The sequence below is a fragment of the Myxococcus sp. CA056 genome (genome assembly GCF_013336715.1).
Classification (GTDB): domain Bacteria; phylum Myxococcota; class Myxococcia; order Myxococcales; family Myxococcaceae; genus Myxococcus; species Myxococcus llanfairpwllgwyngyllgogerychwyrndrobwllllantysiliogogogochensis.
In genome coordinates, this window is sequence record NZ_JABUMT010000005.1 from 1 (window position 1) to 57,083 (window position 57,083).

Annotated in this window: 47 protein-coding genes (1 of these 47 running past the window's edge); 29 read left to right on the forward strand and 18 right to left on the reverse strand. The window is 68.9% G+C overall.

Features of this window, described 5'->3' with window-relative positions; all coding sequences use genetic code 11:
• Positions 1 to 143 precede the first annotated feature (143 nt).
• Entirely contained in the window at positions 144 to 1,859 is a 1,716-nt protein-coding gene (locus tag HUA76_RS22315; RefSeq protein WP_174462017.1) for an FHA domain-containing protein, read from the forward strand.
• 13 nt (positions 1,860 to 1,872) lie between these two features.
• Here the strand turns inward: HUA76_RS22315 and HUA76_RS22320 are convergent, their stop codons facing one another.
• Positions 1,873 to 2,781 (reverse strand): DMT family transporter, encoded by a 909-nt coding sequence (locus tag HUA76_RS22320; RefSeq protein ID WP_174462018.1) that lies wholly within the window; start codon positions 2,779 to 2,781, stop codon positions 1,873 to 1,875.
• A 99-nt stretch (positions 2,782 to 2,880) separates the two neighbouring features.
• On the opposite strand from HUA76_RS22320, the gene HUA76_RS22325 reads away from it, so the two are divergent.
• Complete coding sequence (locus HUA76_RS22325; RefSeq protein ID WP_141649362.1) at positions 2,881 to 3,792, forward strand: pseudouridine-5'-phosphate glycosidase; 912 nt, start codon at positions 2,881 to 2,883, stop codon at positions 3,790 to 3,792.
• 72 nt (positions 3,793 to 3,864) lie between these two features.
• Here HUA76_RS22325 and HUA76_RS22330 read toward each other — a convergent pair whose 3' ends face one another.
• Positions 3,865 to 4,350, reverse strand: coding sequence for a GAF domain-containing protein (locus HUA76_RS22330; protein WP_141649361.1), 486 nt, complete (start codon positions 4,348 to 4,350; stop codon positions 3,865 to 3,867).
• A gap of 105 nt (positions 4,351 to 4,455) precedes the next feature.
• On the opposite strand from HUA76_RS22330, the gene HUA76_RS22335 reads away from it, so the two are divergent.
• A complete protein-coding gene (locus HUA76_RS22335) occupies positions 4,456 to 5,199 on the forward strand; it encodes an NAD-dependent deacylase (RefSeq protein ID WP_174459329.1) in 744 nt (247 codons plus the stop codon).
• 103 nt (positions 5,200 to 5,302) lie between these two features.
• On the opposite strand, the gene HUA76_RS22340 is transcribed toward HUA76_RS22335, so the two are convergent.
• Positions 5,303 to 6,865, reverse strand: a complete 1,563-nt coding sequence (locus tag HUA76_RS22340; RefSeq protein WP_371823517.1) for a protein kinase — start codon at positions 6,863 to 6,865, stop codon at positions 5,303 to 5,305.
• Positions 6,866 to 7,120: 255 nt separating this feature from the next.
• On the opposite strand from HUA76_RS22340, the gene abc-f reads away from it, so the two are divergent.
• Positions 7,121 to 9,091 (forward strand): ribosomal protection-like ABC-F family protein, encoded by a 1,971-nt coding sequence (abc-f, locus tag HUA76_RS22345; protein WP_141649203.1) that lies wholly within the window; start codon positions 7,121 to 7,123, stop codon positions 9,089 to 9,091.
• A 72-nt stretch (positions 9,092 to 9,163) separates the two neighbouring features.
• Here the strand turns inward: abc-f and HUA76_RS22350 are convergent, their stop codons facing one another.
• Both HUA76_RS22350 and HUA76_RS22355 read right to left on the reverse strand, forming a co-directional pair.
• Complete coding sequence (locus HUA76_RS22350) at positions 9,164 to 9,841, reverse strand: zf-TFIIB domain-containing protein (protein ID WP_174459332.1); 678 nt, start codon at positions 9,839 to 9,841, stop codon at positions 9,164 to 9,166.
• 27 nt (positions 9,842 to 9,868) lie between these two features.
• Positions 9,869 to 12,112, reverse strand: a complete 2,244-nt coding sequence (locus tag HUA76_RS22355; protein WP_174462020.1) for an ATP-binding protein — start codon at positions 12,110 to 12,112, stop codon at positions 9,869 to 9,871.
• 107 nt (positions 12,113 to 12,219) lie between these two features.
• Here HUA76_RS22355 and HUA76_RS46315 point away from each other — a divergent pair, with 107 nt between their 5' ends.
• Positions 12,220 to 14,658, forward strand: coding sequence for a transglycosylase SLT domain-containing protein (locus tag HUA76_RS46315; RefSeq protein ID WP_174462021.1), 2,439 nt, complete (start codon positions 12,220 to 12,222; stop codon positions 14,656 to 14,658).
• A gap of 110 nt (positions 14,659 to 14,768) precedes the next feature.
• Here HUA76_RS46315 and HUA76_RS22365 read toward each other — a convergent pair whose 3' ends face one another.
• Positions 14,769 to 14,972, reverse strand: a complete 204-nt coding sequence (locus HUA76_RS22365; RefSeq protein WP_174459335.1) for a cold-shock protein — start codon at positions 14,970 to 14,972, stop codon at positions 14,769 to 14,771.
• A 99-nt stretch (positions 14,973 to 15,071) separates the two neighbouring features.
• Complete coding sequence (locus HUA76_RS22370) at positions 15,072 to 18,521, reverse strand: tandem-95 repeat protein (protein WP_174462022.1); 3,450 nt, start codon at positions 18,519 to 18,521, stop codon at positions 15,072 to 15,074.
• 200 nt (positions 18,522 to 18,721) lie between these two features.
• Here HUA76_RS22370 and HUA76_RS22375 point away from each other — a divergent pair, with 200 nt between their 5' ends.
• Positions 18,722 to 19,201 carry a VOC family protein gene (locus HUA76_RS22375; RefSeq protein WP_141648574.1) on the forward strand — a complete coding sequence of 160 codons (480 nt, stop codon included), beginning with the start codon at positions 18,722 to 18,724 and terminating at the stop codon, positions 19,199 to 19,201.
• A 48-nt stretch (positions 19,202 to 19,249) separates the two neighbouring features.
• On the opposite strand, the gene HUA76_RS22380 is transcribed toward HUA76_RS22375, so the two are convergent.
• Positions 19,250 to 20,104, reverse strand: coding sequence for an alpha/beta fold hydrolase (locus HUA76_RS22380; RefSeq protein WP_174462023.1), 855 nt, complete (start codon positions 20,102 to 20,104; stop codon positions 19,250 to 19,252).
• 340 nt (positions 20,105 to 20,444) lie between these two features.
• Between HUA76_RS22380 and mltG the strand changes: the two genes are divergently transcribed.
• The 4 genes from mltG to HUA76_RS22400 all read left to right on the forward strand — a co-directional run bounded on the left by mltG (position 20,445) and on the right by HUA76_RS22400 (position 28,513).
• Positions 20,445 to 21,461, forward strand: coding sequence for an endolytic transglycosylase MltG (mltG, locus tag HUA76_RS22385; protein WP_141648576.1), 1,017 nt, complete (start codon positions 20,445 to 20,447; stop codon positions 21,459 to 21,461).
• Positions 21,462 to 21,660: 199 nt separating this feature from the next.
• Positions 21,661 to 24,570: a DNRLRE domain-containing protein gene (locus HUA76_RS22390; RefSeq protein ID WP_371823508.1), complete on the forward strand. Its 2,910-nt coding sequence runs from the start codon at positions 21,661 to 21,663 to the stop codon at positions 24,568 to 24,570.
• Between the two features lie 137 nt (positions 24,571 to 24,707).
• Positions 24,708 to 27,689, forward strand: coding sequence for a DNRLRE domain-containing protein (locus tag HUA76_RS22395; RefSeq protein ID WP_174462024.1), 2,982 nt, complete (start codon positions 24,708 to 24,710; stop codon positions 27,687 to 27,689).
• 284 nt (positions 27,690 to 27,973) lie between these two features.
• A complete protein-coding gene (locus HUA76_RS22400) occupies positions 27,974 to 28,513 on the forward strand; it encodes a hypothetical protein (RefSeq protein ID WP_141649182.1) in 540 nt (179 codons plus the stop codon).
• Positions 28,514 to 28,568: 55 nt separating this feature from the next.
• Here the strand turns inward: HUA76_RS22400 and HUA76_RS22405 are convergent, their stop codons facing one another.
• Positions 28,569 to 28,907 (reverse strand): TerB family tellurite resistance protein, encoded by a 339-nt coding sequence (locus HUA76_RS22405; protein WP_141649183.1) that lies wholly within the window; start codon positions 28,905 to 28,907, stop codon positions 28,569 to 28,571.
• 90 nt (positions 28,908 to 28,997) lie between these two features.
• Between HUA76_RS22405 and HUA76_RS22410 the strand changes: the two genes are divergently transcribed.
• The 7 genes from HUA76_RS22410 (at position 28,998) to HUA76_RS22440 (ending at position 35,883) form a co-directional block, all read left to right on the forward strand.
• Positions 28,998 to 29,507: a GNAT family N-acetyltransferase gene (locus tag HUA76_RS22410; protein ID WP_141649184.1), complete on the forward strand. Its 510-nt coding sequence runs from the start codon at positions 28,998 to 29,000 to the stop codon at positions 29,505 to 29,507.
• A 107-nt stretch (positions 29,508 to 29,614) separates the two neighbouring features.
• Complete coding sequence (gene selA, locus HUA76_RS22415; protein WP_174462025.1) at positions 29,615 to 31,012, forward strand: L-seryl-tRNA(Sec) selenium transferase; 1,398 nt, start codon at positions 29,615 to 29,617, stop codon at positions 31,010 to 31,012.
• Entirely contained in the window at positions 31,009 to 31,602 is a 594-nt protein-coding gene (locus tag HUA76_RS22420) for an HNH endonuclease (protein ID WP_141647233.1), read from the forward strand. The genes selA and HUA76_RS22420 overlap by 4 nt, the downstream gene beginning before the upstream one ends.
• A gap of 222 nt (positions 31,603 to 31,824) precedes the next feature.
• Positions 31,825 to 32,778, forward strand: coding sequence for a P-loop NTPase (locus tag HUA76_RS22425; protein ID WP_141647234.1), 954 nt, complete (start codon positions 31,825 to 31,827; stop codon positions 32,776 to 32,778).
• Positions 32,775 to 34,484: a helix-turn-helix domain-containing protein gene (locus tag HUA76_RS22430; RefSeq protein ID WP_174462026.1), complete on the forward strand. Its 1,710-nt coding sequence runs from the start codon at positions 32,775 to 32,777 to the stop codon at positions 34,482 to 34,484. Before HUA76_RS22425 ends, HUA76_RS22430 begins: the two co-directional genes overlap by 4 nt.
• A gap of 84 nt (positions 34,485 to 34,568) precedes the next feature.
• On the forward strand, positions 34,569 to 34,832 hold the full coding sequence (locus HUA76_RS22435) for a hypothetical protein (protein ID WP_141647231.1): 264 nt from the start codon (positions 34,569 to 34,571) through the stop codon (positions 34,830 to 34,832).
• 10 nt (positions 34,833 to 34,842) lie between these two features.
• A complete protein-coding gene (locus HUA76_RS22440) occupies positions 34,843 to 35,883 on the forward strand; it encodes an RluA family pseudouridine synthase (protein WP_174459196.1) in 1,041 nt (346 codons plus the stop codon).
• On the opposite strand, the gene HUA76_RS22445 is transcribed toward HUA76_RS22440, so the two are convergent.
• A complete protein-coding gene (locus HUA76_RS22445; RefSeq protein WP_141647229.1) occupies positions 35,864 to 37,174 on the reverse strand; it encodes an HD-GYP domain-containing protein in 1,311 nt (436 codons plus the stop codon). The genes HUA76_RS22440 and HUA76_RS22445 overlap by 20 nt on opposite strands.
• A 4-nt stretch (positions 37,175 to 37,178) precedes the next feature.
• On the reverse strand, positions 37,179 to 38,942 hold the full coding sequence (locus HUA76_RS22450; protein WP_174462027.1) for a HEAT repeat domain-containing protein: 1,764 nt from the start codon (positions 38,940 to 38,942) through the stop codon (positions 37,179 to 37,181).
• A gap of 178 nt (positions 38,943 to 39,120) precedes the next feature.
• Here HUA76_RS22450 and HUA76_RS22455 point away from each other — a divergent pair, with 178 nt between their 5' ends.
• From HUA76_RS22455 to HUA76_RS22470, 4 genes are all read left to right on the forward strand, one after another.
• A complete protein-coding gene (locus HUA76_RS22455) occupies positions 39,121 to 39,459 on the forward strand; it encodes a hypothetical protein (RefSeq protein WP_141647227.1) in 339 nt (112 codons plus the stop codon).
• A gap of 79 nt (positions 39,460 to 39,538) precedes the next feature.
• A complete protein-coding gene (locus HUA76_RS22460; protein ID WP_141647226.1) occupies positions 39,539 to 39,937 on the forward strand; it encodes a hypothetical protein in 399 nt (132 codons plus the stop codon).
• Between the two features lie 8 nt (positions 39,938 to 39,945).
• On the forward strand, positions 39,946 to 40,509 hold the full coding sequence (locus tag HUA76_RS22465) for a hypothetical protein (protein WP_174462028.1): 564 nt from the start codon (positions 39,946 to 39,948) through the stop codon (positions 40,507 to 40,509).
• A 51-nt stretch (positions 40,510 to 40,560) separates the two neighbouring features.
• Positions 40,561 to 40,989 carry a hypothetical protein gene (locus HUA76_RS22470; RefSeq protein ID WP_141647224.1) on the forward strand — a complete coding sequence of 143 codons (429 nt, stop codon included), beginning with the start codon at positions 40,561 to 40,563 and terminating at the stop codon, positions 40,987 to 40,989.
• Positions 40,990 to 41,068: 79 nt separating this feature from the next.
• Here the strand turns inward: HUA76_RS22470 and HUA76_RS22475 are convergent, their stop codons facing one another.
• The 7 genes from HUA76_RS22475 to HUA76_RS22505 form a co-directional block, all read right to left on the reverse strand.
• On the reverse strand, positions 41,069 to 43,531 hold the full coding sequence (locus HUA76_RS22475; RefSeq protein ID WP_174462029.1) for an OPT family oligopeptide transporter: 2,463 nt from the start codon (positions 43,529 to 43,531) through the stop codon (positions 41,069 to 41,071).
• 158 nt (positions 43,532 to 43,689) lie between these two features.
• Complete coding sequence (locus tag HUA76_RS22480) at positions 43,690 to 44,577, reverse strand: RNA polymerase factor sigma-32 (RefSeq protein ID WP_141647222.1); 888 nt, start codon at positions 44,575 to 44,577, stop codon at positions 43,690 to 43,692.
• Between the two features lie 459 nt (positions 44,578 to 45,036).
• Positions 45,037 to 47,091 carry a DUF3488 and transglutaminase-like domain-containing protein gene (locus HUA76_RS22485; RefSeq protein WP_174462030.1) on the reverse strand — a complete coding sequence of 685 codons (2,055 nt, stop codon included), beginning with the start codon at positions 47,089 to 47,091 and terminating at the stop codon, positions 45,037 to 45,039.
• Positions 47,088 to 48,059 (reverse strand): DUF58 domain-containing protein, encoded by a 972-nt coding sequence (locus tag HUA76_RS22490; RefSeq protein ID WP_174462031.1) that lies wholly within the window; start codon positions 48,057 to 48,059, stop codon positions 47,088 to 47,090. The genes HUA76_RS22485 and HUA76_RS22490 overlap by 4 nt, the downstream gene beginning before the upstream one ends.
• A complete protein-coding gene (locus HUA76_RS22495) occupies positions 48,056 to 49,039 on the reverse strand; it encodes a MoxR family ATPase (protein WP_141647219.1) in 984 nt (327 codons plus the stop codon). Before HUA76_RS22495 ends, HUA76_RS22490 begins: the two co-directional genes overlap by 4 nt.
• Positions 49,040 to 49,123: 84 nt before the next feature.
• On the reverse strand, positions 49,124 to 49,444 hold the full coding sequence (locus HUA76_RS22500; RefSeq protein WP_141647218.1) for an STAS domain-containing protein: 321 nt from the start codon (positions 49,442 to 49,444) through the stop codon (positions 49,124 to 49,126).
• Positions 49,445 to 49,668: 224 nt separating this feature from the next.
• Positions 49,669 to 50,406 carry a lytic transglycosylase domain-containing protein gene (locus HUA76_RS22505; protein WP_141647217.1) on the reverse strand — a complete coding sequence of 246 codons (738 nt, stop codon included), beginning with the start codon at positions 50,404 to 50,406 and terminating at the stop codon, positions 49,669 to 49,671.
• A 307-nt stretch (positions 50,407 to 50,713) separates the two neighbouring features.
• On the opposite strand from HUA76_RS22505, the gene HUA76_RS46100 reads away from it, so the two are divergent.
• The 8 genes from HUA76_RS46100 to HUA76_RS22545 all read left to right on the forward strand — a co-directional run.
• Positions 50,714 to 50,872 (forward strand): lmo0937 family membrane protein, encoded by a 159-nt coding sequence (locus HUA76_RS46100; protein ID WP_141649494.1) that lies wholly within the window; start codon positions 50,714 to 50,716, stop codon positions 50,870 to 50,872.
• Positions 50,869 to 51,435 carry a hypothetical protein gene (locus HUA76_RS22515; protein ID WP_174459191.1) on the forward strand — a complete coding sequence of 189 codons (567 nt, stop codon included), beginning with the start codon at positions 50,869 to 50,871 and terminating at the stop codon, positions 51,433 to 51,435. Before HUA76_RS46100 ends, HUA76_RS22515 begins: the two co-directional genes overlap by 4 nt.
• Before the next feature lie 49 nt (positions 51,436 to 51,484).
• Positions 51,485 to 52,561, forward strand: a complete 1,077-nt coding sequence (locus HUA76_RS22520) for a HupE/UreJ family protein (RefSeq protein ID WP_174462032.1) — start codon at positions 51,485 to 51,487, stop codon at positions 52,559 to 52,561.
• Positions 52,562 to 52,619: 58 nt separating this feature from the next.
• Positions 52,620 to 53,093 (forward strand): hypothetical protein, encoded by a 474-nt coding sequence (locus HUA76_RS22525; protein ID WP_174459189.1) that lies wholly within the window; start codon positions 52,620 to 52,622, stop codon positions 53,091 to 53,093.
• A 65-nt stretch (positions 53,094 to 53,158) separates the two neighbouring features.
• Positions 53,159 to 53,929, forward strand: a complete 771-nt coding sequence (locus tag HUA76_RS22530; protein ID WP_141646042.1) for a hypothetical protein — start codon at positions 53,159 to 53,161, stop codon at positions 53,927 to 53,929.
• Between the two features lie 147 nt (positions 53,930 to 54,076).
• On the forward strand, positions 54,077 to 54,751 hold the full coding sequence (gene rplC / locus HUA76_RS22535) for a 50S ribosomal protein L3 (protein ID WP_141646041.1): 675 nt from the start codon (positions 54,077 to 54,079) through the stop codon (positions 54,749 to 54,751).
• A 385-nt stretch (positions 54,752 to 55,136) separates the two neighbouring features.
• Positions 55,137 to 55,958, forward strand: coding sequence for an outer membrane beta-barrel domain-containing protein (locus tag HUA76_RS22540; RefSeq protein WP_141646040.1), 822 nt, complete (start codon positions 55,137 to 55,139; stop codon positions 55,956 to 55,958).
• 15 nt (positions 55,959 to 55,973) lie between these two features.
• Positions 55,974 to 57,083: the 5' portion of an outer membrane beta-barrel domain-containing protein gene (locus HUA76_RS22545; protein ID WP_174459188.1), read on the forward strand. 144 nt of this gene lie beyond the right edge of the window; the window shows 1,110 of its 1,254 coding nt (coding positions 1–1,110); its start codon is at positions 55,974 to 55,976; its stop codon lies beyond the right edge, outside the window.

Sequence of the window (57,083 nt, forward strand, 5' to 3'; positions counted from 1 at the left end):
CCCAGGCCCGAGAACATCGACTCAAGGAAGCTCGCCAGCTCTCCCTCCAGTCGCTTCAACTGCTTCGGCGTCATGCAGGGGGAACACTTCGCCCACCCTCACGCATTCTTGAAGTGACCAGGTCGTATTAGGCTCCGCGCCCCATGCCCGCACTCCTGCTGCTCACTGGCCCGTCCGCGGGGCGCCGCTTCGAGGTGCTCTCGGACATGGCCATTGGCCGCAGCCCGTCCTGCGAAATCCCCCTGCGCGATGACCAGGTCTCCCGCAAGCACGCCCAGCTGACCGTCCACGAGGGAGAGGTCCGACTGACGGACCTGGGCTCTCGCAACGGGACGCTGCTGAACGGCGCGCGCATCAGCGGCGAGGTGGTGCTGCATCCCGGCGACCGCGTCCGGGTGGGTTTGACGGTGGCTGTCTTCGAGCCGCCCCCAGTGACGCTCGTGGAAGGCGGGCCGACGTCACCTGGCCACGTCCCGATTGAAGAGGTGCTGCCTCACGTGGGCGCCGCCGCGGCGCTGTACTCGGCGGGCACGGCGCTGCTGGGGGCCACCAGCGAGGCCATGGTGTTGCGGCGGCTGGCGGATGAAGTCGCTCGAGCCCTCAGCGCCGACCGGGCCGCGGCGCTGCTGGGAAGCAACACGGGGCTGCTCACCGCGGCGGTGTCGGGCGCGGAGTCCATGTCCGTGCCTCGCTCGCTGGCGCAGGTGGCGCTGGAGCGCAAGGAGCTGGTCCAGTCGGAGACGGAGATGTGCGCGCCGCTCGTGGCCTCCGGAGGGATGCCCTTCGGCGTGCTCTATGCGACGCGCTCGGACTCCTCGTTCACCGGTGGCGAGGGGCAGCTGCTCGCGGCGCTCGGGCGGCTGGGGGGCGAGGCCTATACGGCGGTGCGCTCCCGGATGGAGGCGGAGTCGCCCGCGCCCGTGCTCATCGGGACGTCCAGGCCGCTGCGCGCGCTGATGGACGGTGCTCGGCGGGCGGCGAACAGCGCCGCGCCCGTGGTGCTCCATGGCGAGTCCGGGACGGGCAAGACGATGTTGGGGCGGGTCGTCCATGCTCGATCGCCCCGGGCGCTGGAGCCGCTGGTGGTGGTGGACTGCCGTCAGCCCACCGAAGTCGTCGAGGAGGCCCTCTTCGGCCGCGCCAGCGCGCCTGGACAGCCTCCCGTGGCGTCCGCGTTGCTTCGCGCGGACCGGGGCTCGCTGCTGCTCCAGCACGTCGAGGCGCTGCCTCGGAGCGCCGCTGAGCGGCTGGCTCGACTGCTGGCTCGAAGGGTGGCGCCAGCGCGGCAGGGCGGCGAGGAGCCCGTGGACGTGCGGTTGCTCGTCACCGCGTCGGTTCCCGTGACACTGCTGGGGACCCACGGGGAGGTGGACGCGTCGCTCGCTCGGAGTTTGATGGGCTTCGAGCTGGAGGTGCCTCCCTTGCGCGAGCGCCGGGCGGATGTGCTGGTGTTGTTCGAGGGCTTCCTCGCGCGTGCCGCGCGCCGGGTGCGGCGGGAGCCTCCGGTGCTGGGCGCGGATGCCCGGCGCCTGCTGGCGGACTACCCGTGGCCCCACAACGTGCGGGAGCTGGAGCTGGTGGGGGAGCGGTTGGGGTTGCTCTACGCCGGGGGAAGGGTGGGGGCGCTGCAGCTTCCTCCAGAGGTCCAGCAGGGCGGCCCCGCCAGTGACTCCCAGACGCTCCAGTCTCGCGTGGGACGGCTGGAGCGCGACGCCATCGCCGAGGCTCTGCGAGAAGCCGGCGGCAAGAAGGTCCGGGCCGCTGCGTTGCTGGGCATCAGCCGCCCCACGCTGGACAAGAAGATCGAGGAGTACGGCCTCGCGGTGGAGCGGGGACGACGGGGGGAGGACGGGCGCTAGCCGCTCACCCGTGTCACTTCCCGCGACTGAGCACCACGCCGCCGATGATGAGCGCCGCGCCCAATCCCTGGAGCAGCGTGGGCCTCTCTCCACGAACGCCCCAGGCGGTGAGCGCGGCCACGATGGGTACCCCCGTGTTGTAGAGCGACGCGCGTGCGCTGCCCACCTGCTGCACCGTGCGCCCCCAGATGAAGTAGCTGAGCACCAGCGGAATCAGCGCCGAATACACCACGCCCGCCCACGCACTGAAGCCGATGCTCCCCACGTCCAGCGCGAGCACCGCAGGCGCTCCCGCCAGCACCACTCCCGGAGCCCCCGCCAGCATGGTGATGGCGGTGATGCGCAGCGCCGACACCTCGTTGCCCAGCGAGCGGATGCCCACGGTGTAGATGGCCCAGCAGACGCAGGCCACCAGGATGAGCCCGTCTCCCAACCGGGTGTCCGTGCCCAGCGATGTTCCTCGTGCCGCCACCACCAGCAGCATCCCCATCACCGCCAGCGACATGCCCATCACCAGTGGACGGTTGAGCCGCTCGACTCCCAGCGCAGCGCCCAGGGCCGCCACCAGCACGGGCGTCACCGCCACCAGCATCCCGCTGTTGGCCGCCGTCGTGTTCGCCAGCCCCAGGATGAAGCTCAGCTGGTACGCCGTGTTGCCCACCAGGCCGAGCATCCCGAGCTTGAGGAGCACCCGCCACGGCAGCGGCTTCCACCCCTCCACCGCGAGCAGCAACACCGCCATGGCCACCGAGGCCACCGCGAAACGCACCGACATGAAGGCCAGGGGAGGAATCACCCCCAGGGCCTCCTTCACCACCGTGTAGTTGGTGCCCCAGACAACGACGACACCAAGGATGGCCAGGTCGGAGGCCGAGAAGGCGCGGGGCGGCGCAGCAGGGACACTGGCGGCGGATGTGGACACGTCGCGCGAGGAAATAAGACCCAGCGTCCTTTCGTGCAAGCCGACGTTTCCCCGCCGCTCGGCTTGTCCCCATGCCGCGCCGTGGCTTAAACGCGCGCCATGGACCTACGCTTTTCGGACGAGGTGCGTCGCGCCCTCGACTCGCGGCAGCCCGTCGTCGCCCTGGAGACGAGTGTGGTGGCCCAGGGACTTCCCTATCCGGACAACCTCGCCGCCGCCCGAGCCTGCGAGGAAGCCATTCGTCGCGCCGGTGCCGTGCCCGCCGCCACCGCCGTGGTGGACGGCGTGGTGTGCATCGGCCTGGAGGACGCGGCCCTGCGCCGACTCGCGGAGGGCAAGGAGCCCCTGCTGAAGCTCGGCTCGCGCGACCTGGCCATCGCCGTGGCCACCCGCGCCTCCGGTGGCACCACCGTCAGCGCCACGTGTGAGCTGGCCGCCGCGGCCGGCATCCGTGTCTTCTCCACGGGGGGCATCGGCGGCGTCCACCGGGGCGCCTCGGAGCACTGGGACATCTCCCAGGACATCGCCGCGCTGGCTCGCTTCCCCGTGGCAGTGGTGTGCGCGGGCGCGAAGTCCGTGCTCGACCTTCCCAAGACGATGGAGCTCCTGGAGACCGCGGGCGTGCCCGTCATCGGCGTGGGCACCCGAGAGCTGCCGTCCTTCCACAGCCGTGACTCCGGCATCACGCTGGAGCACAGCGTGAATGACGTGGCCACCGCCGCACGCATCGCTCGCGCCCGCTTCGAGACGCTGGGGCAGGGTGGGGTGCTTTACACCGTGCCGCCGCCGGAGGAGACCGCGCTGCCTCGCCATGAGGTCGAGCTGCAGATCGCCTCCGCGCTCGCCGAAGCCGAGCGCCAGGGCATCCGGGGCAAGGACGTGACGCCCTTCCTGCTGCGCGAGCTGGGCCAGCGCACGGGCGGCAAGACGCTCAAGGCCAACCTCGCGCTCCTCGTGAACAACGCCCGCTTCGCCGGTCAGCTCGCCGTGGCCTACGCACGCGGCGACTGAACCTGCTCCCTGGGGCGCGGGCGCTGTCTTCCCGCCGCGCCCTCAGGGGCCTTCGATGGATGCGCGGCGCGGCTACTGCTGGAACCAGCGCATCATCGTCTCGAGCTGCTGGCGGTCCACCTCGTCGAAGGTGGACTTGCTCGCCGAGTCGATGTCCAGCACCGCGAGCAGCTCGCGATTCTTCCCGTACACCGGCACCACGATTTCCGACGCGGAGCGCGCGTCGCAGGCGATGTGCCCCGGGAAGGCGTGCACGTCCGCCACCACCTGCGTCTCGCCCTTCGCCGCGGCGGCGCCGCAGACGCCCTGTCCGAACTTGATTTCCAGGCAGCCCAGCGTGCCCTGGTAGGGGCCCACCCGGAGCAGCTTCCCTGGCGTCACCACCCGGTAGAAGCCCGTCCATAGGTGGCCAAAGGCGTGGTGAATCAGGCAGCTCATCGTCGCCATGCCCGCGATGGGGTCGTCGATGCCGGCGAGCGCCGCCTGAACGTGCTGCTGCAGTTCCTCGTAGGCCTGCGCCTTGGGAGCCGCGCGCAGGTCCAGGGTGATTTCCGCCATGATGGGGTCCTCGAGCCAGGTCTCCGCACCCGCCCGTCAGGGCCCGGCGCGGTCATCGTCGTCCCACGCTTCATATCCTGAATCCCACGCCGCACAGGAGGCACCGTGGAAACGCTCCTTCTCGATTCGAATACCTGGCTGCTCGTCCTCACCGGCGCGGGCGTCTCCGCCGAGAGCGGAGTCCCGACCTTCCGAGGAATGAACGGGCTCTGGGAGGACCAGCCGGTGGAGCAGGTGGCCTCGCCCGAGGGCTTCGCGAAGGATCCGCTGCGGGTGTGGCGCTTCTACTCCCAGCGGCGAGCAGGGGCCGCGGGCGTCTCACCCAATCCCGGCCATGACGCGCTGGTTTCCTGGGAGCGTCACCTGGGCGACCGCTTCCTCCTCGCCACGCAGAACGTAGACGGCTTGCACTCGCGTGCGGGCAGCCAGCGCGTGGTGGAGATGCACGGCAACCTCTTCAAGACGCGCTGTAGCAACGACGAGTGCAAGCGCGCACCCTTCGAGGACACCACCGTGTACGCAGCGGGCACGGTGCCCGGGTGCAAGGACTGCGGCAGCCTGCTGCGGCCCCACATCGTCTGGTTCGGTGAGTACCTGGACCCCGCGGACCTGGAGCGCATCCAGGACTTCTCGCTGCGCGCGGCCAGCTCCGGCGGGCGCTTCGTCTTCCTGGCCGCGGGCACCTCCGGCGCCGTCTACCCCGCCGCGGGCATGGTCGATCAGGTGCGCGGTGCGGGCGGGGAGACGTGGCTCGTCAACCTGGACCCCGCGGAGAACTCCCGTCGCTTCGAGCACTCCGTTCAGGGCAAGAGCGGTGAGGTGCTCCCGAAGCTGGGCCGACTCGTCTGAGTCCGCCGAATGGCGGGCACCGCGCTCCCGGGCAGCAATCCCGTGCCTGGGACGCGAGCCCCGCAGCATGACGGCTCCCGGTGCGCACGGGAGCCGGCCGGTGCTACTCGAAGACGTTGATATCCTGCCCGGTGTTGGCGGGCCGAGGCGGCTTCGGCTTGGGGGGCGTCGCGGCGCGAATGGGCTCGAGCGTCACGTCCACCGTCTGGCTGTCTCCGGCGACACGGCTGAAGTTGAGCGAGCGCTCCTCGGACTTGTGGTTCGCGAGGCGGAAGCTCAGTTGGTGGGACTTTTCTCGCGGCAGCATGAGCTCGATGGGTGTGGTGCCGATCTGCTCCTCGCCCTCGTAGATGGCGGCCCCGGACGGCGTCGAGTTGAACTTCACCCGAAGCGCCTGCGGTGTGGCATCGACCGGAGTCGTGGCCCCCGAGGGACTCGTCGGCCTGTCCCGGGGGACTTCGACGACCTGGGTCGCCGGCTGCTTGGAGCCACCCTGGCCTCCTCCCAGCACCACCGCCGCGCCGATGCCGAGCAGCACCAACGGCACCGCGACGAACGCGACCTTCTTGCCCGTGGACATGCCCTCCGGCTCGGGTGGGGGAGGCGGCGGGGTGGCCGCGGCCCGGCCCGGGGGCGGACGGACGCGGCTGGGTGACGAGCCACTTCCGCCCGGCGCTCCCGCCTGGCTGCGCGCGATGACGACGTTGGAAGGCGTGGAACCACGACCCGGTGACGCGCCGACGCGAGAGGAGCGCACGCCACTGCCGCTGCCGGCACCCGGACGTCCCGCGCGACTGCCGCTGGCCCGGCTGCCGCTGCCGCGCTCGTTGACGCCGGAGCTGGAGCCGCCGCTGGGCATCGCGTCGAACTGCTCGGCGCTGACGTCCTCCACCGACTCCATCATCGCGTCGATGAGCTCCTGCGCGCTCTGGTAGCGGTCCTCCTTCTCGGGGGACAGAGCCTTGCGGAAGAAGGCGTCCAGCGCGGCGGGGACCGGGGCGCCCTGGCGCTTGGAGTTGACCGCGGGCACCTGCTGCGTGAGCGACGCGGTGAGCGCCTTGCGCACGGTGTTCGCGCCGAACGGCGAGCTGCCCGTGAGGCAGAAGTAGAGCACGCCCGCCATGGAGTACAGGTCGGAGCGCTGGTCCACGGCCTCGCCACCGGCCTGCTCTGGCGGCATGTACTGCGGCGTGCCCAGCACCTGTCCGGTGGAGGTGAGCTGCTCCTCCTCCTCGGCCTCGAGCGCCTTGACCAGACCGAAGTCCAGCACCTTGACGAAGTCCCGCCCGCCCAGGTCCTGCACCATGATGTTGTGCGGCTTCAGGTCGCGGTGGACGCAACCTTCCTGGTGCGCGTGGGCGAGGCCCTGGGTGGCCTGCTCGATGAGGCTGGTGGCGCGGCGCAGGGACATGGGCCCCTCGCGCTTCACCACTTCCTTGAGGCTTTCGCCCTGGAGCAGCTCCATCACGTAGTAGCAGGTGCCGTCGGGGGCGCGGCCGAAGTCGAAGATGGTGATGACGTTCGGGTGGCGCAGGCGGCTGGCGATCTCCGCCTCTCGTCGGAAGCGCTCGAAGAACTGGGGCGCGGCGGCGAGCGACGGGTTGAGCGTCTTCACCGCGACGGGGCGCTGCACCGAGGTCTGCGTGGCGCGGAACACCATGCCCATGCCGCCCTGGCCGAGCACGCTCTCAATCTTGTAGCGGCCATCGAGCACCTGGCCGATGAGCTGGAGGCTCTGGCCTGAGCAGAGGTGGTCGACGCCGTCGGTGCTTCCGCAATGGGGACAGGGGGCAGCCATGTGGGGCCGGAGTATAGGCAGGCCCCGGGCAGGTCCGGAAAGGGGACGTTGGCCCCCACGGTCTCCAGACAGGCATCTGAGCCATTTCCCGAGGAGCCCAGGGCTGTTACATCCCCGGCCGCCATGAGCCTCGTCATCGCCCAGGACCTCAGCCTCTCCTATGGAAAGAAGGTCCTCTTCGACAGCGACAGCTTCACCCTCGGCCCCAAGGACCGTGTAGGCCTCGTCGGGGCCAACGGGACGGGGAAGAGCACCCTGATGAAAATCCTGGCGGGGGTCGCCCAGCCGGATTCAGGGTCCCTGACCTACCGTCGCCGGGCCCGCTGGGGGTATCTGCCCCAGGAAATCGCCGGGCTGCCGGAGGGCACTGTGGTGGAGGCGGTGATGAGCACCGTCCCGGGGCGCGACACCCTGGAGACCCGCCTCAAGGAGACCGAGGAGTCGCTCTCGGCGGCCACGGACGAGGAGGACCAACTGGAGCTGGCCCAGTCCCTGGCGGACCTGCACGCGGAGCTGGACGACTTCGAGAACCGCTTCGGCCGGCACCACGCCGAGCGCATCCTCAAGGGCCTGGGCTTCAAGGACAACGACCTGGCCAAGCCCACCTCGGCCCTCTCGGGTGGCTGGCGGATGCGCGCGGCGCTGGCGGGACTGCTGCTCCAGGACCCTGACCTGTTGCTCCTCGACGAGCCGACCAACCACCTGGATGTCCCCACGCTCGCGTGGTTCGACGGCTTCCTGCGCCGCTCCAGCAAGGCGCTGGTGCTCATCTCCCACGACCGGGACTTCCTCAACCGGCAGATCAACCGCGTGGTGTCGCTGGAGCTCGAAGGCGTGCGCGAGTACGCCGGCAACTACGACGACTACAAGCGCCTGCGCGCCGAGGAGAAGGTGCTGCTCCAGGCCCGGGCGGAGAAGGTGGAGAACCGGCGCGCGGAGCTGCAGGGCTTCATCGACCGCTTCGGCGCGAAGGCCACCAAGGCCAAGCAGGCGCAGAGCCGCGCGAAGATGTTGGAGAAGCTGGAGAAGGTCCAGGTCCTGGAGGAGCGCTCCACGATGAAGTTCCGCTTCCCGGAAGTGGACCGGAGCGGACGCGACGTGGTGACGCTGGAGGGCATCACCAAGCGCTATGGCGCGCAGACCGTGTACGACGGCCTTTCGGGCCGGGTGGAGCGCGGCCAGCGCATCGCCGTGGTGGGGGCCAACGGCGCGGGCAAGACGACTCTTCTGCGGATGGTGGCGGGGGAGCTGGTGCCGGACTCGGGCACGGTGACCATCGGGCACAACGTGGTGGTGGGCTATTACGCGCAGCACCACGCGGACAAGCTGGACCGACAGAACACCATCATCGAGGAAGTGCGCCCGCTCGCGGCGGACAAGCCGGAGAGCTACGTGCGCGGCGTGCTCGGCGCCTTCCTCTTCAGCGGCGATGACGTGGAGAAGCCCATTGGCGTGCTCAGCGGTGGTGAGCGGGCTCGCGTGGCGCTGGCCAAGCTGCTGCTGGTGCCCTCCAACTTCCTGCTGATGGACGAGCCCACCAACCACCTGGACCTGGACTCGGCGGAGATGCTGATTGAAGCGCTGAAGCTGTACGGCGGCACGCTGCTGTTCGTCAGCCACAGCCGCAGCTTCATCAACGGGTTGTGCACCCAGGTCTGGGAGGTGGCGGACGGGAAGCTGACGCCACACCCGGGCAACCTGGATGACTACCTGTACCACCAGGAGCAGCAGCGGCTGAAGGCGGAGGCCGCGGCGGGTGGCGCGAGCGCGGCCCGGGGGGACACCGCGTCCTCCGTGGCGATGACGGAGAAGGAGCGCAAGCGGCAGGAGGCCGAGGCGCGTCAGCGGCGCAGCGTGGTGGAGGGGCCGCTCAAAAAGGAGATCTCCAAGTTGGAGGAGCAGATCGCCAAGGTGGAGGCCGCGCAGAAGGAGCGCGAGGCGCAGCTCGCCGACCCCGTCCTCTACAACGACTTCGCTCGCGCCAAGCCGCTCATGGACGCGCACCGCGAGGGCAAGGACACGCTGGAAGACCTCTATGCGCGGTGGGAAGCCACGCAGGAGAAGCTGGCGCAGGCGACCGCGACCTTGAACTGAGGCGCGGTCCTCCGCCAGGCGCGCAGGGTGCCGCTCTCCTGTGAGCGCGGGCCTCCGGCTCGTCTCGGCTCACTACCCGAAGACGCGCCTGAACAGCCACAGCAGCGCGGGGCCGGTGGTGTCCCCCGTGTAACCCGCGGCCATGTTCCCGGTGTAGCCGGACAAAAGCGGGGTGCTCATCTCGGAGGAGGGCTCCGCCTTCGTCAGCTCCTCCGTGAAGGGCGCGGAGCCCTCGGGCGCGCAGCTTCCGCAGTACAGGGCTTCTTCCCAGACGAAGCCGTAGCGTGGCTTCACCTCGCGCTTGCACTCCGCGCACGCAGTCGCTCGCCCCAGCTTGAGCGTGGGCCGCATGTCCAGCGGCGAGTCGCGATACTGCGCCGCCGCTTGCTGGAGCTGTTGCAGCTCGCCGGGGTCCAACGCCACGCCCGCGCAGTCCGAGCACACCTCCACCGTGACGCCCAGCACCTGCACGACGGGCAGCGGCGCATGCCCGCACCGGGGACAGCTGGGCGCGGGTGTTCCACAGCTGGGACATTCGGGGACGTACTGGACCTTCGCCTGACAGCCTTTGCACACGCCCGGGTGTCCCTTCGCGCGCCGCACCAGCGCGTCCGACACCGAGCCTCCCATCACCTTCGTCAGCGCCTCACCCTCGAACCAGACGGAGCCGCAGTGGCCACACTCCTCGCGGGGCAAGCCTCCCAGGAAGGTGGGCCGCATCGTCTCGTGGCAGAAGGGGCAGGCGCTCATGGCCAGACAGCCTAGCGCCAATCCCACTCAGCTTGCTCGGCGCCGCCGCTCGCGCTTGGGCCGGGGCTCCGGGGTCGACGGGGCAGGGGGCTCTCGCAGCTCCTCCGGCATGGGGAACGACTGGGAGATGCGCGTCGCGGGCGGCGGGGTGCCCGTGCCCTCCGCGACGAGCCCCTCCGCGGGCTTCTCCGCAGGCAGCGCGGGCAGACGGATGATGAACGTGGTGCCCTCGCTCGCCTTGCTCTGCACCGAAATGCTGCCGCCGTGGTTCTTCACGATGCGCTGGCAGATGGCGAGCCCCAGCCCCGTGCCCTTCTGCTTCGTCGTGAAGAAGGGCACGAAGATGTGCGGCTGCTGGTCCGATGGAATGCCCGGGCCGTTGTCGGACACGCGCACCTCCAGCACCTCGCCCCCCGCGTTTCGGAACTCGCCGAAGCGCTCCGGCTTCTCCGTGCGCACGGTGATTCGACCCTCGCGCGTGTCCAGCGCCTGCACCGCGTTCTGCACCAGGTTGATGAGCACCTGCTTGAGCTGCTCGGCGTCTCCATCCGCTCGGGGCAGGAGCAGGTCCAACTCCACCGCGAGCTGGACGTTCGCCGGCACGTCGTTCTGGATGAGGCGCATCGTCCGCGTCACGACTTCGTTCAAGTCGGTGGGCCCGAAGCTCTGCTTCATCGGCCGCGCGTAGTCGAGGAACGCCGTCACCACGCCGTTGAGCCGGTTGACCTCCTCGACGATGACCTCCAGGAACTCGCCGTCTTCACCCGGCAGCCGCATGGGGTCCAGACACTGCGCCGCGCCCTTGATGGCCCCCAGCGGATTGCGAATCTCGTGCGCGAGGCCGGCCGCCATCTCTCCCAGCGCCGCCAGTCGATCTCTCTCTCGAATCTTCTCGTACAGCTTCGAGTTCTCCAGCACCGTCGCCAGCTTCTCCGCCACCTCCAGGATGAGGGCAATCTCATCGGACGCGTACGCCTCCGGCACCCGCTCGTCCCAGAGATTCAGGAAGCCGATGACCCGGTCATTGCCCACCATCGGCACGCTGATGCCAGCCTTCATCTGCACCAGCGCCGCGCGCGTGTCGTTCAGCCGCTTGAGCTCGTCGCGGTAGCGCCGTCCCTCCACCGACTGGAGTCGCATCGTCGCGCCACGCCGCTCCACGTTCTCCAGCAGCACCGCCTTCTGCCCGCTGGCCACCGCGAACAACAGGCCTCGCGCCGCCGCCGTGTCCAGGAACGACACCGGCAACGGCCCCCGCGAATCCAGCAGCCGATACCCCGGCCGGTCCTCCGCGAGCAGATACACCGACGCGTGCGTCACGCGGCCCGTCTCGTGGAGCGTGTCGAGCACCAGTCGCGCCAGCTCGGAGATGTCGATGACGTTCGCCATCCGCGCTCGCAACATCCCCAGCGCGTCCAGCAACGCGAAGCGCTCGCGGAAGAAGATGCGCACCACCATCTCCTCCACCTTCGTGCGCAGCGGGTCCAACAGGATGAGGATGACGAACGCCGCCACCACCGTGTTGAAGACGAACAGCCCCGTGTCCTCGTCCACCCACGCCGTCAGCACGGTGAAGACGGCCGCGAGGATGACCGCCAGCACCGTCTGCGAGGCGATCTTCCCCAACAGCTCATGCAGGTCCATCAGCCGCAGCCGCAACAGCGTCTGCGCGAGGAAGAACAGGTACAGCGTGGTGAAGACGGGCCCGAGCGTCGGCAGCGGAATGACGGTGCCCAGGAAGTCGAGCGCCGAGAACAGGATGCCCGCCGCCGCGCCGATGGCGAGGTACATCAGCCTCAGTTGCTCGATGCGCGACTCGTTGGTCCGGACCCGGTGGAGCAGCAACGACACCGAAGCGAGCAGGGAGCCGAGCACCCAGACACCCATGGCCACGCGAGCCCACACCTTGTCGGCCAGGGGGGTGACGGCCACGGCCAGGCCCAGGAAGACCGACAGGAGGGCGAGCCGGCGGCCGACCTGGTGTGTTCCCTTGCTGACATCCAAGAACTCGAGGAAGAAGCCCACGGCCGCGCCTGGGACGAGCGAGGCGACGAGCACGGTGATGCCCAGGGTGATGCGTGCCGCCCAGGGGTAGGTCGCCGCGGGAAAGAGGCTGTGGAAGAAGAACGAGAGGTAGTACCCGGCCACCGTCAGGGCGAAGACGGAGTACAGGGTGAGGACCTTCGGCCGGGCCGGGCGCAACAACATGGACACGCCCAGGGCCAGGCCGATGATGGATGCCAGCAGAGCGCTCTGAGTCCGGATGTCCATGGGCGTGCGGACAGTCTAACCTGTGTCCACCTCCGGAAATTTTCCATGCACTCCCGGTTGTCATGGGGCGAGCCCGCGCCCACCTCCCAGGGTCCCCAGCCCCGCGTATGAAGCCCTTCCTGCCCAAGCTCGCCGTCGTCGCCTCCGCGCTCCTCTTGTCCGCGCAGGCTCCCGCACCCCAGGTCTCCACCCCCGCCGAGACGGAGGCCGCGCCGGCTCCCGCCCCCCAGGCGTCGAGCCCCATCGTGACGGAGGCCCCCTCGTCCCATACGGAGAACGCCCCTTCCGAGGCCCAGCTCTCGCCGCGTCCGGACGCGGAGAAGACGCAGCTGCCCGAGGGCTTCGTGGAGGTCCTCAACCCGGCCTTCCCCAACGCCGCGCCCCCCGCGCCCGTCGTCCACCGGGGCCGCCGCTATGCCCTGGAGGACCTGGCGCCGTACTTCGGCGAGGGCAAGAAGCAGGAGGCCCGGGCGGCCTTCGACAAGGGCCAGTACAGCCGAGCCCGCGAGCTGCTGAAGGACGAGGGCACCACGCCTCCGGTGCGCTACCTGCGCGCGCTGGCCGCGCTGCGCTCTGGAGACGAGGAGACCGCCGCGAAGGAGCTGGCCGCGCTGGCGTCGGACTACCCCGCGCTTCAAGACCGGTGCCTCACGCACGCGGGCGTGGCGCTGGAGGGACTGCGTCGCTTCGACGAGGCCGCCGTGCTGCTGGCCCAGGTGTCACCAGAGTCCCGGCTGTACGTGGACGCCCGGCTGGCGCTGTCGCGGGTGCTGCGCAAGAAGAAGGACGCGGCGGGGGCCATGGCCGCGCTGGAGCCGCTCACGTCGCGTGCCGCGCCCAGTTGGGGGCGCAACGTGGGCGCCGAGGCGCTGATGGCCATCGCCGACATCGCCGCGGAGAAGAAGGACCGCGCCGCCGAGCGCGCCGCGCTGTGGCGCCTGTGGGGCGCGCATCCGCTGTCCGCGCTGGCGATGCAGGCGGAGAAGCGCCTCAAGGGACAGGCGGCCCCGCTGGAGGCCAAGGTCGCTCGCGGTGAAGCGCTGGTGGAGCTGCACCGCAACAAGCAGGGCCTGACGCAACTGGAGCCCATGCTGGCGCAGTTGAAGCTGCCGGAGCCGCTCGCGTGTCGCGCGCACTTCGCCTACGGCAAGGGCATGCGCAAGGAGCGCCAGCACACGCGCGCCATCCAGATTCTGTCGCAGGTCGTGGAGAAGTGTGAGGACCGGGACCTGCTGGCGCGTGCGCTGTATGTGCTGGGCTCGTCGCGCTCGATTGTCGACTCGGCGCGCGGGACGGACACGTACGAGCGACTGGCGCGCGAGTTCCCGGACCACAGCTTCGCGGACGACGCGCTGTTCTACGCGGCGGACCTGTACGTGAAGACGGACCGCCCCAAGGAGGCGATGGCTCGGCTGGACGAGCTGGCGCGGCTGTATCCGCAGGGGGACTTCCTGGGCGAGGCGCTGTTCAAGGCGTATTGGATCGCACGCACCAGCAAGGTGGAGGACGCGGGCCTGTCCTTCCTGGACCGCATCGAGCAGCGCTTCGCGCAGGCGGACGAGAGCTACGACGTGGAGCGCGCGCGGTACTGGCGGGCGCGCACGTTCCAGGACCAGGGCAACATCCAGGGCGCGGCGGAGCTGTTCGAGAAGATCGCGGTGGAGCACCCCGCGACGTACTACGGGCTGATGGCGCGCTCGCAGCTGTCCACGGTGGACCCGGCGCGGCTGGAGCGCATCTCCCCGGACATCTTCGCGGTGCCCGACGCGGCCAGTCCGTGGCCGCTGTTCGCGGGGCCGGTGGGCGAGGACCCGCACTTCCGCGCGGGCATCGAGCTGCTGCGGCTCGGGTTCCCGGAGGCCGTGTCATCGGAGTTGCTCGCGGTGAGCCGGACGAACCAGCCCGCGGAGGCCATCCGCCTGCTGGTGCTGGTGCTGCACGAGGCCGGTGACGAGCGCGCCGCACACGCGGTGGCCCGGCTGGCGCTGCGCAAGGACTTGAGCGGCCGCATCACCCGCGAGACGCGCGTGGTGTGGGAAGTCGCGTATCCCAACGCGTTCCGCGAGCTCATCGAGAAGCACACGGCCGTGTCGGGCGTGGAGGCGGATCTGCTCCAGGCGCTGATGCGCGAGGAGAGCGCGTTGGATCCGAAGGCGCTGTCCTGGGCCGGAGCGCTGGGCCTCACCCAGCTCATGCCGTCCACCGCGAAGGGCGTGGCGAGGGAGCTGAAGCTCAAGCGATTCACGGTGGAGCAGCTACTCCAGCCGGACCTCAACATCCGCATGGGGGCGCACTACCTGGGCGGACTGCTCAAGAAGTTCGGCGGACACACGCCGTACGCGGTGGGCAGCTACAACGCCGGCCCGGGCGCGGTGAACCGCTGGCGTTCGGACAAGCCGGACCTGCCGCTGGATGCGTGGGTGGAGGAGATCCCCATCTCCGAGACGCGCGGCTACATCAAGCGCGTGCTGCGCTCGTACAACACCTACCAGCTCCTCTACGGCCGGGCGCCCAAGCTGCCTGTCATCAAGAGCGCCGCGCGCTGAGCGGTGGCCGGGAAGCCACCTTCGAGCGCGGGAGGACGGCCTGCGAGCAGCCGAGGGCAGGACTGTTCCCCCGGCCATGGATCGGCTTCCTCCGTTGAGGCACGTCCTCCCTAAATCGGCCGGATGTTCTGCGCGTTCAGCCCCTTGGGCCCCTTCGTCACCTCGAATTCGACCCGCTGGTTCTCCTGGAGAGACCTGAAGCCGTCCGCGTTGATGGCGGAGTGATGTGCGAACACGTCCTCGCCTCCGTCATCCGGGGTGATGAAGCCAAAACCCTTGGCATCGTTGAACCACTTCACGATTCCCGTCTTCATACTGCCGTCCTCGTGTGCCACGCCTGGGGATGTCCAGGTGATTGGTAATGAAATAGGGATGGGCGGGAAGGATTGCCCCAGCCCTGGAGCAGGGCGTGCTCAGGCTCGCATGCTCTGCTGGGGACGGTTCACGATGAACTTCGAGCAGCGGACGCGCGGTTGCCGCCGTGCAAGCAGGCACAGGGCGACGAGCGCGAGCAGCAACGGCGTCACGGAGCCTGGAGCGGCGCCGCAGCCGAGAGCCCCCAGCCGGGGCTCTGAGTCGATGGAATAAGTCGCGGACTTCTCCACCTGGATGCGCACCGTCCCTGTCGAAGCCAGTCCCGCGCCGTCGGTGACGGTGAAGACGAGTGACACCTCTCCCTCGAAGTCAGGCGCCGCCTCGTACGTCATCGAGGGCGCCTTGCCGGACAGCTCGCCTGAAGCGGGGCGCGCGCTCACCGAGTAGGTCAGTGCGTCCTGGTCCGCATCCCGGGCATCGAGTACCACCGCGCGTCGCTCGCCAGCCTTCATCGTGAGCCGCGCGTTGCTCGCGATGGGGGCATGATTCACGGGCGTGATGTGCAGCGTCACCGTCGCGAAGGTGGTGTACTCCCCATCGCTGACCGCGAACGTGAAGGAGTCCTCGCGCGATGCGCCCGCCCTGGGCCGGTACACGACATGGGGCAACGTGCCCGTGAGTTCTCCCTGCGACGGGCCTTCGCTCAACTCGAAGGTGATGATGTCTCCGTCCACGTCGCGGCCTTCCAGCTCCAATTCAACCGGTCCCTCCGCGGACACGGTGACCTCGCGGGACATGGCCACGGGGGCGTCGTTGACGGGTTTGACGGAGAGGAGCACCTGGGCGGAGGTCGACTCGGTCACCCCATCACTCACGCGAAACGTGAGGTAGTCCTCGCCGTGGAAGTCGGGGTGGGGCGTATAGACGAGGTTGGGGGTCGTGCCCGAGAGCCGGCCGTGGCGGGGCAGCTCCACCAGCGAGTACTTCAGCGTGTCGTTGTCAGCAGCCAGGCTCTCCAGAATGAGCTCGACGGAGGTGTCCTCCGTGAGCACTTCCGAGCGATCAAACGCCATGGGGTCGATCTGCTCGGATTGCGGGAACCACATCCCCGGCTGCCCATGCTCATCCTCGAGGCCGCTCGTCACATAGACATAGCCTTCCTCTCCCTGGATGTCCGCAGGGGGCGTATCGGTGACGATGTTCACGAGGTCGTCGTCGGCCACGTCCTGTGCCGGATGTTCGATGGCGACCTCGGGAGCTGACGGGTGCGGGATGCACATCTTGGCGTTGGAGCCTCCGGACGGCCCTCGTGCCGGAGCCACGGCGAGGGGCGCGGCGTCGTAGTCCACCATGCGCGCGTGGACGCGGAGCGCGGCGTAGGGCGGTCCGACGAAGCGCTGGTAGGCGAGCAGGAAGCGGTTGGCCCCGACGGACGTCGCGCTCGGGAGTTGATACTCGAGCGCCAGCGTACCTAACTCGACGGGGGTATCGACCGTCCCGCTCGCTGAGTCGATCCTCGCGCCGAGCAACAGGTTCGCCGTACTGTCACCCGGCGCGGACGAGAGCCAGTACACGAGTGTGGAGGTGCCGGTCGCCGCCACCTGGGCCTGCCCCCAGAATGGCGGCTCCTGCCCCGGTGACGAGAGCAGCCAGGGCTCCGGGTCCACCACCATTCCCTCCGTGTCCACGCGGAGCGCGCGGACGGTTCCTCCCTCCGTCCACGCGATGACGTGGTTCGTCCCGTCGAAGGCAATGGACGGCTTTTCGGGCGTCAGCTCGCTCTGCCGAACCAGGATGCGGCCCGGCGCGAGGACGGTGCCGGCCCTGCTCACGCGGACCGCCTCCAGTCGTCGGAGCACGCCGCTGCCGGAGGGATGGACCTCCCAGACGGCGAGGAAGTTCGTTCCGTCGAACGAGACCGCCGGGTAGGACTCCGGGGCCCCACCGCCCAGGTCGATGCCCAGTGGATCGAGCACGACATCCGTGGGGCTCACGCGCGCTCCCCGGGCGATATCTCCGAAGCCAGACGACACCGGCGGCTCATCCCAGACCGCGAAGCAATCACCCCCACCACAGGCGAGTCGGGGTGCGTCGAGGAAGGACCGATGGGCGTGGATGGGGAACTCGCGTCGCACGGGGACTCCGCTCGCGGAGATGCGGCGGCCATGGAGTCTGGGTGTCTCGATGCCCGTTCGGGTGTCGCGCCACACGACCAGGTAGTTCGTCCCATCAAAGGCGACGGCGGGGTCACCCTGATCGCCGGCCGTCTGGGAGATGACAAAACCTCCCGGCGTCAGCTCCACGCCCTCCACGCTCAGCAGGGTGCCGTAGAGGTCCGTCCCCTGGGGAAACGGGCGCTGCTCCATCCAGACCAGCAGGGTGCGATTGCCATCCGAGGCCACCGCGGGCTCCTCCTGGCGGTTGGCGGACGTGCTGACCAACAGGCTCTCGGCGAGCACCGTGCCCGTGTTGCTCACCCGCGTCGCACGGATGTCCTCCTTGTCTTCGTCCTTCCCCCCATACCAGGTGACGAAGAACTCAGTTCCCGTTGACGCCATCCCACAGGGAGACGCAGTGAAGTTCCTGCGGTTCGCTACGAGCACCCGTCCGTTGGGATCCAGCACACCCCCGGAGGTCGTGATGCGCGCGCCATGGATGCCGCCGTAGCGCACGCCGTCGACGTATCGCATGTCATGCCATGCGACCAGGAAGTGCGTGCCATTGAAGGCCACGCTGGCCATGGATTGATGCGCGAAGTTCGTGTGGATGATGAAGGTCCCCAGGACGAGGCCCTCGGGGCTCACCCGCGCCCCAAGAATGTCCCGATTGAAGTCGAGCGGATTGCCGCGCGTGGAGACGACGAGGAAGTGGGTGCCACCCCAGGAGACCGTCGGCTCCCTGCCTTCACCCAGCTCCAGGCCCATGATGTCGAGCACGTCGCCCGAGGACGAGAGCCGTGTCCCTCGGAGCGTGGGGCCCAGGTCGGGGGCGTATTCGCTCCAGGTGACCAGGTACTGGCTGCCCGAGAACGCCACGGTGGGCTTCCCATACACGCTTCCCGGGGCTGCACTGGCGAGTCGTCTGGGTGTGGGCTCCACCAGTTGGCCCTCCGGCGTGACATGTGCGCCCAGGATGAGGTCACCTGCTTCACCCGGCCGCGTCGCATGCCAGACGACGAAGAAGTTCGTCCCATCGAAGAGCACATGAGGGGTGGTGCTCTTGTCCGCGATGGGGCTGATGAGGACTCCCGCCGGGTCCAGCACCTCTCCCGTCGGACTCACGCGGGCCGCGTAGATGCGCCCGCTTGAGCCGCCGTGCCGGTAGTCGGTCCACACCACCAGGTGGTGCGTTCCATTCCAGGCCACGGCTCCGTCGAACTGGTGGTCGCTCGCGGGGCCCATCGTCACGGCGCCGACCAGGGTTTCGAAGGAGAGCCCTGGTGCGAGGAATGCCGGGCGGGAGTCCGCCCACGCGGGCGTCACGGCCGCGATGCAGAGAAACACGGCGAGGCAGGCGAAGCCTCGCGGGCTCATTCGAAGAGACGACATGTGGACCTCGGGGAGCGCGGAGTCGGGACCGGCGAGCCGCCAGTGGATCGGCGGCGGACAGGGTCAGCAGACTCCCTGAGGCGTGATTCTCGCATCACGGAACCATCATGGGTTCCTCACACGGGGTGCATTTCGTCCAATCCCCCCGCGTGCCAGATGGGCAGACTGTGGATATCCACCCTTGAACCAGGAGGTTCGTGATGAAGCCAGACACCACGGTTGCCATGAAGAAGGACGTGTCCCCGCAGCCTCGGTTGGGCATCCAGCTCGTGATGAAGAACGCGACCGCCGCGCTCACGTTCTATTCCCAGGTCTTCGGCGCCGAGGAGCGGATGCGGCTGGTGGAGCCCTCCGGTCGCCTGGGCCATGCGGAGATGCTCCTGGGCGGAGTGGTGCTGTCCATCGCGGATGAGTATCCGGAGTACGGAATCGTCGGGCCGCAGAGTCGGGGAGGGGCGACGAGCCTGCTCAACCTCTCGGTCGACGACGTGGACGCCATGGCCCAACGGGCCATCGCCGCCGGAGCCGTGCTGGAGCGTCCCATCAAGGACGAGTTCTACGGCGACCGCGTGGCCCACATCCAGGATCCGTTCGGCCACCGCTGGTCGCTCTCCATGCGCATCGAAGAGGTGTCTCCGGAGGAGATGCAGCGGCGCTTCCTGAAGATGGTGGGAGGCTGAACGGCCCGCGCGGGTGGTTGAGCTGGCCCGCGCGGCCTGTTCGTCGCGTTAGCCCTTGATGAAGAGCAGCAGGTCCTCGTTGATGACGTCCTTGTGGGTCGAGCACATGCCGTGGGGGAAGCCCTTGTAGGCCTTCAACTGCGCGCCCTTCACGAGCGTGGCGGTGATCTTCCCCGCGCCCTCGAAGGGGACAATCTGGTCGTCGTCGCCGTGCATCACCAACGTGGGCACGTCGAACTTCGCCAGGTCCGCGCGGAAGTCCGACTCCGAGAAGGCCTTGATGGTGTCGTACTCGGACTTCAGCGAGCCCTGCAGACCCTGGAGGCGGAAGCTCTCCCTCAGGCCCTCGGAGACCTTCGCTCCCGGCCGGTTGAAGCCGTAGAACGCCATGCTCAGTTCTTTGAAGAAGGAGGAGCGGTCGCCACGCACGCCCGAGCGGATGTCGTCGAAGACCTTCATGGGCAGGCCATTCGGGTGCCAGTCCGTCTTGAGCATGATGGGAGGCACGGCGCCAATGAGCACGGCCTTGGCGACGCGAGAAGTTCCATGGCGGCCGATGTACCGCGTCACCTCGCCGCCGCCCGTCGAGTGGCCGACATGCACGGCCTTGCGCAAGTCGAGCGCGGCGGTCAGCTCCGCGAGGTCATCCGCGAAGTGGTCCATGTCGTGGCCTTCCCATGGCTGTGACGAACGCCCGTTGCCACGACGATCATGCGCGATGGTGCGGAAGCCTCGTTCGGACAGGTACATCATCTGGTCTTCCCAGGCATCGGCCGTGAGCGGCCAGCCATGGGAGAAGACGATGGGTTGTCCGTCCTTGGGACCCCAGTCCTTGAAGTAGATCTGGGTTCCGTCGCGAGTCGAAAGGTAGCTGCCCTGGAGCTTGCCGGCTTGAGTGGCCATACGAGGGTCCTCGGGTCGTGGGTAGATGCAACGGTTGCGAAGATGTGCCCCGTGTTCATGACCCGCCATCGGCCCCTGGCTCTCTGGCCCCTCTCCGGAAGAACTGGGGTGGCTGACCCTCTGTACAAAGGACGGCGCCGCGTCTTGTCGCCATCGTCACGCGCACGTTCGCGAGGGAGTTCGCACCTGGAGGCCAGTCGGAACGGATGACCCAAGGCAGGGGGACGAGGAGGGGCCGTGGCCCGTGCCGCCTGGTTGGTGGCCGGGCCAGCGCCCGGGAGCGGACATCCGGTGACTCGAATGGATGCACGGCGGGACGACGGTGCTACCCTGCGCCGCGATGAAGAAAGTCCTCGTGAGTCTGGCAGTGGTCTTCGTGCTGTTGGCGGCTGCGGGTGTGGGTGCGTTCTGGTGGGTGGAGCAGGCGGCGCATCAAGCCGTCGCGGCCCCCGGCGCGACCCCCGTGGAGTTCACCGTCCCCAAGGGCACTTCCGGGAGAGGCCTGGGCGTGCTGCTCGCCAACCAGGGCCTCATCCGTGATGCGCGGGTGTGGCGCTGGCACCTCTTCCGTCGTGGCTCGTTCTCGCCCAAGGCGGGACGACACCCGGTGAGCCCGTCCATGACGGTGGCGGAGCTGGCCACGGTGCTGGAGGGCAACCCGCTCCCCGACGACATCCCGTTCCTGGTGGTGGAGGGCTGGCGCCTGCGGGACACCGACGCGGCGCTCACGGCGGCGGGCTTCATCACCGCGGGCGCGTACATCACCGCGGCCAGCAATCCCAGTCGCTTCACCGCGCCGTTCCCCCTGCCCACCACCACCCTGGAGGGCTACCTGTACCCGGAGTCCTACGGCGTGATTCCGGGGAAGTTCGACGTCGAGGACCTCATCCAGCGTCAGTTGAATGCCTTCGGGGAGCGCTTCTACACGCCCAACCGGGACGCCATCTCCAAGAGCGGGAGGACGCTGCACGAGGTGGTGGTGATGGCCTCCATGCTGGAGCGCGAGGAGCCCGTGCCGGACCAGCGTCCGCTGGTCGCGGGCATCCTCTGGAAGCGCGTGGACAAGGGCTATCCGCTCGGCGTGGACGCGACGTCGCGGTACGTGCTCGCGCAGTGGAATGACCGCAAGGCGTTCCTCCAGCGACTGAGGGACCCCGAGGACCCGTACAACACGCGTCATCGCAAGGGCCTGCCCCCGGGTCCCATCGGCGCGCCCACGGTGGCGTCGCTCCAGGCCGCCATGGCGCCCACGCCGAGCGAGTTCTGGTACTACCTGCACGACGCGCAGAAGACGCTGCGCCCCTCGCGCAACGCGGAAGAGCACGAGGCGCTGCGCCGCAAGTACAACGTGTACTGACGCCGCGGGACACGGTGCTCGCTCCCTCGCCCACCAGGTAGAGGGAGCGCACCGGCCCTGACTGGCGTGACTGTTGCTCACCCATCGTCTCCTCTGGTCTCAAGGGAGCGGTGACGTGAGGCGGATGACGGTCGGGGCGGGTTGGAGGGGCTGGGGAGTGGTGTTCGCGCTCCTGAGTGGGTGCGGGGCTTCCCAAGGTGTGGCGCCGGGTTCCACGGAGGTGGTCGCTCCTCCAGATGGTCGGCGTGAGGAACTCGTCACCCGGACGGTGACGTTCGTCGCGGCGGCGGACACGCACGTCGTGGCGACGTCTCCGACGACGAGCTTCGGCTCCTCGGAGACGCTGGTGCTCGGTCGCTCGCCCGATGCCGAGGCCTACCTCCGCTTCCTCATCCAGCCCTTCGAGGGGACGATGACGACCGCGCGCCTGCGCCTGTACGTGCTGGAGGGCACGGAGGACGGGCCCACCGTCCACGACCCGCCAGGAGTCCGGACATGGAACGAGCTGACGACGTGGGACACGCGTCCGCAGTGGGGCGGCTATTGGGCGCTCGTCAGCGCGGGCCCCGTCGCCAGCGGGACGTGGATGGAGCTGGATGTCAGCGACCTGCACGTTTCCCAGAGCAGCTATCTCGACATCTTCATGGGGGGAGACAGCCCGGATGGCGTGACGCTCGCGTCGAGCGAACACCCGGACCCCGCGCTGCGCCCCCAGCTCGTCCTCACCATCGAGTCCGCGAAGGACCATCCGCCTCCGCGCCCCGAGCCACTCCCGGTGTCGGGTACGCCCGTTTCGTTCGCTCCGAGCGCTGACACGTTTGTCTCCGTGGATGTGCCGGACTCCTCGGCCGGTGGTGTGTCGGAGGCGCTTCGCGTCGGGAGCACGCCGGAGCGAGAGGCGCATCTTCGCTTCTCCGTGCAGGGGCTGACGGAGACGGTGCAGCGCGCGGTGTTGCGCCTGCGCGTTCGCGAGGATGGCACGGAGGGAGGGCCCTCGGTCTTCGCCACGCAGGGGGCATGGAGCGAGGCTGTCACCTGGAACACGCGCCCGACGAAGGTGGGCGGCTCGCTGGACCGCGCACCGTTCCTCGCGCCGTTCGGCTTCGCGGACTACGACGTGACGGAAGAGGTGCGAGGCGATGGCGACGTCACCTTCGGCCTGTATGCGAACTCCGGCGACGAGGTGTCGTTCCACTCGCGAGAGGTCCTCGCACTCGAGCCCCAATTGCTCGTCTGGACGGGGGCGCCCCGGACTGCTCCGACGGATGACTGCCTGACACGCCAGGAGGTTCTCGCGACCTCCATCCTCGCGTCGCAGGACACCTTCGTCACGCCGGACAGCCCCACCACGCAGCATTACCGCGAGGCCTCGTTGCGTGTGGATGCGTCACCGCGCGCGGAGAGCTACCTGGAGTTCGACGTACAACTGGGGGCGGCGCCGGTCCGCCGCGTGTTGCTGCGCCTCTATGCACTGGATGCCTCCGGGAATGGGCCCCGGTTGTTCCAGGCCGCTCCGTTCGATGAGGCGACGACGGACTGGTATCGCAAGCCCGCCATCATGGGGGGCGTGGTGGGGGACCTGGGGGCGCTGAAGAAGGACCAGTGGGTGGAGCTGGACGTGACGGACGTGGTGACGACGTCGGGGCGTCACGCCTTCGCGTTGCTCGATGGTTCCGCGGATGGGATGCGCTTCGCCTCGTCCGAGATGGAGGAGCGAGGGCTGCTCTCCGTCGCGCCGCGACTGGTGGTCATCACCGACAGCGAGCCCTTCTGTTCCTACCAGGGCACGCCTCCATCAGGCTCGACGGCGTGGGTGACTCAGTCGAGCGACCCCTCGGCGGAGCTTTCGACTCACTCGGCCCCCGCGCTCGACGGCGGCTTCGTCGTCATCAGCAGGGTGGAGCAACCGGTGACCAGTCCCCCGTCTTCCGAGCGGACGGATGTCGTCACCCTTCACCGCGCGGACGGGAGCGTCGCGTGGAGCCGCGCGTTCTCCCATCCGCAGGTGTCCTTCGAGCGGGTGGTGGTGACGAAGCAGGGAAATGTCCTGGTGGCGGGGAGCTACCTCGGTGCACCGGACCTGGGCACGGGCGCGCTGCCGCGAGGGCAGGGCATGTTCGTGATGAAGCTTTCGCCCACGGGCGGGGTGGTCTGGACGCGTGGCTACAAGGCGTGGTTCCAGCGGATGGACGAGTCCGTCGACAACCCGATGCAGGTGCTCGACCTGGCGACGGACGCGCATGGCAGCGCGCTCGTGGTGGGGACCTTCTGGGGCTACACGGACTTCGGAGCGGGGCCCGTCTATTCCGGCAAGCCGTTCCCGTATGACGACACGTATCCGAACTCCTTCGTCCTGAAGCTCCAGTGGGACGGCGCCTATCAGTGGGCGCGCACGCTGACGTCGGACTCGCTCCGGGGAGCCCAGGCGACAAGCGTGGCGGTGGACGCGGAGGAGCGCGTCACCGTCGGCGGCTGGGCGGGGCAGGGCACGGACTTTGGAGCGGGTGCCATCACCCAGAACGGCGCCTTCGTGGCGCGCTGGGATGCGAGCGGTGCACCTGTCTGGTCCCGGGTCATCCCGGTCTATTTCAGTGGGCTGTCCACGCTGGCGTTGTTGCCCGACGGCGGCGTCTTCTTCACGGGGAACTTCGGAGGCCGCTTCACGTTCGCCGGGCAGGAGTACGCGAGCCGGGAGCCGGACGAATACGATGGCGGGCCGCGCGACACGATGCTGGGCCGCCTGAGCGCGACGGGCGACGAGGTGACGCTGAGGCAGCTCCAGGACGTCGACTTCCATGACCTGGTGGTGGATGCGTCGGGGAACGTCGTGACGTCGCAGCTTGGAGGCGGAAGCAGGCTGGGGCTCGGGGACGTCGGTCCGACGGAAGAGGGTGCGTCGTTGCGCCCGACGGTGGCGGGCTTCGGCGTCGACCTGCGGACGCGCTGGGTTCGCGTGTTCGCTCCGCTCCAGTCGCAGCTCCTCCTGTCTCCGGTGAGTGATGGCCTCGTGGTGACCGCGGACCTCAAGACGCCCTTCGAGCTGGAGGGCACCTGGTACACGCCCCGCGAGCGTCGCTCGGACTTGCTGCACTTCAAGCTCCGCCCTTGAGCGGTGCGGGCACCCCGCGAGACTTCCAACGGACAGATGGATTGGCGCACCTGTTGCTCACGCATCGTCCTGGCTGGACCCGAAGGAGAGATGACGTGAGATACGTGACAGGCGGAGTGGTGGGTTGGAGTCTGGGAATGGCGCTCGCACTCCTGGGTGGGTGTGTGAGTTCCCAGGGTGAAGTGTCTGCTTCCACGCTGGATGCGGCCCCGGACGGCCAGCGGCGTGACGAACTCAATACACAGGCGGTGACCTTCATCGCGGCGGCGGACACGCACGTGGTGTCGACGTCACCGACGACGAGCTTCGGGTCGTCACCGACGATGGAGGTGGACCGGTCTCCAGAGTCGGAGGCGTACCTGCGCTTCCTCATCACCCCGTTCGAGGGGACGCTGACGACGGCGCGGCTGCGGGTCTATGCGTTGGATGGCTCGTCGGATGGGCCCACCGCGCATGACCCCCGGTTGGATGGACGCAACTGGAACGAGCTGACGACGTGGAACACACGTCCACCCCCGGCCAACAACATCCTCGCCAGCGCGGGCGCAGTGACGAGCGGCACCTGGATTGAGCTGGATATCTCCGACCTGCACATCTCCCAGAACGCCTATACCGACGTCCACCTGCGGCCCGACAGCACGGATGGAGTGACGATTGCGTCGAGCGAACATCCAAACGCCGCGCTGCGTCCCCAGCTCGTCCTCACCGTCGAGTCGGCGGAGGACCATCCTCCGCACCGTCCCACGCCGCTCCCGGTGTCGGGTCCGCCCACGCTCTTCAACGCGAGCGCCGACACGTATGTCTCCGAGGCCGCGCCGGGCTCCTCGGCCGGAGGCACGTCGCGGAAGCTGTGGGTGGACAATGGCCAGAAGCGCGAGGCGTATCTGCGCTTCTCGGTGCAAGGCCTGACGGAGACCGTCCAACGCGCGATTCTGCGTTTGAACGTCTCCGACGAGGGCACGGCGGGAGGTCCCTCCGTGTATGCGATTCAGGGGGCCTGGAATGAGTCGAGCGTCACCTGGAATACGCGCCCGCAGCGGGTGGGCGGCGTGCTGTCCTATGTTCCGTTCCTCTCGCCCCTCGGCACCGTGGAATACGACGTGACGGACCTGGTGCGAGGCAATGGCGACGTCTCGTTCGGGTTGTATGGGAACTCGACCACCCCGGTGACGTTCGTCTCCTGGGAGTCCTCCTCCGTGCCCGGGCCTCAGCTCCTCGTCTGGACGGGTGCGTCCCGCACGGCGCCGGGGGATGCGTGCCTGACGCGTCGGGAGATTGTCTCGACGACCCTCTATCCGCTGCACGACACCTATATCGACCAGTACCGTCCGGACACGACGTTCCACCGCGAGGCGTCGCTGAAGGTGGACACGCAGCCGGGGTTCTACAGCTACCTCGACTTCGACGTGCAGTTGCCGCCGGGACAAGTGCGCCGCGTGTTGCTCCAGTTGTATGCGCTGGAGGCCTCGGACCGCGCGCCCCGGCTCCTCAAGTCCGTTCCGTTCGACCCCAAGGAGACCACCTGGTCTCACCCTCCGCCCTTCGTCAATGAAGTCCTCGCCGACGCGTGGGCGGTGAAGAAGGACGAGTGGGTGGAGTACGACGTGACGGCCACCGTCACCACCTCGGGCCGCCATGCCTTCCAGCTGTATCCCTCCTCGAACGACGGTCTGAGCTTCGCGTCGGTGGATGCGGCGCGGGAGCAGATTCTGGACGCCGCGCCCCGCCTGGTCGTCGTCACGGAGAGCGCGCCGTTCTGCTCGTACCGAGGCACGCAGCCGGCGGGGACCACCACGTGGGTGAAGCAGTCGAACCGTCCCGAGGCGGAGCGCGCGATTCACACAGCCCCCGCGCCGGATGGTGGCTTCGCCGTGCTCAGCGCGGTGGCGCAGACGCAGGATGGGCCGTATTCGGGAGCGGAGACGGACGTCATCACGCTCCACCGCGCGGACGGCGGCGTTGCGTGGACGCGCGAGTTCGCGCACCCGGGGGTCACCTTCAGGAAGGTGGCGGTGACCACCCTGGGCAACGTGCTCGCCACGGGCGAGTACTCCGGCGCACCTGACCTGGGCAAGGGCCCGCTGCCACAGGGGCAGGGCATGTTCCTGCTGAAGCTCACGCCCACGGGCGCGGTGGACTGGACGCGGGGCTACCGGTCCTGGAGCCAGGGAGAGGATGGCCCCGAGGACAACATCATCCCCGTGTACGACCTGGCGACGGACGCGCATGGCAGCGCCGTGGTGACGGGCGGCTTCTGGGGTCATGCCGACTTCGGAGCCGGGCCTGTCTACTCAGGCAAGCCGCGCCCCTATGACGACGAGGGCCCCAACTCCTTCGTCCTGAAGGTCCAGTGGGATGGTGCCTACCAGTGGGCGCGGGTGCTGGCCGGGCAGTCGCTGCGTGGCACCCAGGCGGTGAGCGTGGCCGTGGACGCCCAGGAGAACGTCACCGTCGGTGGCTGGGCGGCCCAGGGCACCGACTTCGGAGCGGGCGCCATCACCGGCCAGGGCCCGTTCGTGGCGCGGTGGAGCGTGAGTGGTGCGCCGCTGTGGGTCTGGCTGCTGCCCACGACCTACGGCCACTACGCGGACGTGCTCGCGGTGGGCGTCCTTCCGGACGGGAGCGTGGCCTTCACGGGGAACTTCGACGGTCGCTTCACCTTCGCGGGCACGTCCTACGCGAGCCTGGAGCCGGACGACTTCTACGACGGGCAGCGTGATGCCCTGTTGGGGCGGCTGAGCGCGACGGGCGCGGAGGTGGCGCTAAGGCAGTTCCAGGACGACAGGGGGCGCAGCCTGAGCTTCGGCTCGCTCGTCGTGGATGCGTCGGGCAACATCATGACGGCTCAGTCCGGGTGGGGTCGCCTGTTGGGGCTCGGCTTCGTGGGGCTCCCCGAGGACGTGGCACCCGACCGCCCCACGCTGGCGGGCTTCGCTCCCAGTCTGGCGACGCGCTGGGTGCGCGTGTTGGATCCTCTCCAGTCGGGTCTCCACCTGGCGCCCGTGGGTGATGGGGTCATCGCGACGGGAACCCTGGCCGCGCCCTTCGAGTTGGATGGGACCTGGTACATGCCCCGCCTGCGCCGGCTGGACCTGCTGCACGTCAAGGTCCGGCCCTGAGCGGCCCCAGCGGAAAATCCTACCGTGAGACTCGGGGGCCGGGCGCCCCCGGGCTTCCGCGCGACGGAGTGGGTCGTGCCTGTCCCCCTGGACCCCGTCAGGACGAGGCGCTGGTCCCCTCGCTGGTGGCGGAGCACCCGATGGGTCGCATGGCCACCGAGGAGGAAGTCACCTTCGCGACGCTCCAACCGCGTGCCCGGGGGGCCGGATTCGTGACGAGGGCCACACTCGCCGTCGATGGTGGCTTCCTCCCGGCCTGATCTGGGGTATTCACGACGGTAGACATGACTCAGCTCCCCAAGAAGCTCCAGGACCACGCCGATGCACTTGCAGCCGCGGACGAGAGACTGACCGCGCTGGACGAGGACGCGCTGCTCGCGGCCCCCGTCGACATCTCCGCGATGCTGCGAACCGGCATCGAACTCCACGAAGAGTTGACGGCCCAGTCGCGCACGCTGGAGACACGCGATTGTGTCGTCGTGACGGGTGACATGGACGTGGAGACCCTGGTGGTGAAGGGCCCCGGCGGCCTGCTCGTCCTCGGCGACCTGAAGGTCGGCACGGCGGAGCTGCACTCCATCGTGCTCGTGCTGGGCAACTGCCACGTCGCCGACCAGATTGTCGGCGAGGGCGAGCCGAACACGCTGACCGTCCTGGGCGAGATTCAGGGCGGACGCTGCGAGATGCGCAAGCAGTTCATCATGCAGTTCCTCGGCGGCGGCAAGCTCACCTCGCTGAAGGACAGCGAGGGCGGCGCGGCGGAGCTGCTGGAGCTGTTGAGCGGCGCGGGCAGCGAGCTGGAAGTCGACGAAGTCGACGCGTAGTCGCTGGACGGACACGGTGCCGGGAGCGCTCTTCCCGGCCCGCGTCCACGCTCAGTCAGCCCGCGACACCGAGCATCTCGCGAATCTGCCGCAGCATCTCGATTTCACTCGGATGGATGTGGCCATCGCTGGAGATGAGGGCGTGCGTCGCCTCGACGACCGCCTGGGGGTTGGAGCGGAGGACTCCCAGGTTGGGGGCGGGCAGGGGGATTCCGTTCTGGAGGCACTTCGCCAGCTCGGCCAGCTCCGGCAACGGCACGCTCATGCCTCGCGCGGTATCCATGATGTGGTCGATTTCCTGGCGGCTCACGCCCTCGTCGCCACTGGCGACCTGGAGCAGCAGCTTGAGGACTTCAATCTGGAACCGGGAGTCGGGGCTCGAGGGGGTGGACATCCGTGGTACATCCTCCAAGGTGGCTCGCAGGCTGACGTGTCTGGACACTTCCGTCCAGGGGTGCCTCGGGCTTTCCGAGGAGATCTTCGCATGAAAGTCCTGGAGACGGAGCGGCTCGTCCTGCGCAGGGTGACGCAGGCGGATGCGCCCTTCATCCTGGTGTTGGTGAATGAGCCAGCGTGGCTGCGCTTCATTGGCGACCGGGGTGTGAAGACGCTCGAGGACGCGTGGGGCTACATCCGCAACGGTCCCCAGGTGTCGTACGAGCGCCATGGCTTCGGCCTGTACCTGGTGGAGCGCAAGTCGGACGGCGCGCCGCTGGGGATGTGTGGCCTGCTCAAGCGCGACTCACTGGAGCACGTGGACATCGGCTACGCGCTGCTGCCCGCGTATTGGGGGCAGGGCTACGCCCAGGAGGCTGTCTCCGCCACGCTCGCTCACGGGTTGCGTGACTTCGGCTTGAAGCGCATCGCGGCCATCGTCTCGAACGACAACGCCAGCTCCATCAAGGTGCTATCGCGGCTGGGGCTGCGGTTCGAGAAGCACATCCGGCTGCCTGGGGCGACCGAGGAAATCAGCCTGTACCTGACGCCCCCCTGAGTCGAGCGCGGAGCACCGCGCGGCACCCGGGCGCGAGCGGGCCGTCACCTGCCTGACACCTCCCCGTCGTTTGGAGATTGGGTGCCACGTCTCCTAGACTCGGAGACGTGGGACCCCCGTCGAACAATGTAGACGGTGGGAAGAACGCGCTCTTGCGCGCCCTCCCCTCCATCGAGCAGCTCCTGCGGCGGCCTTCGCTGGAGCCGCTGCTTGCGGGTGTCCCCAGGGCCAGGGCCGTGTCCGCGCTGAGGTTGGCCGTGGAGCGCGCGCGGGCCCGGCTGCTCCAGGGTGAGCCGCGCTCCTTCGAGGACGCGGACGTGGGCGAGGCGCTGAGCACGCTGGCCACGCCGGGCCTGCGTCCCGTGCTGAACGCGACGGGCGTGGTGCTGCACACCAACCTGGGGCGCGCGCCGCTCGCGCCCGAGGCGGTGGCGCGGGTGGCGGAGGTGGCGCGAGGGTACTCGAACCTCGAATACGACCTGGACGAAGGCGAGCGCGGCAGCAGGTATGCGCCGGTGGTGGGGCTGTTGCGTCAGTTGACCGGCGCGGAGGATGCGCTCGTCGTCAACAACTGCGCGGGGGCCGTATTGCTGGTGTTGGCGGCGCTGGCGGGGGGGCGCGAGTGCATCGTGTCGCGCGGGGAGCTGGTGGAGATTGGCGGTGGCTTCCGCGTGCCGGATGTCATGCGTCAGTCGGGCGCGAAGCTGGTGGAGGTGGGGACCACGAACCGCACGCGCGTGGCGGACTACTCGAGCGTGGTGGGCGCGGAGACGGGGCTGTTGCTGAAGGTGCACCGCTCCAACTTCGCGGTGGTGGGCTTCACGGAGGAGGCGAGCGTGGCGGAGCTGTCCGCGCTCGGGCGGCAGCGCGGCGTGCCCGTGTTCCAGGACCTGGGCTCGGGGGCGCTGGTGCCCATGGCGGGAGAGGGCTTGAGCCAGGAGCCCACGGTGCCCGGAGTCGTGGCCGCGGGGGCGGACGTGGTGGCGTTCTCCGGGGACAAGCTGCTGGGCGGGCCGCAGGCGGGCGTGGTGGTGGGACGTTCCGCGCTGGTGTCGCGCATCAAGGCGCACCCGCTGACGCGGGCGTTGCGTGTGGACAAGCTGACGGTGGCCGCGCTGGAGGCCACGTTGGAGCTGTACCGGGACGGCAGGCCGGAGGCCGTGCCCACCTACAGACTGCTTGCCCAGTCGTCCGAGGAGCTGCGCGCACGGGCGCTGCGGCTCCAGGCGTTGCTGGCCGAACAGGGTGTGAGTGCCCGGGTGGACGGGGTGGTGGGACAGGTGGGCGGGGGTGCCATGCCGCTGGCCCGGTTGCCTTCCTTCGCGTGCAGCCTCACCGTAGGTGCACCGGAATCATTCCTCGAACGCCTGCGCGGCGGCGAAGTGCCGGTTATTGGCAGGATCGCGGATGGCGAGGTGGTCCTCGACGTCCGCTGTCTCGCGAAGGAGGAACTCGCGTCGGTCGCTGAAAGCGTGGCGACCGCAAGTCCCGGGAAACCACCATGATCAACAGCGCCGTCCTCGTACTCAACCGGTACTACCAACCGGTGCACGTCACGTCGGTGAAGCGGGCGTTCTCGCTGCTGTATCAGGGCGTCGCCAAGGCGATTGACCAGCAGTACCGACTCTACGAGTTCGCCGATTGGGCGGCACTGAGCGCCACCAACGACTGCATCACCACCATCAACCGGACCATCCGCGTTCCCCGGGTGCTGGTGCTCAGCGCGTATGACCATCTCCCGCGTGGGAGGGTGCGTTTCTCCCGGCTCAACATCTACGCGCGCGACGCGGACACCTGTCAGTACTGTGGCAAGAACCTCCCCCGCAGCGATTTGAACCTGGACCACGTCATGCCTCGGACCCAGGGCGGCAAGACGACGTGGGAGAATGTCGTGTGCTCGTGCGTGCCGTGCAACCTGAAGAAGGGGGGCCGCACGCCGGAGCAGGCCGACATGAGACTGCTCAAGAAGCCGGTGCGCCCGCGCTGGACTCCGCTGTTCCGAGGCGCTTCGCGCAAGGTGACGTATCAGGAGTGGCTGCCTTTCCTGCACCTCGCGGACGCGTCGTACTGGAACGTGGAGCTGCTGGACGAGTAGGGCGGAGCGCTCGGTCGCCTGTTCACTGGTCAGCCATGCGAGCCCTGTAAATCTGGGTGTCATCCCTCTCGGTGGTGGGGGGATTGATCGACGAAATGGCCGGGGATTGGCGGGGAGTCGACTCGGGCGGTAGGACGGGCTTTGATGCGACCGCCCATGTCCAAACCTTCGCGAGCGCCCCTGGCCGATGCCCGTGCCCTGGGGACCCCGACCTCCGAGCCGGTGCAGTCGGGGCCGCCGGGATTGGGACGACGTGCGCGGCCCCGTCGCATCATCGCCGTGGGCGGCGGCAAGGGTGGCATTGGCAAGTCGATGGTGTCCGCCAACCTGGGCGTGGCGCTGGCGCAGTCCGGGCTGAACGTGTTGCTGGTGGACGCGGACCTGGGCGGGGCCAACCTTCACACGTGTCTGGGCGTGGGGCAGCCGGAGGCGACGCTGTCCGACTTCTTGCGGCGCAACAAGGCGCGGCTGGAGGACGTCATCGTCCCGACCGGGGTGCCTCGGCTGTCGCTCATCGCGGGCGCGCAGGACGCGCTGGACGCGGCCAACCTCAAGTACGCGCAGAAGCAGAAGCTCTTGAAGACGCTCCTGGGGGCGCAGGCGGACTACCTCATCCTGGACCTGGGCGCGGGGACGAGCTTCAACACCATCGACTTCTTCATCATGGCGGACCATGGGCTGCTGGTGGTGTTGCCCGAGCCAACGTCGGTGGAGAACGCATACCGCTTCGCGAAGGCGGCCTTCTTCCGGCGGTTGCAGCAGATGGAGGCCGAGTACGGCATCGGGGACCTGGTGGACAGCGCCCTGACGACCCGGGAGGGCTCGCTGCGCACGCTGCATGACGTGCTCGAGCAGGTGAGGCGCAAGGACCCCGTGGGTGCGGAGCGACTGGAGCGAGAGCTGGCGGCCTTCCGCATCCGGCTGGTGGTGAACCAGGCCCGGACGGACGCGGACCTGAACGTGGGAACAGCCGTGGCCTCCGCGTGGAAGAAGTTCTTTGGGATCGACATGGATGACCTGGGTGCCATCCGGTATGACGATGAGGCGTGGCGCGCGGTGCGAAAGCGGCGCCCCGTATTGATTGAGCGGCCGGACTCCCCGGCGGCTCTGGCCATTCAACGCATCGCCTCGCGCTTGCTCGCAATCGACGGAACGCCCATTCCCGCCACGCCATGAAGCCCTTCGCGCAGCAGACCTATTACGAGCTCCTGGAGGTCCCTGTCACCGCGCAGATGGAGGAGATCCACGCCGCCTATTCGCGGTTGATGGAACTCTATGCGCCGGACTCCATCGCGGTGTACGCGCTCGTGGATGCGGATCAGGTGGACGCCCTCCGCGCCCGGATGACGGAGGCGATGGAGATCCTCACGGACGCCGACTTGCGGGTCGAGTACGACAAGGACCTGGGCCTGCCCGCGCGCAAGGTGGCCGAGGCCGTGACGGCACCCGCGAAGGACTCCGGCCCCGTGCAGCGCGCGGCCGAGGCGCTCGCGAGTGCGGTGGAGTCGTCGGCTTCGTCCTCTGCCTCCGAGGCAGGGAAGGGGACGGAGGAGCCGGAGCCCGAGCTGAGTGGGCCGGCGGCGTTCCGGGCCAGCTTCGTCAGTGGCTATTCGCTGTCGTACGTGACCAGTTCCTTGCAGTCCGCGCCGTTCGGCGGTGGGTTCGTGGACATGCCCGCGGCGGGCAGGGTGGACGTCGGGTCTGCGCCCGCGCGCGGTGAGTCTGCCCCGGCGAATGTGGTGGAGGCGCGGACGGCGGAGCGCGTCGTGGCGCAGTCGAGAGCGGCGGGTTCCGCTTCGGTGGAACCAGGCGCGGATTCGTCCGCCGCCACGTCGTCGGCCGTCGTTCCGGCCAGTGCCGCCGCCGAGGCGTCGAACTCCGAGGCTCCCGACACCGCGAGCGCGACGAGCGCCCAGTCGGTGCCGGGCATCGAGGCGCCCACCAGCGCGAGTGCGGTCACTGCCCAGGCGGCGTCGAGCACCGAGGCTCCCGACAGCGCGAGTGCCGTAACTGCCCAGGCGGCGTCGAGCACCGAGGCTCCCGACAGCGCGAGTTCGGTGGCAGCTCAGGCGGCGTCGAGCACCGAGGCTCCCGACACCGCGAGCGCGACGAGCGCCCAGACCGAGCCAAGCGTCGAGGCTGCCATCCGCGCGAGTGCGGTCGCTGCCCAGGCGGCGTCGAGCACCGAGGGATCCAGCACGAGTACGGCGGAGTCGGCTGGTGCGAGCGCGGAGGCTCAAGGCGCCGAGGTTCCCGCGAGTCCCCTCGCATCGACGCCAGCACCCGCCGAGGAGCCCCCGGTCGACGAGGCTCCCGTTGCGTCGAACGCGCAGGACGCTTCCGCGCAGCCGGTCGCACCCGTGTCGGCGGAGCCCCCCGCGCCCGAGCCGGCCACGTCCATCGTCGTGACGCCAACGACAGGTCGGTCGACGGGCACATCTCGTTCCATGCCTTCGACGGCGTCCGGCACGGGGGCGTCCGCGCAGACCCGGGGTGGCTCGGGTCGTCAGCTGGGAGAGGCACAGGTGCTCTCCCAGGACTCGGCCATCGCCACGGCCGAGGCCGCCCTGGCCCAGGTCTCCGCCCGCGTGCGCGACGTCCGTCCGCGCCTCCCGGACATCCCCGCCGACGCCGAGTTCAACGGCGAGCTGCTGCGCAGGGTCCGGGAGACTCGGGGCTTCACGCTCCATCAGGTGGCGGATCGCACCCGTATCTCCTTGCGTCATCTGGAGAACGTGGAGGCGGACCGTTACACGCTGCTGCCCCCGCCCGTGTACCTGCGAGGAATCCTCATGAACCTGGCCCGTGAGCTGGGGTTGGATCCGCTCCAGGTGTCCAGGAGCTATCTGGGCTTGGCTTCTGAGAAGTCGGGCAAGAAGTGATGCTGACCCGGGGAGCTGCCAACCTGCGCTCGCACCACAAGGAAAGTTGACTCCCCTCCGAGCGGTGCCTATGTAGGGAGGACGATGACGGACGAGGAAAAGATCAAGGCGATGCGGCTCGCCCGTGCGATTGCCTCGGATATCTCGCTCTACAACGAGCAGAAGATCATCAAGGGTATCGAGCAGGACAACCTCTTCGAGGTCCTCAAGGAGGAGCTGGAAGAGGGACGTGAGCTCTACAAGAGCCGCGTCAGCCAGGATGTCTACACGAACGCGAACTTCTTCGAGCGCGCCATCAACGACATCGTGTTGCGCTCCAAGGCGCACGTGAAGTCGAAGATCTGGTAGTCCGCTCCACGTGGCAGCGCCCGACACCCGAGATCATCGCGCCCCGCCGGCCTCACGCGGAGAGCGCATCGACCAGTACCTCGCCACCGTCTTCACCGACCTGACGCGCTCGCGCATCCGGGGCCTCATCGACGATGGGCACGTGCTCGTCGACGGCAGGCCCGTGAAGGCGGCGATGCGCCTGCGCGGTGGCGAGCTCCTCACCCTCCACGTTCCGGCCCCCGTGGCCGCCGCTCCTCAGGCCGAGGAGCTGCCCCTGTCCGTGTTGCATGAGGACAAGGACCTCGTCGTCGTCGACAAGGCAGCGGGCATGGTGGTGCACCCGGGCGCGGGACACGCGACGGGAACCCTGGTCAACGCGCTCTTGCATCGCGTGAAGGACCTGGCCGGCGTCGGCGGCGAGCTGCGCCCCGGCATCGTCCACCGCCTGGACAAGGACACCACGGGCTGTCTCGTCGTCGCCAAGAGCGAGCGGGCCCTCGTCGCGCTCCAGAAGTCCTTCAAGGGGCGCGAAGTCACCAAGACGTACCTGGCGCTGGTGCACGGCGTGCCCCCCGCGCAAGGGCGCATCGAGACGCTCTATGGCCGCCACCCGGTGAATCGTCAGCGCTTCACCGGGAAGGTGCGAGAGGGCAAGCCGGCCATCACCGTCTTCCGCGTGCTCGAGGCCTTCGACGGCGCCGCGCTGGTGGAGGTGGATCTGCTCACCGGCCGGACGCACCAGATTCGCGTGCACCTCACGGAGGCGGGTCACCCATTGCTCGGGGACACGCTGTACGGCTCCGGGCGCAAGCCGAAGGGTGAGTCCGCGGCCGCGCAGGAGCGGTTGGGACGCCAGGCCCTGCACGCGTGGAAGCTGGCCTTCGCGCACCCGCGCACGGGCAAGGCGCTCTCGCTGGAGGCGCCCCTTCCCGAGGACTTCACCGCCGCGCTCGAGCTGCTGCGGGGTCCCCAGGCGCCACCGGAGCCCGAGCCGAAGGCGAAGCCGAAGAAGGCTCCCGCCCGGAAGACGACGAAGAAGCGCGCGGCGGCTACAAGCCGGAAACGCTGAGTGACTGCTGTCGCTTGGACAGCACCTTCACGGGCTGGATGGCCATGACGCGCATGAAGACCTCGAGCAGCTCGGGGTCGAACTTGTTGCGCATCTCCGTCCACATCAGCATCAGCGCGACTTCCGGGCCGTAGGCATCGCGGTACGGGCGCTTGGAGGTGAGCGCGTCGTACGCGTCGCAGATGGCGATGATCTTCGCGTAGGCCCCGAGGTTCGTCTTCGGGATGATCATCTGGATGTTGCCGCGCGAGTCGCGCACCGCGGTACCGAAGTCCGTCTTGTGCTCGAAGGTCGTCACGACGCGCAGCAGGGTGGAGCGACTGAAGCCCTTCTCCATGAGGATGTTGCGCACGGAGATGAGCGGCGCGCGCTGCACCGCCACGCGCTCCTCCGGCGTCAGCGCCCCGCGCTTGGTGGCCAGCTCCTCCGGCAGCGTCGTCATGCCCGCGTCGTGGAAGAGGGCGATGTAGCCCAGGTCTCGCAGCTGCGGCTTCGTGAGCCCCAGCTCCGCGCCGAAGACGATGCACATCAGGCACACGTTGACCTGGTGGTACACGAGGTAGTCGTCCTCGCGCCGCATCGTCGTCATGCCCAGGAAGTGGGTCTTCTGCTCGTAGCTGATGTCCACGAAGTCCTGCACCAGCCGCAGGGCCTTGGACGCGTTGATGGGTTTGCCCGCGCGCACCGACTCCAGGTACTTGCTGAGGAAGAACACCGAGCGGGCGTAGACGGTCATCGCGTACTTCTTGCGATCGACCTTCTGGTCGCCCACGTTGTTCATGTCCTTGTCGAGCTTCTCCTTGAGCTTGGAGAACTTGGCCACCCGCATGTTGAGCAGCTTGCGGCCGGCGAGTCCGTCCTCCTCGGAGGTGCTCGACTGCTCCTTGCTGAAGATCCAGATGAAGTTCTTCAGGTCCGGCACCGTCACCGGCTTGGTGAGCGTGAAGCCGCCGACGTCCTTGGCGCGCATCTCCGTCAGGAGATATCGCTGGTTCTCGATGGAGTTCAGGTCCACCTTCACCAGCATGCTGTTCAGGTAGAAGGAGTCCTTGACGCCCGCCAGCTCCAGTCGGCCTTCCTTGCCGATGATCTGGTTGATGATGTCCTGGAGCTGGTGCAGCGGCTTCTGGAAGACGCCGTTCTCCGGGTCATACATCTTCACGGAGCGCACCAGCATGTAGAGGCCGGCGACCATGGAGCGCGAGAGGGCCTGGAGCTTCTCGTTGTGCTCGCGGCCGAACTCGTTGGTGCTCTCGTCCTGGCTCTGGGTGATTTTGAGGTTCTCAGCCATGGGCTTATGCCTCCTCTGGGAGCGCCGAGTCACCGAACAGCGTCTTGCGCGTCTGGTACATCGCCTTGCGCGCCGCCGTGAGCAGTTCCACCGGCTGGGTGCGGTCCTCGACGATGGCCTGCATCATTTTGTAGCTCTGGATGGAGCAGGCGCCCTGGAGCCCGGCGACGGCCAGCATCTTGTCTTCCAGCACGCGCTTCTTGTTGAGCAACGAGGGCTTCACCGCCAGCAGTTGCTGCATGTGCGAGAGCGCGCCCGGCGTGCCCGTCGCACCGACGGCCGCGTAGAAGGCGGTGCGCTCGTCGGGCGTCTTCTTGTCGAACGCGGGCTCTCGAATCAGGCGCATCAAGTCGGAGAACGCCTTGTCGCGATCAAACTCCGGCAGCATCCGCGCCGCCACCATGCGCACCTGGGAGACGGGGTCCGCGAGCGCCTCGAAGATGAGGCGGCGCGCCTCGCCGGTGCGCCCGCGCCCGATGATGTTGAGCACCTCCAGCTTCACCACCAGGTTGGGGCTCTTGAGCACCTGGCCGAACATCTTGATGCGCTCGGGGTGGTTGCTCTTCTCCAGCACGTACACCATGTCGCGCACCGTCTGCGGACGGTCTGAGACCAGCCGCGCCACGAAGGGCTCCGGCAGCTCTCGCGCGACGACGGCCAGCGCGTCACACAACAGCGCGCGGTTCTCCGGAATCTCCAACGTCTCCAGCACCGTGAGCAGGGGGATGACGGAGTCGCGGCCCAGCGCCTGGAGGTAGCGCGTCACGTCCGCGGGGTGCTTGGGACGCGAGCCCTTGAGCGACTCGCCCAGGCGCATCAACCGCTGCTCCTCGCCCATCTTGTGCATGAAGGACTCGAGCAGCTTCTCCAGCGGCGCGCCGCCTTCCTTCTGCGACAGCGCGCGCAGCTTGAGGACGATTTGATTGATGGTGCCGAAGTCGTCCTGGAGCAGCAGCATGTCCAGCAACTGCACGAAGATTTCCTCGAGCAGCGCGCCGTCCTCGACGCCGCCTTCCACCACCTGGAACACGGCGCTCACCAGCTTGGGGAACAGCCGCGCGCCTTCTTCCTCCGACACCTCGCGCTGGAGCTTCGCCTTCAGGTCATCCGAGGCATGCCGCCCGCCGACGACGAGGCCGCGAATCTGCTCCACGCCGTCCAGCTTCGCGTCCAGGTCCTCCGCGGACACGCGAGCGAAGCGCAGGTAGTCGTCCGAGTTCGTCTGCAGGCGCGCGTAGAGGTAGCCCACCACCTTGTCCACCTCGACCTGCACCTCGTCTTCGCTGGCGTTCTCCATGGAGAAGCCTTCCACCACGACGTACTCGACGTGCTCCATGCCCGCGCGCCACAGCTGGGCCAGCACGTCCTCGGCGCCGCGCTCCGGCTCCGACAGGGAAATCATCGTGAAGGTGACCAGCTCCTCCACGACGAGGCCGGGACGGAAGATGAGCTGACGGATGCCGTCGCGGAAGAACTTGTACGGGAGCGGCGTGTCCTCGGTGAAGAGCGAGTCGTTGTGCAGCGTCAGGTTCTGCTGCTCGACCTTGAGCGACAGGGGCCCGTACTTCTCGGTGTACTGGGTGATGGACTCCAGCGCCTTGGCGAGGAACTCCGGGAAGCGCGCATCGTTGTGGCGGTACATGCCAATCTGCTTGATGCCCTTGAGCAGGTGGAACGCGAACGTGCGCGCCAGCTCCACCTTCTCGCGGACCTCCGGCGTCTGCTCCGGCTCCGTGCTCGCTTCCTGGGTCTTTTGGGGATGGGCCATGCGCGTGCAACTCTCCGCTCGGGCGGTATCACCAGCCTACCGCGAAATCCTCTGGGGCCCCAGCCGGCGGCGGTTGGAAGTTCGCGGACTTGGATGACATGGGTCTACCTCGACGCCGTCGCCCTGGAATTACCGGGTATCTTGCGTGGGCCGGCGTACCGGGAGGAGTGTCGAGCGCATGCTGCGAGTCATGGCCTGTGGGGTATTGCTGCTGGGGCTGACGGGGTGCTTCCGGATGAGCGTGCGGACGGGCGCCCCGCGAGACGGGCTCCCGGAGGCGCGCACGGGCGTGAGCCTGGTGTACGGGCTGTCGACGGCCAACGTGTCGGCGGCGGAGTGTCGCCACGGGGTGTCGCGTGTGGACGTGTATTGGCCCTGGTGGGGCGCGCTCGTCTACGTGGGCACGGTGGGCTTCGTCACGCCGCTGCGCACGGAGTACGTATGCGCGGAGGGCACCACGTCCACGCAGGCGGCGCCCGAGCGGGAGCAGGTGCCGGACTCCATCGCGCCGCTCTGAAGTGGTGTGTCAGAGGCTCTTCGTAGAGTTCTTTTCAAGGGGCCAGAAACACCTGGCCTCCCTTGAGCAAGGAATTCACATGCATGATGTCTTGAAGCACGGAGCCTCGGCTTTCTGTGTCGCGACGCTGTTGGCCGCTCCCGCTGCCTTCGCTGGTTTCGAGACCGAGTCCGCGAACTGCTACAAGAACGCGGATGGCTCCGGTCGGTGCCACGGCAGTCTCCTTGGCTTTCGCAACCACGTCGGCGCCAGCACCCAGGCGTCCTTCACCCGGGTGAGCAACGCCGCGCCGTACTTCTCCGCGGCCCTCACCTCGGGCGCGACGACGACGTACTTCAACTGCACGGCCAATACGGCGACGGCGGCGCAGTGGAGCAAGGCCATGAACCACGGGGGCTTCTTCTCCATCTACTGGTCGGCCGCGGGTGAGTGCTATTCGCTGTTCCTGATCAACGGCAGCCAGTACTCGCATTTCTGATCCACTCCATGACAACCCAGGTGTTGCGTGGCTGGCTTCCAAGCCTGACCACAGCGGTGGGGTGCGCCGTGGGGTGCTGGCTCGCGGTGAGCCAGGCGCAGCAATCCCAGGCGCAGCGAATGGAGCAGCTCACCGACGAAGTGGGTTCGCTGCGCCGGGCGCTGGAGTCCAGCTCCCACGCGACTGGAGCGAGCCCGGTGGGCACCGCCACCATCCTCGCTCCGCGGGAGAGTCGTCTCTCCGTCGAGGACCAGGAGGCCATGGCCTTGCGGGTGGCCACCTTGCTGAAGGAGTCGGGAGGGCCCGTCGCGGGCTCTTCCGAGCCGGAGGCTCCCGTTCCCACCGCGCCAGAGCCGTCTTCGGAGCAGCGCGAGGCCGTGGCGCGTGCGGGCATGATGGTGGACCGGGTGGTCTCCAGCGGGCGCATGACAGCCGAGGACGTTCTCGAGATTCGACGTGAACTCGTCCACCTTCGAGGTCGCCCCGAGGCGGACGCGCTCCGCAAGCAACTCGTCGTCGCCATCAACCAGGACCGGCTCGTCCCCGCGCCGGGTTTCGATGGCCTGCCGTAAGTCTCACTTCCCTTTGAGCAGTCGAACGACGCAAGGCTCAGGAGTCACAACATGAAGCAGCTCTCTTTTTCGAAGCCCCTTCTCCGCGGAGTTCTGTTCCCTGGGGTGGCGCTCGCTGTCCTGGGGCTCGCTCCCGTCGCGTGGGGAGGACTCCAATCACAGACAGTCTTCTGCCAGAAGAACGCGGATGGCTCGGGACTCTGCTACGGCAATTTCGTCGGCTTCCGTGAGGACGCGACGTCGACCTCGTCCGCGTCCTTCCGTGAAGACCTGATGACCGGCACGCGCAGCTTCGACTCGTGGTCCACCCCGCCAGGTGGCACCAGCCCGGTTGTCTACACCTGCATCCCCAACGCCGCCGTCTCCGCGCTCTGGGAGCAGGCCCTGAGCAACCGGGGCTTCTTCCGGGTGAGCTGGGACGCGAGCGGCACCTGCGACTATCTCAGGCTCGTCAACAGCTCGCAGAACACGAACTTCTAAGGCCGCCAGCCGTTTCGGATTTCAACGGTGTCTGGAGGAACGGCGCTCCCAGCCAGGGGAGCGCCGTCACCTCACAGGCCTACTTACCGGGCGGCGGTGACACCGCGGCGCTGGTGCCCTTGAGGGCGGAGCGCAGCAGGAACAGCGTCAGGCCGGCGAAGAAGAGCAGACCCCACAGGTTGGACCAGAGGGGACTCGCCAGCTCGCTCTCGCCCACCGCGTTGAGGAAGCCACCGAAGGCGCCCTCGTGGCCGAACACGGCCGGCAGGTTGATGGCGCGTGAGCCCGCGCCATCCGTGGCGATTTCGAGGAAGGCGATGAGCACGCCGGCAATCGAGCCACCGGCGATGTAGCCGGAGGAGAGCAGGGTGCCCGGCGAGAAGTCGGACTCGCTGCCACCGCGCAGGCGGTCCACGAGGTAGCGCACCATGCCGCCGACGAAGAGCGGCGCGCTGCTGCTGATGGGCAGGTACACGCCCACCGCGAAGGGCAGTGAGGACACGCCGCACAGCTCCAGCATCAGCGCGATGAACACGCCCAGCAGCACCAGGTCCCACGGCAGCCGCTGCGTGAGGATGCCGTCGATGATGAGCGAGAACAGCTGCGCCTTGGGCGCGGCGTAGCGGGTGAGGGCCTGCCCCTCGTAGGAGCTGATACGGCCGCCGATGCCCGGGTCCACCACGTACTGGATGCTGCCGCCGTCATCCACCAGGTACTTGCCCGCGGGCACCGGAGTGTCCGCGCCGCGCACGTAGCCTTCCTTGAAGGTGCGCTGGGGGCCCTCGGTGATGGCGCCGAGCTCCGACACCTTCACCTGCGAGCCGCCCGTGGGGCTCAGCGTCACGCCGCTGACGTCCTGCGCGCTCACCTGCCGCCAGCTGCGCAGCTCCATCGCTCCGCCCTGCGAGGCCAGGTCATAGCCCTGCGCCCAGGCCGCCTTGCGCAGCGCGGCCTCGTCCAGCCCGCGCGACGTCAGGGACTGCGCGGACACGTCCCACGGGAAGGTGTACTGCGTGCGCGTCTCCTGGGTCATCTCCGTGACCTGCACGCCGGGGTGCGGCTCCGGAATCGTCACGGTGGCGCCCTTGTTCAGAGTCACCAGCACCAGGCCGATGAACATGGCGCTGGTCAGCACGCCCACGAAGAGGGCGATCTGCTGCTTCTTGGGGGTGCCGCCCACCAGGTAGGCCGTCTTCAAGTCCTGCGCGGTGGTGCCGCCGTTGGAGGCGGCGATGCCGACGATGGCCGCCGTGGTGAGGGCCATGAAGCGGTCCTCGGAGCTGGTCCACCCGAGCAGCAGGTACACGAGGCAGGTGACGAGCAGCGTGGCCACCACCATGCCGGAGATGGGGTTGGAGGAGCTGCCAATCTCACCGGTGATTCGCGCGCTCACCGTCACGAAGAAGAAGCCGAAGACGATGATGAGGATGGCGGAGATGAAGTTCACCTCCAGTGGCGGCGCCAGCCAGATGAGGAGCACCAGGGCCACGCTGCCCACCAGCACCACGGTGATGGGGAGGTCCTGCTCGGTGCGAAGCAGCTGCGGTCCGCCGCCTTGCCCGCGCGAAGCCTTGAGTGACTCCACGCCGCGCTTGAACGCGCCGATGATGGTCGGCAGCGAGCGGATGAGGCTGATGAGGCCGCCCGTCGCCACGGCGCCCGCGCCGATGTAGAGCACGTAGGCGTTGCGAATCTGGTCCGGGGACATGTCCCGGATGAGCGCGCCGTTGTGCACCAACAGCGGCTGGTCCAGCCCCGCGCCGAAGAAGGAGATGGCGGGGATGAGGATGAGGTAGCTCAGCACGCCACCGGCGAAGGTGATGGCCGCCACGCGCGGGCCGATGATGTAGCCCACGCCGAGCAGCTCGGGGCTCACCTCGGTGGACAGCGTCGCGCTCTTGAGGCCCTTGAGCGGCGTGCTCAGCACCTCGCGGAACAGCTTCATGCCGGAGTAGGCGAACTTGTAGATGCCGCCCACCAGGAACCCGATGATGACCGTGCGCGCGTTGGTGCCGCCCTGCTCACCGACGATGAGCACGTCCGCGCTGGCGGTCCCTTCAGGGTAGGGCAGCTTGCCGTGCTCCTGGACGATGAGGCCCTGGCGCAGCGGAATCATCATCAGCACGCCGAGCACACCGCCCAGCGCCGCCACGAGGAAGGCGTGCGTCAGGCTGATGTCGTAGCCCAGGAGCAGCAGGGCGGGCAGCGCCGCGGCGACGCCGAAGGCCAGCGACTCACCCGCCGAGCCCGTCGTCTGGACGATGGTGTTCTCCAGGATGTTCGACTTGCCCAGCGCCCGGAAGATGGCGATGGAGAGCACCGCCACCGGAATCGACGCCGACACCGTGAGGCCGACCTTGATGGCCAGGTACACGGACGAGGCGGCGAACACGATGCCCAGGACCGAGCCGAGCACCAGGGCTCGAATCGTCATCTCCGTGGGCGACTGTTCAGGTGGGACGTACGGGATGTGCAGGTGCGGCGCGTGCGATTGCGAGATCGGGACGCGCTCGTCGACGACCGGCGGGGTACCGTGGGCCAAGCGAAAGGCTCCTTACGAGGGAATCCGGCCCCTTCTAGCAGGGCCCCGCCCGCCAGCGAAGTGATGGCCCACAAATGACAAGCGCCCCCACCCCGAGTGGGGAGGAGGCGCCTGGCGTCCCGCACTCAGCGGGACCGACCTGCCGCGTCAGACACGGCTCACTGCTGCATCGCCGCGGCGTCCGGATCCACCTCCGCCATCAGCGCCGCCAGCTCCGCCTTCAGCTTGTCCTTGGCGCGAATCTCCAGCTGACGGGCACGCTCCCGGGAGAACCCGAAATGCTCGCCCAGCTCCTTGAGCGTCATGGGGCGCTCGTTCATCACCCGCTGCTCGATGATGAAGCGCTCGCGGGGGTCCAACCGCATCAGCGCGGTGCGGACGCGGGCGTTGATGAGGCCGGCCTCTTCCTTGTCCGCGAACTCGTCATCCTGCGGCGCGGCGGCGCTGACCACGAAGTCCACGTGGCTGTTGCCACCGTCCTCGCCCATGGGCGCGTCCAGGGACAAGTCCCGGCCGCCCATGCGCTGCTCCATCTCCCGCACCTCGCCCGGCTTCACGTGCAGGCGGCGGGCAATCTCCTCCACGTTCACCACGGCCTCGCCGTTGCCAAACTTCTCCAGCTCGCGGCGCGTGCGCGCCAGACTGAAGAACAGCTTCCGCTGAGCCTGCGTGGTGCCGAGCTTCACCAGCGACCAGCTCTTGAGGATGTAGTTCTGGATGTACGCGCGAATCCACCACACCGCGTAGGAGATGAGGCGGATGCCCTTGTCCGGGTCGAACTTCTGCACGGCCTTCATCAGGCCGATGTTCCCCTCCTGGATGAGGTCCGACATCTTGATGCCGTAGGAGCGGTACTCGTAGGCGACCTTCACCACGAAGCGCAGGTTGGAGGTGACCAACCGGTGGCCGGCGGCCAGCTCGCCGCGGATGAAGCTGCGTGCAAGTGCCTGCTCCTCCTCCACGGTGAGGAGGTTGTAGTGGTTGATCTCCGAGAGGTACATCGCCAGGGAGCCGGAGTTGGACGACTGCTCGGTGGACGCCTGCATGGATGGTTTCTCCCGACGTGGGGCCCCGCTGACGAGGCCGCTAGGTTTTCGGACCGCTTGACGACTGAACGAAGGCTGTCAGGAGCAACCGCGGTGCCAGCGCGAAGTCCCACACCTTCCCCAATGTCTGCGGGGGGTTGGCGGATGCTGCGCTCATGTACAAAGAAGGAGGGCTGTAACGGTTACGGCCGCTCTGGGAACTCGCCGCGACTTCTCGGCTGTAGAATGTGCCCGTCTGTGCACGACACGCCTCCTCAAGAGGAGCGCCAGGGCTCTTCGGCCGTTGACGCGAAGCGAACGAGGGGCGCCCAGCAGCCAGGCAAGGGGACCCCTGGCGACAGGGCCGCCTGGGCCGCTGTCGTCTTCCCGTGAAGAACGGCTAACGACGGCGCCGGATGCTGGCCGGGAGCATTTTCCGCGCGCGAAGGGACGCCCGAGGGGCATCCGGACTCGCGAGCGTCAGGACGCGCGAGCCCGGGGCTCCGACGCGCGGGCCCGCTGGGCCTCCAGCTTCACGTGGGCCGCGACGGATTGCTGGAGCGCGCGCAGCAACTGGTCCGCTTCGCCCTGGCGCAGGGGGCGTCCACCGAAGCGTGCTTCCAGGTAGCGGCGGGTGACGGGTGCCAGCGCGAGCGCCAGCGGATGTCCCTCGCGAGCCAGCCGCGCATCCAGGTCCTCGAGCGTCTCGCCCTCGCCACGCACCAGTCGCGCCGGGACGAGCATCGCCTCCACCGCGTCGACGAAGCGCGTGGCCGCGTGCGGGCGAGGCCGCCCCGCCAGCCGCGTCACCAGTCGCCACGCCGCATAGACGACCATGCCCGCCACCAGGGCGGCGCCCCAGGCCCGGGCAGGAGGCAGGCGGCTCCTCGTGGTGTTCTCGGCGCCCTTCGGCGGGCGCACCAGCGCGCGCGCCACGTCCACCTGGTCCCGGAAGGAGTAGTCGACGACGGAGTTGCGCCACCGCGACTCCAGCGCTTCATACAGCCCGAGCAGCCGCTGGATCAGCCGTGAGCCCTGGCTGGGGCGGTGGGCCGGCGGTGTCGCGTCCACGGTGACGAAGCCTCGCTCGGGCACCAGCACGTGGGTCCACGCGTGCGCGTCGCCGGCCCGCAGGACGTAGCCGTCATTGACGCGCTCTCCGCCGAAGAAGCCCGTGGCCAGCCGCGCGCGGATGCCCTGGGTGCGCAGCATCAGCGTGAGCGCGGTGGCGAAGTGCTCGCAGTGTCCGGCCTTGCGGTCGAAGAGGAAGTCCGCCAGCGGATCCTCCCGCTCGCCATTCTGCTCCAGCGTGTACGCGTGCTCGCGCTGGAGCCACGTGGCCAGCTTCTGCGCCGCGGCCAGGGGCTCTCGCTCGCCATTGAGCACGCGCGCCGCCGTCTGCGCGACGCGAGGATCCAACGCCTCCGGCAGCGCCAGCAGCGCGTCCTGCTCCTCGGAGGGCAGCTTCCGGAAGGAGTCGCCGCTGCCGCCCGGAGGCAGGCTGTAGGCCTCGTATGCGTAGGAGACGCCCGCCTCCAGGAAACGCGCTTCGCCGCCCGCCAGCTCCTGGAGGGAGGTGCGCCGGCTGCCGGTGCTGCCATTGGCCACCGCGTTGCCCAGCCGCGACGGCGTCTCCAGGGCGATGAGCGTGCGGGCGCCGTACGCGGGCAGCAGCTCCACGCGCTGGTGGATGAGGTTGTCCCCGCCGGGGCGCAGCGTGAGGAGCGGCTCGCGCTCGCGACGCACGCCTCCCGCGTTCGTCCACTCCATCCCGTCGAAGATGTCGTAGGTGCGGCCCACCCAGTAGGAGCCGAGCGCGTCCACGCCGGGGTCCGGGCTCAGCGTCGCGCGCAGGACGATGCGCGGGTTGTCCTTGATGGTGCCCGCGCCGCCCAGCCGCACGGTGTTGGAGAAGCCCGCGGTCGCGGGACCCAACCCCGGCGCGGCGCGCGGGCCCGTCATGTTCCAGTTCAGACGGGGGAAGAGGATGAAGAAGGCCATCGCCCCCGCCACCGCGAAGGTGACACCCGTGCCCAGGGGGCGGAGCACGGCGCGCACCGGGATGGGCTCGCCCTCAGGCACGGCGGCTTCCACCACGCCCAGCGCCATCGACACGCTGGACAGCACGCTGAAGGCCACCAGGAACAGGCCGTACACCAGCTCGCCCGACAGCGCCGCGCCACCGGCCACCATCAGAAGCCCGGACAGGTGCACCTGCCCATCCGTGGCCGGGTCCGGCGCGGACAGCAGCCGATGCGCGGAGATGAGGCCGGCGAAGGCACAGGCCGCGACCACCAGGTTCAGGGCTCCGGACGTGACATTCACCGCCAGCACGGCCGCCACGCCCAGCAGCAGCAGCGCGGTGAGCTTCGCGCGCCGGGCGAAGAGGCGCTTGCCGAACAGGGCCGCCACCAGAGCGAAGGCGAAGAGGCCCAGCGTCCACAATGGGAGCTGGCCCGATACGGCCATCGAAGCGAAGGCGCACCCGGAGGCCACGTCCCGCAGCACCAGTCGCAGCCGGGTGCCCCGCGTCATGCCGCCTCCTCTTCTTCTTCGCGAAGCCCCTCGAAGCCCAGCCACGCCAGGGCCCGGAGGATGCGTTTCTCCTGAGCGGAGCCCGCACCGGAGCGCAGCCGCTGGTCGGTGGTGTTGAGCCCCACCTCATGGCCCTCCTCGAGCAGCCGGTGGGCCAGCGCGGCCACTTCCTCGCAGCGGCGCTCCAGCGCCGCGCCCTCGAGTCCCGGCTCCACGGCGAGCACCCAGGTGCGGCGCTCCTCGCGCTCGCGCTCCACGCGCAGCAGCTTCCCCGCAGACGCGCTCTTGAGCCAGTGGATGCGGCGCGCGTCCTCACCCTCGGCCAGCTCCCGCAGGCCTGTCACGTCTCCGCTGCCGTCGTTGCGGCGGGGGTTGCCCGCGTCGCCCGCGGGCCCGCGCTCCGCGTCCCCCGGCTCCTGGCACGCATAGGCGCGCCGGGGGTAGACGAGCAGCAGGCCTTCGAGCGGGAGCACGCGCGTCTTGGCGAACAGGCCCATGGGCCACGTCGTCGTGACGCGCACGCCCGTCAGTCGCACCGGCCCCCGTCGAGGCGCGGTGAGGTCGGCCCGCACCACGTGCTCCACGTTCGCCGGCAGGTAGCCCACGCCGCCCCCGCCCACCAGCGGGGAGTCCGCTTCAGAGAAGGTGAGGGCGAAGGCATGGCCCTGCTTGCGGGACACGGCCCAGCGGAAGGCGAAGGGCTCGGCGGCGAAGGCCGCGTCCGTGCCCACGCGCCGCACGGAGATGTCCCGGATGCACCGCTCCGACAACACGCCGGACACCACCACCATGCTCAAAAGCAGGCCCAACAGCAGGTACAGCAGGTTGTTGCCGGTGTTGAGCGCGCCCAGGCCCACGCCGAACGTCACCACCAGATAGGTGCGACCGATGCGCGTCACCTTGAGGGTGCGCGGGGGCCGCAGCCAGACGCGAAGGCGCGCCCAGCGTTGCTTCAGGCGGAGCTTCACCGCGGCGCCGGCACCTTTCGGGTGAGCTCCTCCAGCAGGTGCGCCGCCTCATCCCGCGCCGCCACGCCCTGCACGGCGCTGCGCAAGAGCACGCGGTGCGCCCAGCACGGCACCAGCACCGCCCGCACGTCCCCCGGCGTCACGAAGTCACGCGCCTCCCACAGCGCCTGCGTCCGAGCCGCCGCGCCCAACGCCAGCACCGCGCGGGTGGAGGCGCCTCGCTCGATGTCGCCGTGCTCACGCGTGGCCCGCGCCAGTCGCACCACGTAGTCGGCCACCGTGCCATCCAGCCGCAGCTCCGCGGAGAGCTCCCGCAGCTGGGCCACTTCCTCGGGGCTGGACACCGTCTGCACGGCATCCAGGGGCGGCGCGCGCCCTCGGGTGGCCAGAAGCTTCGCCTCCACGTCCGGTGCGGGGTGCCCCAGCGACAGGCGCAGCATGAAGCGGTCCAACTGGGAGTCCGGCAGGGGATAGGTGCCGGAGAAGTCCACCGGGTTCTGCGTGGCCACCACCGTGAAGGGCGAGGGCAGCGCGTGGGTGCTCCCATCCAGCGACACCTGACCCTGCGCCATGGCCTCCAGCAGCGCGGACTGCGTGCGGGGCGGGGCGCGGTTCAGCTCATCCGCGAGCACCAACTGGCGGAAGAGGGGACCGGGGCGGAACTGGAAGGTGGCCGTCTGCGCGTGGAAGATCTGCGCGCCCAGGATGTCGGCCGGCATCAGGTCCGCGGTGAACTGGACCCGCGCGAAGCTCAGCCCGCACGCGCGGGCCAGGGCCTCCGCCAACGTGGTCTTCCCGACACCCGGCACGTCCTCCAGCAACAGGTGCCCACCAGAGACCAGGCACGTCGCCACCAGCCGGGCCTGGGCTTCCTTGCCCTGGACGGCCCGGCCAAGCTCGGCGGCGATGCGTTCCATCGCCGTGCGCGCGGTTGCGGGGGAGGGGGCGGCGGCGGCGAGAACGCGGGCGGGCTGGTTCATCTGCCGCCACTCTAGCCGACTCCTCCGGGTGCCAACACGCCAGACTCCGGGGCGCCCTCCAGGGACGCCCGCTCCCTTGTCGGCTCAGAGGGAGAGCACGTCCTCGGGGGTGTAGTATGGCCGCCGTGGCGCGACGCTGGCGCCCACCCCGAAGTAGCGGAACATCCGCTCGTGATGCGTGGCCAGCCCGCGCAGCTTCACCGAGTTCGCCATGTTCCGCGTCAACACCCCCACCGCGCTGTCCTTGAACTCGCGCAGATGGGTGAAGTCCAGCACCACCTCACACCCCTTCAGCCCCTCCAGAGACGTCTGGACCTCCTGGGCCGTCTTCCCGTCCAGTATCCCTTCCAAACGAAGGGTGACGTGACCTGCGACGTCCTCGCGGTGGATCTGCAAACCCGCCATTGCTGTGCTCTCCCTTGGATGCCGTGTGCGCGCTGTGCCAACGAATTGGGCACGGCGGCAGGAGCACATTCCGGGCCAGTCCAGCGACCGGAAAACCCATGGAAAATCCATGGGGTGCACCGCCGGGCGCGAACACTGCACTGGAACGGGAAGGAATTTCAGCTCTGGGTTGGCAACTTCTACGCGACTGTCAGGTGACGGGCGCCCGGGGTGTTGCCTGGCGATCAACCCTGGCGGTCAATCGTCTTCTGCTGATCGGCCAGGGTGAGCTGACGCTCCTGGTGGGCCTTCAGCTTCCGGAACTCCTTCACCACCTTGGTGGGGTAGCCGGCCATGAACTTCGTGCGCGCTTCCTTCTTCGCGAGGATGCGCCGGGCCAGTCCGGGGCCCGCGTTGTAGGCGACCAATGCCTTCTCCACGGAGCCGAAGCGCTCGATGAGGTTGGCCAGGTACGCGGTGCCCAGCGCCACGTTCGTCTCGGCGTCGAACAGGTTGGTGCTGCGGCCCAGCCGGAAGCCGGCCTTGTCCGCCAGCCACGTGCCCGTGTCCGGCATCACCTGCATCAGCCCCATGGCGCCCACGTGGGACACCGCGTAGTTGTTGAAGGAACTCTCGCACTTGATGACGGCCACCACGAGGAGCGGGTCCACGTTGTTGCGCTGGGCCTCGCGGACGATGGCCACCGACAGCCTGCGCTGCTGGTGCACTGGCAGGCCCGACGCCTTCACCAGTTCCACCACGCCCAGCCGCTCCGCCTCCGCGTGGAGCGCCTCGTCCTCGTACGCCTGCAGCTTCGCCAGCGCCGTCTTCAGCTCCAGCTCCCGCTGCTCCAGCCGGGTGCGCAGCTGCGTCACCTCCGCGGGCTCACCCTGCGGACCTGAAGGCACCTGCACCGGAAAGGCCTGGGCACCCGTTCCCACCAGCATCGCAGCCGTCGTCACCGCCACCGTCCAACCCCTCATCCCACCCTCCCCAGCAACCCGTGCCACAGCGCTCACGGAGTCACTCACTCGCGTTGACTCCGACGGGGAGACACCCAAGCAGGCGCCATGCCAGCGCCCTTGGCGGGGGTTGCGCGCCTCTATCTCCTTTAGATCTCTTGGAACTCCGACGGCCTCACGGGGTGAGCGGCTTCTCACCGGTCGGAAAAAATGCCCGGACAGGGAACTTTGCTTCCTGTGAAAAGGACGGGAGGCGGCCCTGGGTTGCCGGTGGGCATTCGCGTTCCTAGCTTGCGCCGGTCCGGGTAGGGGACAGGGGAGGTGCCGCGTGTACTGGACGATAGGGATGATCCTGATGGTGCTGTGGGGGCTGGGGCTCACCGCGGGTTCCACCGAGGGGTATTGGGTTCACCTGTTCCTGCTCTTCGCGCTGCTCGCCTTCGTGGTGGGCGTGGTGTCGCGGGGCCGGCGGACGGCGCTGTCATGAGCGGCCAGGGCCTGGAGGCGGAGGGCGTGGAGCTGCCTCGGGACACCGCGGGCTTCACGCGCCGCGAGTGCCCCAGCTGCATGCGCCCGTTCAAGACGCGGCCAGGCCCGCATGACGCCCGCGCGCTGCTGCACAAGCTGCAGGCGTTCTTCGCGCTGGAGAACGCGCACGAGAGCGAGGAGGGGCTGCCCGTGTGGCGCTGCCCCTACTGTGGCCATCGCGCGGAGGCGGACGGCTTCCTCACCCCGGCGCAGCAGACACATCTGGAGTCGGTGGCGCGCGCGTGGGCCAATCACGTCCGCTACGAGCAGCTCGCGCACGTCTCGCGCACGCTGTCGCTCAACCCCAGTCCCACGTTCGTCGCGGTGGCGCCGGAGTCACTGCCGGGCCCCATGGAGCCGGAGCCGGACGAGCTGCTGCGCGTGATTCCCATGCTGTGCTGTGGGGAGGACGTGAAGCTGCTCTGGGAGTGGGATCAGCTCATCTTCTGTCCCCGCTGCGGCGCGCGGCATGGCGGCCTGAGTGGTCGGCAGCAGGTCCAGCTGGAGATCATCCCGGAATAGACCGGGGTGCGGTGGACGCGGGCGCGCCGGGGCGGCAGGCTCGCGCGCCATGACGAAGTTTCCCTGGGGAGCGCTGCTCGCGGGCCTGTTGCTGCTTCCGAGCGGCGCCTCCGCCCACGACGCCGACATCCTCTACACCCAGGTGCGTCGCGCCGGGCCCGCCGAGGCCGAGGTGCGCCAGGTTGTCACCCTCACCGCGGGCACGCTGGGCCTGCTCGTCCCGGCCGACGCGGACGGGGACGGCACGGTGTCCCAGGCGGATCTCGACGCCCGCAGGCCCTCGCTGGAAGTCGGCGTGTGGGACGCGATGCCGCTCACCGCTGGCGGCCAGCCCTGCGCGCGCACGTCCCACGCGGCGCTCCTCCGGCAGACCTTCGTGGAGCTGTCGGCGAGCTTCACGTGTCCGGAGGGGCCGCTCCAGCAGCGCTACGCCGTCCTGTCGGTGCTGCCCGCGGGCTACCGGGTCATCCTCGGCAGCGCGGTGGAGGGGGAAATGCCCGGGGCGCTCTTCGCGGACGCCGCGCAGCCGTCGCTGGCCATTCCCGGGCCGGGGCAGGGGGCCTCGTCGGCCGTCAGCGGGTTTGGCGGCTGGGTGGGGCTGGGCCTGCGCCACATCTTCGAGGGCGTGGACCACCTCGCCTTCCTGCTCGCGGTGCTGCTGGTAGGAGGCGGGCTCAAGCGGGTGCTGCTCCTGGTGACGTCCTTCACCGTGGCGCACTCGATTACGCTGGGGGCCACCGCGCTCGGCTGGGTGGTGCTCGACGGAGATCGGGTGCGCTGGGTGGAGGCCGCCATCGCCGCGTCCATCATCTATGTGGCGGTGGAGAACCTGGTGCTGCGCGAGCACCGCCACCGGGCGCTCATCACCTTCCTCTTCGGGCTGGTGCACGGCTTCGGCTTCGCGAGCGTGCTGGCGGGCTATGGCCTGGGGGACTCGGTGGTGAAGGGGCTGGTGGGCTTCAACCTGGGCGTGGAGCTGGGGCAGGCCCTGGTTGTCGTGGTGCTGCTGCCGCCTCTTCGCATGCTCCAGCGCAGGCCCGCGGTGCACCGCGGGGCGGTGCGAGTGTTGTCCGTGTGCATCCTCGCCGCTGGTGGGTACTGGATGGTCGAGCGCGCACTCGGTTGAATCCGGCGGCACCCATCCCTACGTTGGGCTCGAAGTGGGTAGGGATCGGGGGACGTAGATGGGTGCGAGGCATACCCGGCTGGCCGCGGCACTGGCGGCCGCGTGGGAGGCGGAGGTCGTCTCCGCCCGGCGGATGACGATGCTCGCCGAGCGGATCATGGACGCCAGGGTCCGCGCGAGGCTGATGGTGCTCGCCGCGTTCTGCCGGGCGCACGCCTCGCGGCTGCTCGCGCGACTGGCGGCGCTGGGACGGGGGCCCCTGCCGGTGCCCCCCGAGGAAATCGAGCTGGACGCGGACACGCTCCTGGAGCTGCGGCGGGAGGGCGCCTTCGCCCGAGCGTCCGCCGCGCGCTACGAGACGACCGCCGAGCTGGCCCGGCAGCAGGCGGACCTGTCCTCGGCGTGGGTCTGCGAGCTCAACCGCACCGAGGAGCAGGACCGTGCCCGGGAGCTGCTCGCCCTGGCCGAAGGAGCCCTGGCCGCGTCCACCATGGCCAGCTCCACCGCCGCCGCCGCGCCCGCCGACTCCTGAAAACGCGCGTCGGGCGCTCGCTCTCCCGGTGACAGTCCCCGCGTGTTGGGCGTAGAAATCCGCCCATGGCGAAGGAGAGCTACGACGATCTCATCTTTCAGCTCGGCGACCTCGCCCGGGACAGGCTCCCGGGCAAGCCGAACTGCCCCCGCTCCATGGACCGTGTCTACAAGGCGGAGGAAGCGGTGGTGGCGCGCCGTGACGAACTGGCGGCGCTCGAGCAGGAGATGAACGATGAGGACGCCGCCTATCAGGCGTTCCTCGACGAGCAGGAAGCGGAGAAGGTCGGCCACCAGGCCATCGTCCGCAAATGGAAGAAGGCGGTGGACGCCATCGACGGCAAGGTCAACGACCTGCGCAAGACGCTCGCCACCCGGCGCGCGGAGCTGCGCTACGCCGCCGATGGCCTCATCAAGCTGGAGAAGAAGATCGCCGACATGGAGCTGACGCGACAGGACGTCGCCCGCATCGACGTCGCGCGCACCAACCTCAAGAAGAACCGCCTCACCCAGATGCGGCTCGGCCGGGAAGTCGAGGACCTGGACCTCCGGCTGTCCACCGCCCTCACCCCGGAGCCCGGTCAGCCCGGCGCCCCCGGCATCCTGGCGCACAAGCGCCTGTTGGAGATGGAGGACGAGGCCGAGGCCCGGCTGGCCGAGCACGACCAGCGCATGGCGGAAGTGGATCAAACCATCGCCACGTTGGAGGAACAGGTGAAGGCGGCCGAGGATTATCTGGATCAAGCGCTGTTCCTGCTGGGCGAGGACGTGTACGCTCAGCGCATCGCTGACGCGCAGCTCGCGGCCTTCTACCCAAGGCTTGATCGCGCTCAGTGAGGTACCCCCCCGCCCGTAGTGCTTGACGTGGGGGGTATGTCTGCTACATTGCGCCGCTTCCTGGGGACCGCAGTGTAGTTCGCGGGCCAGATCATTGATTTTATTGGGTTTTTCCGCGCCTACGCGCGCTGGCAGTGTGAGGACGACGTGAAGGGTCTGATTGGCAAGAAAATCGGGATGACCCAGGTGTTCAATGACGAGGGCAACCTCGTTCCCGTGACGGTCATCGACGTGAGCACCTGCCAGGTCGTGGGCAAGCGTACCCCGGAGAAGGATCAGTACTCCGCGGTCACCCTGGGCTTTGGTGAGATTCGCGAGAAGATTCTGAACAAGTGCGAGCGGGGCTTCTTCAAGAAGGCCAACGTCCCGTATCGCCGCCACGTGAAGGAGTTCCGCGTCACGGTGGAGGAGGCCACCTCCTTCAACGTCGGCGACGCCGTCAAGGCGGACCTCTTCTCCAAGGGTCAGCTCGTGGATGTCACGGGTGTGACCAAGGGTCGTGGCTTCTCCGGCGTCATGCGCCGCTGGAGCTTCAAGGGTTCGCAGACCAAGACGCACGGTACGCACGAGTATCAGCGTCACCCGGGCGCCATCGGTCAGCGTAAGACGCCGGGCCGCGTGTACCCCAACAAGAAGATGCCGGGTCACTACGGCGTGGAGCAGGTCACCACGCAGAACCTGACCGTCGTCGAAGTGGATCTGGAGAAGGGCCTCGTGCTGGTCAAGGGCGCCGTCCCCGGCCACAACAACGCCATTGTCTTCCTGCGCCCCAGCATCAAGGTGGCGATGCGCGAGCAGCACAAGGCCGCGCGCCGCGGTTGATCCGCTGCTGAGCGTCTTCTTCTGAAGCGCTCCTGACGCCCCGCTTCCGGGCCCGATTCGTCGGGCATCCGGGCGGGGCGTTTTCTTTTGCGGGCTTCGCTGAGGCCGGAGGGGCACGGGGGTGCTCCCGGTGGGAAGCCGTGGCCTGTGTCGTGCCCAGGCGTGGGCGTTTCTCCGCCCCGAAACGTTGACCGGTGGGCGGCGCGGTTGCCCGAGGGTGAAAATAATTCCGCCCCGTGGGTTCCGTGGCTTGTCGTGAGTGGAAGCCGTGCGCACATGGATGCGCCACGAAGGCACCTGGCGTCGGGTGACGCAGGCGCCCTGGATGGGGGAGGCTTTGGACTCCCGCACACGGCGGCCCATCCCCTTGGGCCGGGCAGGAACCATGAACGCACGCACGCTCCGCGTCTTTGCTCCACTGCTGATCTGGCTGGCGGCCACTGGGGCCGCCGCGCAGGATGACGAGGCTGTCCTCGACAACGTCGTTGTCCGCAATCGTTTGTATGAGCCGGGCGGACACCTCGAGGCGTCGCTGGGGGTGGGGTTGCCCCTCCAGACGCACCTGACGGCGCACTACTTCTTCTCCGCCGGCGTCGCCTACAACCTCTTCAACACGTTCGCCGTGGAGGCGCGCGCCGGCTATGCGGCCAGCCGCCACACGGGCCTGGCGCGCTCCATCTCCGAGAGCTTCCTGGCGCGCGAGGACAAGCGCGTCACCGACGAGTTGGAGGACCTCTGGGAGATGAACTTCCACGGGGTAGCCGGCGTCCGGTGGGCGCCCATCTACGGAAAGCTGAGCCTGGTGTCCGACCTGCCCGCGCACTTCCAGGCGTACGTCTGGGCGGGCGGCGGGGTGGGCAGCTTCCAGCGCAACTCCGTCATCCAGTGCTCGCAGGTGGTGGATCGGGATCTGGGCGTCTGTGACAACCGCACCTCGTTGGACGACCGGGGCTCCGCTTCGGAGAACTACTGGGTGCGCGAGACGCGCGTGGCGCCGGTGGTGTCCGCGGCGGTGGGCTTCCGCTTCTTCATCCTCGAAAAGCACGGCGTGCGGCTGGAGCTGCGCGACTGGGTGTTCCGCGACAACTACCGCGTCAACCTGGTCCGCGACGACTGGGAGGCGGGGCGGGTGACGGGTGATGTCGCCTCCAGTCCCGGCCTCACGCACCTGGTGCAGTTCGACCTCGGCTACACCTTTTCCTTCTAGGGCCTCCTGAAAACCATGCGACCGATTCTGTCCCTCGCGCTCCTCGTCGCGGCGGCGGCCCAGGCCGCCCCTCCGCGCTTCCCGACGCCCGCTGTCGTGCTCGCCCAGGCGGAAGAGGCTCCGTCCGTGCCCGGGCCGGGCGCGGAGACGTCCGTGCCTCCGCCTCCCGCGCGGCCCCCGGAGCCGAAGCCGGAGGTGCCTCGCGCTCCGACGTCACGTCCGGAGCCCACCGTGCCCATGGAGGCCGCCGAGGCGCCGAAGGTCGAGCCCGCGCTCGCGCCCATGGATGAGGCACAGGACGAGCAGCCCGTGCTGTCCGAGCCCGAGCGCGCGCGCGATGTCGACGCGCCGGTGACGCCGGAAGACGCGCCGGTGCTGGCCTCGTCGGACGAGGCGCCGCGCACCACGGACGTCCAGCAGCAGCGGCTGGTGAATGGCGCGCCGCTCTACAACCCGAACGTGTCGCTGCACATCGTCCAGAAGAAGCGCTTCGCGGACGAGAGCAAGCACGAGCTGGCGCTGTACCCGGCCGTCGTCCAGGTGAACGGCAAGTACACCAACCACGCGGGCACGGCGCTGCACTACAGCTACCACCTGCAGGAGAACTTCGCGCTCCAGGTGACGGGCCAGTACAACTGGCACACCAACGAGAGCGACTTCAACCTGGAGCTCATCGACAAGGTGCGCGAGCAAGCCCAGGCCGCCTCGTCGCTGCTGCTCGTCTGGGGCGCGCAGGCGGGCGTGGAGGTGACGCCGCTGTACGGGAAGTTCGCGTTCCTCGACGACAAGCTGGCGCAGTTCAGCCTGGTGCTGAGCGGCGGCGCGGGCGTGGGCTCCACGCGGCACCTCATCCGACCGGAGGTCTCCAACGAGGTCGACGGGCAGCGCTACAACGTGCCGGCGCGCTTCGGTGACACGGGCAACAAGTTCCTCGGCTCGGTGGGCGGTGGGTTCCGGCTCCAGTTCGGCGAGTCGTACGCGCTGCGCCTGGAGGTGAGGGACCTCATCTACACGGCGCGCGTGGACAAGGTGGACGGCTGCAACCTGGCGGACTTCGAGACGCTGGAGGCCGCGCGCGCTGGTGGCCAGGAGTTCAGCTCGCTGCAGCTCAGTGGCAGCTGCAAG

What these genes read in the sequence shown, in the direction of transcription:
- HUA76_RS22520 (WP_174462032.1), top strand. Translation starts at nt 51,485, where the DNA reads ATGACGAAGTTTCCCTGGGGAGCGCTGCTCGCGGGCCTGTTGCTGCTT.
- HUA76_RS22355 (WP_174462020.1), bottom strand. Translation starts at nt 12,112, where the DNA reads ATGGACATCCGGACTCAGAGCGCTCTGCTGGCATCCATCATCGGCCTG.
- HUA76_RS22370 (WP_174462022.1), bottom strand. Translation starts at nt 18,521, where the DNA reads ATGTCGTCTCTTCGAATGAGCCCGCGAGGCTTCGCCTGCCTCGCCGTG.
- HUA76_RS22465 (WP_174462028.1), top strand. Translation starts at nt 39,946, where the DNA reads ATGACAACCCAGGTGTTGCGTGGCTGGCTTCCAAGCCTGACCACAGCG.
- HUA76_RS22450 (WP_174462027.1), bottom strand. Translation starts at nt 38,942, where the DNA reads ATGGCCCATCCCCAAAAGACCCAGGAAGCGAGCACGGAGCCGGAGCAG.
- HUA76_RS22515 (WP_174459191.1), top strand. Translation starts at nt 50,869, where the DNA reads ATGAGCGGCCAGGGCCTGGAGGCGGAGGGCGTGGAGCTGCCTCGGGAC.
- HUA76_RS22460 (WP_141647226.1), top strand. Translation starts at nt 39,539, where the DNA reads ATGCATGATGTCTTGAAGCACGGAGCCTCGGCTTTCTGTGTCGCGACG.
- HUA76_RS22340 (WP_371823517.1), bottom strand. Translation starts at nt 6,865, where the DNA reads ATGGGCATGGTGTTCCGCGCCACGCAGACCTCGGTGCAGCGCCCCGTC.
- HUA76_RS22420 (WP_141647233.1), top strand. Translation starts at nt 31,009, where the DNA reads ATGATCAACAGCGCCGTCCTCGTACTCAACCGGTACTACCAACCGGTG.
- HUA76_RS22430 (WP_174462026.1), top strand. Translation starts at nt 32,775, where the DNA reads ATGAAGCCCTTCGCGCAGCAGACCTATTACGAGCTCCTGGAGGTCCCT.
- HUA76_RS22525 (WP_174459189.1), top strand. Translation starts at nt 52,620, where the DNA reads ATGGGTGCGAGGCATACCCGGCTGGCCGCGGCACTGGCGGCCGCGTGG.
- HUA76_RS22375 (WP_141648574.1), top strand. Translation starts at nt 18,722, where the DNA reads ATGAAGCCAGACACCACGGTTGCCATGAAGAAGGACGTGTCCCCGCAG.
- HUA76_RS22365 (WP_174459335.1), bottom strand. Translation starts at nt 14,972, where the DNA reads ATGAAGACGGGAATCGTGAAGTGGTTCAACGATGCCAAGGGTTTTGGC.
- HUA76_RS22495 (WP_141647219.1), bottom strand. Translation starts at nt 49,039, where the DNA reads ATGAACCAGCCCGCCCGCGTTCTCGCCGCCGCCGCCCCCTCCCCCGCA.
- abc-f (WP_141649203.1), top strand. Translation starts at nt 7,121, where the DNA reads ATGAGCCTCGTCATCGCCCAGGACCTCAGCCTCTCCTATGGAAAGAAG.
- HUA76_RS22325 (WP_141649362.1), top strand. Translation starts at nt 2,881, where the DNA reads ATGGACCTACGCTTTTCGGACGAGGTGCGTCGCGCCCTCGACTCGCGG.
- HUA76_RS22405 (WP_141649183.1), bottom strand. Translation starts at nt 28,907, where the DNA reads ATGTCCACCCCCTCGAGCCCCGACTCCCGGTTCCAGATTGAAGTCCTC.
- HUA76_RS22410 (WP_141649184.1), top strand. Translation starts at nt 28,998, where the DNA reads ATGAAAGTCCTGGAGACGGAGCGGCTCGTCCTGCGCAGGGTGACGCAG.
- HUA76_RS22500 (WP_141647218.1), bottom strand. Translation starts at nt 49,444, where the DNA reads ATGGCGGGTTTGCAGATCCACCGCGAGGACGTCGCAGGTCACGTCACC.
- HUA76_RS22455 (WP_141647227.1), top strand. Translation starts at nt 39,121, where the DNA reads ATGCTGCGAGTCATGGCCTGTGGGGTATTGCTGCTGGGGCTGACGGGG.
- HUA76_RS22480 (WP_141647222.1), bottom strand. Translation starts at nt 44,577, where the DNA reads ATGCAGGCGTCCACCGAGCAGTCGTCCAACTCCGGCTCCCTGGCGATG.
- HUA76_RS46315 (WP_174462021.1), top strand. Translation starts at nt 12,220, where the DNA reads ATGAAGCCCTTCCTGCCCAAGCTCGCCGTCGTCGCCTCCGCGCTCCTC.
- HUA76_RS22445 (WP_141647229.1), bottom strand. Translation starts at nt 37,174, where the DNA reads ATGGCTGAGAACCTCAAAATCACCCAGAGCCAGGACGAGAGCACCAAC.
- HUA76_RS22530 (WP_141646042.1), top strand. Translation starts at nt 53,159, where the DNA reads ATGGCGAAGGAGAGCTACGACGATCTCATCTTTCAGCTCGGCGACCTC.
- HUA76_RS22380 (WP_174462023.1), bottom strand. Translation starts at nt 20,104, where the DNA reads ATGGCCACTCAAGCCGGCAAGCTCCAGGGCAGCTACCTTTCGACTCGC.
- HUA76_RS22540 (WP_141646040.1), top strand. Translation starts at nt 55,137, where the DNA reads ATGAACGCACGCACGCTCCGCGTCTTTGCTCCACTGCTGATCTGGCTG.
- HUA76_RS22315 (WP_174462017.1), top strand. Translation starts at nt 144, where the DNA reads ATGCCCGCACTCCTGCTGCTCACTGGCCCGTCCGCGGGGCGCCGCTTC.
- HUA76_RS22395 (WP_174462024.1), top strand. Translation starts at nt 24,708, where the DNA reads ATGGCGCTCGCACTCCTGGGTGGGTGTGTGAGTTCCCAGGGTGAAGTG.
- HUA76_RS22350 (WP_174459332.1), bottom strand. Translation starts at nt 9,841, where the DNA reads ATGAGCGCCTGCCCCTTCTGCCACGAGACGATGCGGCCCACCTTCCTG.
- HUA76_RS22435 (WP_141647231.1), top strand. Translation starts at nt 34,569, where the DNA reads ATGACGGACGAGGAAAAGATCAAGGCGATGCGGCTCGCCCGTGCGATT.
- HUA76_RS22470 (WP_141647224.1), top strand. Translation starts at nt 40,561, where the DNA reads ATGAAGCAGCTCTCTTTTTCGAAGCCCCTTCTCCGCGGAGTTCTGTTC.
- HUA76_RS22485 (WP_174462030.1), bottom strand. Translation starts at nt 47,091, where the DNA reads ATGACGCGGGGCACCCGGCTGCGACTGGTGCTGCGGGACGTGGCCTCC.
- HUA76_RS22330 (WP_141649361.1), bottom strand. Translation starts at nt 4,350, where the DNA reads ATGGCGGAAATCACCCTGGACCTGCGCGCGGCTCCCAAGGCGCAGGCC.
- HUA76_RS22400 (WP_141649182.1), top strand. Translation starts at nt 27,974, where the DNA reads ATGACTCAGCTCCCCAAGAAGCTCCAGGACCACGCCGATGCACTTGCA.
- HUA76_RS22505 (WP_141647217.1), bottom strand. Translation starts at nt 50,406, where the DNA reads ATGAGGGGTTGGACGGTGGCGGTGACGACGGCTGCGATGCTGGTGGGA.
- mltG (WP_141648576.1), top strand. Translation starts at nt 20,445, where the DNA reads ATGAAGAAAGTCCTCGTGAGTCTGGCAGTGGTCTTCGTGCTGTTGGCG.